We start from the raw sequence: 56,768 nt of genomic DNA on the forward strand, positions 1-56,768 counted from the left end.
CCGCTACCTCGACCTGGTCGCGCGCGCCCCCAAGCACCGCGCCGCGGCGACCGCCCGCCGCCGCTCGCTGATCCTCAGCCTGCGCGCAGGGACATTGCCCGAAGGACAGATGGACGCGCTGATCCGCGGCCGCCCGGAGGAGCGCACGCTGGCGGCGGCGATCCAGTTCCGGGCGGTGATGCGCCCCGGCGTGACCCCGGAGGCGGCCGAGAAGTACATCGAGCGGTTCGGCAAGGAGGGCGGGCCGCGGCGGCAGGCGATCGCCCACGCGTACGCGGCCGAGGCGTGGCTGCGGGCCTCGTGCCCGGTCGAGGGCGCCGAGGGCCTGTGCGTCGAGTTCGGCCGCGACCGCACGCCGGCGCGGGTGGTCGCTCGCGTGGCCAAGCCGCACGCGCGGGGCCGCGAGCACCTCGAGCGCGCGCAGAAGCTGCTGCCCGAGGTCAGCGGCGGCGAGGTCGACAAGCTCGAGGCGCCGATCGCCGTCGACGCCGAGGAGGCGCGGGCCGCCCTCCGCCAGGTCGCGCTGCTGCAGGGCGACCTCGACGCCGAGTCGGCGCTCACCAGCCAGCCGCCCAAGAGCCTCGACCCGGCCCGCTCGCGCGCGTGGCTCGAGGTCCGCAAGGCCGAGGTCGAGCGCATGAGCACGGTGTACGAGGGCGCCACCGGGGCAGCAGGCGGGCGCGACCAGGCCGCCGCGCTGATCGAGACCCGCAAGGCCCAGGTCTACGAGTCCGACCTGGCGCTGCTCGACGAGGTCGCGGCCGCCGTCGAGGCCGCCGGCGACGCCGGCCTGGCCCAGCAGATGCGCGAGCTGGCGGCCCAGCGCCGCGAGGCGGTGTTCACCGCGTACGCCCGCTGCCTCGACCACGTGGCCGCGTGGGGCCACGACCCGGGCGGCCAGAGCGCCCTGTGCCGCAACGGCCTCGGCCGCCTGGTCGGCCGCTACGAGGAGCCGCTCGAGTACACGCCCGACAGCGACGGTCGCGTGCTCGTCAGCCATGAGGCCAAGCCGCGCGCGGCGAAGCGGCGGTGAACGAAGGGCATCTGCCCATTCAAACATGCTCGAATAGACATGTTTACGAGGACATCTTTATTAAGACATGTCCTTTGAAACATGTTCTTAAGGACATCAGAATTTGCCGAGCTCGCGCGGGTGCAGGGCCTGTCGATGCCGGCCGCAGCATGGCCGGCGCCTCGGCCACACGGCGCCGAGACAGCGCCCGTCCGAGCTCGCAGGAGGTCGCGCGTGCTCGGGCGCGGCGCCCTTCGAGGCAGGCCCGCAGCAGGCGCGCGTCCGGCCAGCCAGGACGCCGGAGTCGGATCCAGGCGACCTGTCCTTCGAGACAGCCTCAGTCGCCGAGCTCGCGCAGGAGGATCCGCGCGCGCAGGCGCCGGCGCTCGTCGGCGCGGGGGCCGTCGACGTAGGCCCGCAGCAGGGCGCGGGCCTCGGCGCGGGCGGCCGGCTCGGCGGTGTCGGCCAGCAGGACGCCGAGGTTGAACGACAGCTCCGGCGGCAGCTTGTCCGGCGCCGCGGTGTCGAGCCCGCGCTCGGCGACTGCGCTGCGGTAGGCGGCCTCGGCGGCGCGGCGGTCGTGGCGGCGCACCTGGGCCACGCCGAGCCCGAGGAAGGCCGCGTAGCGCAGGCGCGGCGAGGGTGCCTCGGCCGCCAGCGTGTACAGCCGCACGGCCTCGCCGAGGTTGCCGGCCGCGAGCTCGGCGGCGGCCCACGCGAGCGCGGCGGCGTGGTCGTGAGGCGCCAGCTCGAGCGCGCGGGCGAAGCGGCGCCGGCCGTCGCCCGGCTCACCGGAGAGGAAGGCGATCCGCGCGCACGCGGCCGCCAGCACCGCCGCGCCCTCGCGGTCGCGCAGGCGCAGGAGCAGCGGATCGGCGCGGTCGCGGCAGATCGGCGCGGCCCGCTCGCGCGGGTCGGCGTCGTGCAGCGCGGTGAACCGCAGCGCCAGGCTCAGGGCGTAGGGGTCGTCGGCGGTGACCGCCAGCGCGGCCGCGACGTCGCGCGCCAGCGCGGCCCCGTCGATCGGCTCGTCGCGCTTGCCCGGCTCTTCGGTCCGCCGGGCGACGGCGTCGAGGTAGACCGCCACGTCGCGCGTGAGGCGGTAGACGGCGCGCGCCCCGGCCGTCAGCGGCAGCTCGGCGACGGCCGCGTCGATGTCGCCCACGCGCCCCGACTCGTGGGCCAGCACTGCGAGCGCGTAGGCGCGCGCGGTCGAGGTCGCGTCGCGGCGCAGCAGGGCGAAGCGGACCGCCAGGGCCCCCGCGTCGTCGCCGCAGCGGAGCAGCAGGTCGGCCCGGGCGAGCGCGCGGGTGCTGTCCCCCGGGACAGGTGCCGGGGCGCACGGATCGACCACGACCGGGGCCGGCGGCGGGGCCGGCGGCGCCTTGTCCGTCGCCGTCTGACGCGCGCAGGCGAGCAGGAGCGCGCAGAGGAGCAGGACGCGGGGCACGGAGCGGGCAGGATATCAGCGCAGGGGGAAGTTCTCCACGAAGCAAGAATTGTCGGCCCGGTCGCGGACGCAGTCGAGCAATTCTCCCAGCGTCGGCGAACGTGACCCGTCGGCCGCGACGGGCTCGCGGACGACGACGTCACCGCCGCCAGCGGGACCGTGGATGGGGCCGGGTCCCTGGGCGGAGCGCCGCAGAGACGGCCGCGGCGACAGGACGGTCGGGTGCGGGGGCGGGAGAGGATGGTCCGGTGGCGACGGTCTGGACCGAAGGAGCGGTCTTCTCGGGCCCGTCAGGGCGCAGCGAGGACGATGTCTTCGAGGACATGTCCATCGAGACATACGACAGCCGCGCGCCGTCGTCGGCCGGGCTCACCGCAAGTCGCCGCGGTCGAGATTCATGTTCGAGCGCCGCACCGAGAGCTCGTGGCGCACGCGCCATTCTTCCATGTACCGGTGGCACCAGGCGCCCCCGAGCTCGCGGAACGCGTGTCGCGCGGCCTCGCTGCGGTCGCCCGTGGCCAGCGCCCGCTCGAACAGGGCCTCGCACCCGGGACAGATCCACAGCCGACCGAACGCCACACCTCGACCAGGTCGAGCGGACGATCCTCCTCGCGCCGCGAGCACGTGGGGGCACGCGACAGCGATCCGCTGCGGCCGTGGCGATCGCAGTGTCCAGTCTCGTCGCGCGAGCCCGCCGGCGAGCCGTGGCGCCGAAAATAAAATGTCCTTCGGGACATGTCATGACATTCTCGGCGATTCGTCGCACCCCGCGCCGGCGGCCGCCCCGCCGTGAGCAGAGGCCGATCTGCGGCGAACGACGAATGCCTGAATAGGCGGAGTCGACGCGCGTCCGTGCGCATCGAGGTTTCCATGCAAAAGTTCATCGTGACCCTGTTGGCGCTCCTCTTCAGCGCGACCGGTTGCAGCTTCACGCTCTCGTCGCAAGGCGGCGGGTGGGGGTCCGAGGGCCCCGCGCCGCTGATGGCCGGCCGCGGCTACGGCTGGGCCTCCTCGGCGGACCCGGGCAGGCACGGCCGCGGGAAGCCGGCCCGGCGCGTCGACGCGGCCGAGCGGCCCGCCACCAAGGGGAGCGGCGCGGCGCCCACCAGGGCGAAGCAGCCGGCGATCACGTGGGCGGGCGAGGTGCCGCAGAAGCCGGCGATCACGTGGGCGGGCGAGGTGCCGCCGACGCAGGCCAAGAAGCCGGCGATCACGTGGGCGGGCGAGGTCCCGGCGAAGAAGGAGCAGCCGGCGATCACGTGGGCGGGCGAGGTCCCGGCGAAGAAGGAGCAGCCGGCGATCACGTGGGCCGGGAAGGTCCCGCCGAAGCAGGCCAAGAAGCCGGCCGCGAAGGCGAAGCAGCCGGCGATCACGTGGGCGGGGGAGGTCCCGCCGGCCCGGCGATGAGGTCGAGCGGGCGCGGCGCCGAGGCGCGCGCCGACCCTGCTCACACGGCCATGTCCATGAGGACATGGCCGTTTTTTTCGCGGCTCAGGCGGCCGCGAGCGACGGGAGGGCCCCGCGGACCGAGCGGCGGGCGCGGCCGGGCGGTACCCTCGACTCGCATGTCTCTTGCGACAGGTGGCGAGCAGGGCGCCTTCGTCGGCGCTGTCCGAGCCCGGCGGGCCGAGCCGCGAGGAAGTCGGGAAGAGACATGTCCAAACGGACATGTCCTTCAATCGGGGACGAAGCTGCTGCAGGCCTCGTCGACCACGGTGGTCAGGGCCTCGGCGAAGGCGTCGCCGATCGGGTCGTCGCCGCGCTTCTTGCACATCGTGCGGTACAGGCCGCGCGCGCCGAAGGTCCCGGCGACCTCGCGCAGGACCTCGGAGTCCTTGACCTCGCCGCCGCCGTAGGCGTTGTCGCAGCCGCCGTCGTCGCCGCCGATGCCGAGGAACACCACGCGCTCGGCGTCGCCCTTGGCGGCGACGATGGCGTCGTGGATCTCCTCGGCGTCCGCGGGGTCGACCAGCGACTCGTCCTCGTCGGTGATGGCGACCACGAACAGCACCGAGTCGGCGCGCGAGAAGCCGGCGTTGACCGCGACCCCGGGGTCGAGCGCTCTGGCGGCGGTCCACGCCGGCTGCTCGTCCTCGTCGTCGTCGTCGCTGCAGGTGTCGGGGAGCGACTCGTAGCCGCCGTTGTCGCCGCCGTTGCCGGCGAGGGCCTCGTCCTGGTCCGGCAGCTGGACCACGCAGGCGAAGTTCTGCGCGATCGTCGGGTCGTCGGAGGCGAGCCAGTTGCGGCCCGCAGGGAACTCGCAGTCGGTGTCGCCGGCGCCGTAGTTGTGGAAGTTGGGCGGCTTGGGGCAGGCGTTGATGACTGCGACGTGGAAGTCGTCGATGCCCTCGCCGACCTCGAGCGCGAGCGTGGCCTGGATCTCCGCGAAGGTCGCCGGCAGCGAGGCGAGCGCGTCGGCCATGCTCGCCGAGGCGTCGACCACCAGCAGGACGTCGACCTTGGTGCACACCTCGAAGATGCCGGGCAGGTCGGGCGCCGGCGGCAGCGTGGTCGCGTCGCCGGTCGCCGGCGAGGAGTCGCCGCCGGTGCTCGTGCCGTCCTCGCTGCTCGCGGTGGTCGTCGGCGCGGCGCCGGTGGTCTCGCCCGCGCTGCCGCTGCCGTCGGTCGGCGCCTGCGTGTCGCTGCCGCCGACGCCGGTCGAGGTGTCGCCCGTGCTCGCGGTGACGCCGGCGGTCGCGCTGGTCAGGCCGCTGGCGAAGCCGCCGGCGTCGGAGTCATCGCCGCCGGCGCACGCGGCGAATAGGGCGAGATGACCGAAGAGACATGTGACGGGCCGCGCGAGCTTCATGGGGCGCGATCCTGCGCGCGCATTTCCACGCGCGGGTCACGGCCGCGTGGCAGCTCGGCGGCGCTACGGGCCGATCGGCCGCGGATCCCAGGCGACCAGCGCCCGGTAGAACCGGGCCGGATCGAGCCGCGGAGGCAGGCCCGCGACCTGGCCGTCGCCCAGCTCGACGGCGATCCAGCCGCCGGCCTGCCGCTCCGCGAGGTCGAGGCTGAAGAAGCGGCTCGGGACGCGGCGCGCGAGCTCGGCGAACTCGGGCGGGGCGACCGCGTCGGCGATCTCCCACGCGGGCGCCTCGACGAGCGGGCGCCCGTCGGCGATGAAGCGCCGCCACTCGCGCGGCAGCGGCATGTCGCTCTTCGGGTGATTGCCGAGCGGCACGAGCGGCTCGTACGCGCGGAAGACCAGGCCGCCGACGAGGTCGTCCCCCTGGCGCTCGAGGAAGTTGCCGACGACGCGGCGGACCTCGGCGACGTCGTCGGCGGCGCGGATGAAGCACGCGTCGCTCCACTCGTGCTTGCGCGACTTGACGTAGTCCTTGACGACGAGCGCGCGCCCGCCGAACTGCGCCAGCGCTGCGTGGATCTGCGGCCATTCGAGGCGGTCCCCCTGCGGCATCACCACCGTCTGCGGGGTGTCCTCGCCGAGGTGCGGCAGCGCGGCGGGCAGCAGGTGCGCGCTGCGATACGCCGCGGGGTCGTTGACCAATTGCAGGCCGCGAGCGCCGAGGCCGGCGAACAGCGCGTCGTAGGCCGCGAGCGGCAACATCCAGCCGCGGTAGATCGCGACCTCGAGCTCGTCCTTCGCAGACACGCGATGAAGCGCGGCCGCGACGTCGCCGGCGACCAGCGCCTCGAAGTCGACGCACGACCACGGGAGGCCGACCTCGTCCGCGGCCTCGACCTCGGGCGCGAACGCGCGATCGGGGCGGCGATCGACGAGAGGGTCGGTGCAGAAGAGTACGCGCATGCGGACATTCTAGCGGCCGCCCGTGCGCGCCGCTGGGGCCCCCTCCGCGGGCGCATGCGCGACATCGGCCGACAACGCCGCTGCGGCCCTCTGTTACGATGAGGTGTCGGGGGGGTGGCAGGGGTTTGATCGCCAACTTGGTCTCGGCGCTGACAGGGAACGCGGCGCTGTTCACGTTCACCGCCGCCGCGGGCGAGCTCGAGGTGGTCCGCTTCGCCGGCGTCGAGGCAGTGTCCTCGCTGTTCGAGCTGCGCATCGAGCTCGCGGGCGGCGAGCTCGATCTGGCGGCGCTGGTCGACAAGCCGGCGCTGCTGACGATCGGAGGCATCGAGGCGCCGCGGCAGATCCACGGCCTGGTGTGCGGCGCCGAGTACAGCGGCGAGCTGCGCCAGCACCACGTCTACGAGGTGACTCTGGTGCCGCGGGTGTGGCGGCTGACGCGGCGCCAGGACAGCCGGATCTTCCAGCGCAAGACGACGAAGACGATCGTCGGCGAGGTGCTCGAGAAGGCCGGGATCCCGCGCGACTGGTTCCGCTTCGACCTGTTCTCCTCGTACAACCCGCGCGACTACTGCGTGCAGTACCGCGAGTCGGACTGGGACTTCGTCAGCCGGCTGCTCGAGGAGGACGGCATCTATTATTACTTCGAGCACACCGCCGAGAAGCACGTGCTGGTGATGAGCGACAAGCCCGGCGCGCCGGCGATCGCGGGCTCGCAGGAGGTGTGGTGGGCCCCGCCGCACGGCTTCGTGCGCGGGCAGGAGCACATCACCCGCTTCCGCCTGGTCGAGGGCGTGCGCACCGGCAAGTCGTCGCTGCGCGACCACAACCTGCACAAGCCCGACCAGCAGATGGACGCCGGCGACACGGCCCAGCTGGCGACCGACCTCGAGGTCTACGACTTCCCCGGCGAGTACCAGGAGAGCGGCGGCCGCACCTCCGACCAGGGGGCAGGGCTGGCGAAGATCCGGCTCGAGGCGATGCAGCACGATCGCCGCCGCGGCCTCGGCGAGAGCGACTGCCCGCGCCTCGTGCCCGGCTACAGCTTCTCTCAGGCCGGCCACCAGCGCGGCGACTTCGACGGCGACTACAAGCTGCTGCGCGTCGAGCACAAGGGCGAGCAGTCGCAGGTGCTCGACCAGGACGCGAGCACCGAGTTCTTCTACAACAACAGCTTCGTCTGCATCGAGGCCAAGACGCCGTACCGGCCGCCGCGCGTGACGCCGCGGCCGACGGTGAAGGGCGTGCAGACGGCGACGGTGGTCGGCCCGCCCAACGAGGAGATCTACGTCGACGAGCACGCGCGGGTGAAGGTGCAGTTCCACTGGGACCGCAGCGACCAGTTCAGCGAGGACTCGTCGTGCTGGGTCCGCGTCAGCCAGCTGTGGGCCGGCAACTCGTGGGGCGCGATGTTCATCCCGCGGATCGGCCACGAGGTGCTGGTCGACTTCATCGAGGGCGACCCGGACCGACCGGTGATCGTCGGCCGGATCTACCACGGCCTCAACCTGCCGCCGTACCCGCTGCCGGAGCAGAAGACCAAGAGCACCATCAAGTCGGACACCTATCAGGGGGCCGGCTACAACGAGCTGCGCTTCGAGGACCAGAAGGGGATCGAGCAGGTCTTCATGCACGCGCAGCGCAACCTCGACATCCGCGTCCTGAACGACCGGATGGAGAGCGTGCTGCACAACCGCCACCTGACCGTCGGCAGCAACGACGGCGGGGCCAAGATCGGCGACTACCACGAGAACATCTGGCGCGACCACCACTGGCGCATCGATCGCAACCGCAACGAGCACGTCGGCGGCGACCTGCGGATCCGCGTCGGCGGCATCGACGGCGTCGGCCACGTCGACACGATCATCGAGGGCAACCGCCGCGAGCTGGTGATGCAGAGCCAGAGCCTCGAGATCAAGGCCGACCTCAAGATCAAGATCGGCGGCGGCCACCACGAGCAGGTCCTGGGCGACGTCCACCGCAAGGTCACGGGCCTGCTGTCGGTCGAGGCGCTCAAGGAGGTCCACTACAAGTCGTCCAAGGTCGTGATCGAGGCGTCGCAGGGGCTGACCGTCCGCGGCCCCGGCGGCTTCATCACCATCCACGCCGGCGGCATCGACATCGTCGGCACGCTGGTCAAGATCAACAGCGGCGGGCAGGCCCTCACCGGCACGGCCGCAGGCCCGCTCGACCCCGACGAGGCCAAGCCCGTCGATCCGACCAAACCCGATCCGGCCGACAGCGGCGGCATCTGACCCGAGGGACATGTCATGCCGCCCGCAGCCCGCATCACTGACATGCACGTGTGCCCGGTGCCGACCCACGTCGGCGGCCCGGTGGTCGTCGGCGAGACCTCGGTGCTCATCGGCATGATGCCGGCGGCGCGCGAGGGCGACAAGCTGGTGTGCGCGACCGGCCCCGACAGCGTCGCCCGCGGCGAGCCGTCGGTCCTCATCGGCAACAAGCCGGCCGCGCGCCTCGGCGACCCGACCACCCATGGCGGGACGATCGTCGTCGGCTGCCCGACCGTGATCATCGGCTCGTCGGCCCAGGTCGAGGCGCTCCGCACCGACAAGCCGTTCTGCGAGGAGTGCGAGAAGCAGCGCAACACCACGCTGATCCTCGACCACCGCTACCACGACGACGAGCCGGTGCAGGAGGCCGAGTACGAGGTCGAGCTGCGCGACGGCACCATCCTCAAGGGCAAGCTCGACGCCAACGGCCAGGCCCGCATCGAGGGCGTGCCGCCCGAGCGCGCCAAGGTCCGCTACGGGCCCGACGTGCGCCAGTGGGAGCGCAAGGACCTGACGCCGAACCCGACCTTCAAGGAGTCGTTCGGCGACGGCGACGCCGACGCCGTCATCGACGCCGTCCTCGGCGAGGGGCAGGGGGGATGAGCGGCGGCGATTACATGCGCGCCATCACCGACGTCGGTGAGTGGATCTGGGGCGTCATCCGCGGCGGGTTCAACGAGCAGCAGTCGGTCAGCCAGATCATCGTCGACGCGATCATCGGCATGATCCCCCTGGTCGGCGACGCCACCGCGGTGCGCGACCTGCTGGCGGTGGTCATCCGCCTGGCCGACCACCCGGAGCGGCGCCAGGAGACCATGCAGTGGATCGAGCTGGTGATCTGCCTGTTCGCGCTGATCCCGGTGGCGGGCGGCGCGATCAAGGGCGTCGGTCGCTTGCTCGCGCGCGTCGGTCGCAACGCCGCCGAAGCCGCGCCGGTGCTGCGCGAGGCGATCGAGCTGCTCAACCGCGTCGGCTCCGGCAACGCGGTCCGCTTCATGCGCGAGCTCGACCTGTCGCGCTACACCGCCGAGCTGCAGGGCCAGTTCCGCCGGCTGGTCGGGCGCGTCACCACCACCATCGACGCGATCATGCGCCGCGGGCGGCTCATCCTGCCGAACAGCATGACCGAGCGGCTGCGCGAGCTGCGGGCCGCCATGCAGCAGTTGGGGGCGCTCGGCGACCGCATGATCCCGCAGGCGGTGCGCGACCTGAACGGCTGGCTGCGCACGGTCCAGCGCCACATGTACGCCGGGACGTACCACGAGATCCCGTCGAGCCTGCGCGCCGAGACGCGGGAGTTCGAGCGGGGCCTCATCCGCGAGCGCCGGCTGCCGCGGCCGAACGAGCTGCCGTTCCCGCCGTCGACGATCGCCAACTACCGCCACCGCGTCCCGTGGCCCGACCTGCGCCAGGGCAACTTCCACAACCCGGCGAGCAACCCCTACCGCAACATCCGCACCTTCAGCGGCAACCTGCAGGCGGTGGAGCTGCGGCACCCGCGGAAGATCTACCGCATCATCGAGAACGAGGGCGGCCGCGCCGGCGCCTTCTGGTCGCTCGAGAAGCCGCCGAACGGCCGCCGCTGGCGCGAGGACTACGCGGTGCTCGAGTCGTGGAACCGCGACGGCCACTACATCGAGTTCGAGATCCCGCCGGGCTTTTCGCTCTACGTGTGGCAGGGCAAGGTCGCCAGCCAGGTCGAGACCGACGCGGCGAAGGCGACCTACGGGCAGGTGCTGAACGGCGGCGCGCAGCAGCTGCTGATCGACCTGCGCCACCGGAGCAACGCGTGGGCGCTGGCCCGCGTCGAGGCGCTCCCGCTGCACCGGACCGGCTGGCGCGATCACATGGGCGTCAACGTGCCGAACGAGCAGACCCGTGCCATCCTGCTCGGGCAGGCCGAGCGCGCGGCGCGAGTCGGCAACTTCACCGCGGTCACGCGTGTCACCGGCGCGGGGGTCCGCGGTTCGCAGGCGCAGCAGCGGCAGCAGCAACCGAGGCGGTAGTGACCGAGACCGAGCTCCAGACGACCGTTCGGCCGGTCACGCCGGCCGACTTCACCATCGACGAGACGACCCGCGCGCAGGTGTTCTATCGCCTGCGCCGATACTCGTCGCTGACCTACGTCAAGCGCTGCACGCTGCTGCTGCAGAAGTTCATCGCCGGCTTCGACGAGTGGGCCCGCAAGTCGGGCCCCGACCACACGCAGTTCGCCCGCAAGGCGCTGCAGTCGCTGTACCCGCCGCTCGCGGCGCTCGAGCAGGTCCCGGGCCTTTTGCTCGGCAACCAGAAGACGCGGGCCTACGACGCGCTGATCCAGGCCGGCTTCCTCGCCGAGCTGCTCGGCCAGGGCTTCGACGGCGGCATGCGCTGGGAGCCGTTCGGCTACAACTACGGCGAGCGGCCGAGCGTCGGCCTGTTCGCCTGGGCCGAGCGGGCGATCGACATGGCGGCGCAGATGCAGCGCACCGCCGAGGCCGGGTGGTCCTACTCGCTGATGGCCCTCCAGCGCCCGGCGCCGCCGCACGCCCACCTCGAGCCGATGCCGCGGGCCGACGGCATCGTGATCGACCCGGACGAGGACGTGCCCGTCACCGGCGTGTGGGTGCCGCTCGACGTGCCCCACGGCTGCCCCAACTACCTGGTCGAGGGCGTGCCGGCGCCCGACCTCTCGGTCGAGACCCAGCGCGTCGACTCCGAGGGCTACCCCGGCGACTCCGAGAACCCGCCGATCGCGGCGCGCACCGACTTCGTCTACGAGGACGTGCCGACCCGCTGGCAGCTGGCGTGGGACGACATCCGCTACCGCGCGGGCGTCGAGATCGACGAGCCCGAGTTCCTCGACGAGGAGACCGAGCTGCCGCTGTGGCCGCCGGCTCATCCGCCTTCGCCATGAGCGCGAGCCCTGCCACGAGCCCCTCTCACGACGGCCCGCCGGACTTCGACGGGTCGGCGCCGCGGCTCGTCGTCGAGGTGCTGTGGGGGCCGGAGCAGGGCAGGAAGGCGGTGATCGCCGCCGGCGGCGCGATCACGGTCGGGCGCGACGCGGCGGCCGGCCTGTGCCTGGCCCACGACCAGGCGCTGGCGCCGATCCACCTCCAGATCGAGTGGGACGGGCGGGTCGCGGCGGTCCAGGCGCTGGTGAACGATCCGACATGTCTCGGCGGACAGCCCGTGCGCGAGGGCCGGAGCGGCCACGGCGGCTGGGTCCGCGCCGGCGCGTCCGACCTGGCGCTGGCGATCGAGCGCCACACGCCGCCGGAGACGCCGCCGACGCCGGAGAGCGTGGCCGCGGCCGCGCCGGCCCTCGCGGCGCTCAAGGCCCAGCCCGGCCGCCTGTTCGCGGTCGCCGACGCGTCGCGCGACGAGCGGGTGCGCCTGCTCCTGCGCGAGTCGCCTGCCCGCTACAGGTCGCTGTTCGACGGCTGGCAGGGCGACGCGCTCGCCGAGGGCGCGCCGTACCTGGTCGAGCTCGGGCCGCCGCACCCGCAGCTCCTGGACGACCTGGTGGTCGAGGCCTGGCATACCGACGACAAGCGGCGCGACGGCGACGGCGGCTGGTCGATCTTCCTCTCGGTGCCCGACGGGCGCGAGTTCGAGGCCGTGCGCCGCCACCTGCGCAAGTTCCTCATGGTCGAGCTCGATCGCTACAAGGTCTACTTCCGCTTCTACGATCCGCGGGTGCTGCGGGCGTTCGTGCCGACCTGCAGCGCGGCGGAGCGGCGCGAGTTCCTGGCCGACTTCGCGTGGCATGTCACCTGTCCCCAGGGACTGGTGACCTTTCGGGCGTGACGGTCCGGAGGGAGCCGCAACGACCGAGGCGGGCGCGGCGGAGCCCTCGGCCCGGGACGTCTGTGCATCCCGCACGCGGCGGACTCGACCGGCCGGCGGCGCCAGGCGGATCACCTGTCCTCGGGGACTGGTAATCGTTCGGGCATGACGGTCCGGCCATGTGCTGTGCATCTCGTAGACGCCGGGCTCGACCGGCCGGCGGCGCCAGGCGGATCACCTGTCCTCGGGGACTGGTGAGCGTTCGGCCATGACGGTCCGGAGTGCGCCGCCGCAACAGTTTCGGGCGTGTGCTGGGCATCCCGCACGCGGCGGGCTCGACCGGTCGGCGGTGCAAGTTCACGCCGCGGCGCTTCCGACTCGAGCGGCGGCCGGCGAACGTGGTCCGGGAGTGACGCGCCGCGCACCCGCCGGGCCGGGGGCTCTGGCGGCCGCGCCGGCCAGGTTTGCGCGGGAGCGGGCCGCTCGGCCGGAGCCCCCGGGCTGCGCCCGCGCGACCCGGCGCTACGCTTGCCGCGGCGTGACCGACCCACGGCCGACAGTCGAGCGCGTGATCTCCGACGCCCAGGACCGGCTCCCCGCGGCCCGGGTGCGTCCGCCCCGCGGCGGGCAGAAGGCCCTGTCGTTCGGGACAGGTCGGCCGACGAGCGGGCTCGGCGGGGAGGATGACGTCTCCGCAGCGACAGGTCGACGCGCCTGCGACCGGCGCGCCTTCCACATGCTCGAAGAGACATGTCTTCACCCTCGCGGCCGGCGTGCCCTTCACATGTTCGAAGAGACATGCCTTCGGCCTCGCGGCCGGTGCGCCTTGCACATGCTCGAAGAGACATGTCTTCACCCTCGCGGCGGGCGTGCCCTTCACATGCTCGAAGAGACATGCCTTCACCCTCGCGGCCGGTGCGCCTTCCACGTGCTCGAAGAGACATATCTTCATGATCGCGGCCGGCGTGCCCTTCACATGCTCGAAGAGACATGTCTTCACCCTCGCGGCGGGCGCGTCTTCCACATGCTCGAAGAGACATGTCGGCGCCAGGGCCCGCGAGCGCGGGAGGAGGCCGGGCGGTGAAGCTGCGGGCGCGGCTGGCCGCGGCGCTGGTCGTCGTCGCCGCGCCGATCCTGATCGGAGTCAGCGCGCTGCCGGAGCCGTTGCTCGGGCGCACTGCGGCGCTGGGCCTCGGCTTCGGCCTCGGGGTCGCGGCCGCGCTCGGGGTCGCCGGTCCGATCTTCGCCCGGATCCGCCGGCTCGCCGCGGCGGCCCGCGACGCCGCCGAGAGCGGGCATCGCCGCGAGATCGAGGTCCGCGGCGACGACGAGCTCGCCGAGCTGGCGCACACCCTCAACGCCGTCGGCCGGGCGGTGCGTGACCACGTCGCCCTGAGCGAGCGGCGCAACGCGGCCCTGCGCGACATCCTCGTCGACGCCACCCACGACGTCATGCTGCCGCTCACCGCCCTGCACGGCCACCTGGGCGACCTCGGCCCCGGCGCGGCGATCGCCGAGGTCCACCACATCGCCGGGCTGCTGCGCAATCTGGCCGCCGCGGCCGCGCTGGCCACCGAGGCCGCGCCGGCGCGCGTGGCGATCGACCTCAACGCGGTGCTGTTGCGGGTGGTGGTCCGGGCGACCGCGCCGGCGCGCAAGGCGGGGGTCGAGCTGGTCTCGGCGGTGCCCGAGGCGACCGTGTGGGTCGAGGGCGACGCCCTGCTGATCGAGCAGGCGCTGGTCAACGTGATCGACAACGCGGTCGCCTACAACCACCGCGGCGGCCACGTCGCGGTGGTGCGGGTCCGCCGCGGTCACGAGGGCTTCGCCCTGCGCGTCGAGGACGACGGCCCGGGCGTGACGCCCGACGAGCTGCCGCGCCTGACCGAGCGGTACTTCCGCGGCGCCCACGGCGAGCAGGCCAGGCCCGGCGGGCGCGGCCTCGGGCTCCACATCGCCGCCAGGGTCGCCGAGGCCCACGGCTTCGCGCTCGAGCTGGCCCGCGGGCCCTACGGCGGGCTGTGCGTCGAGCTGCGCGGCCGCCGGCGCCGCGCCTGAGGCCGCCGCAAGGGCGGCGCGGCGGCAGGGTCGCATGGCCGGCGACAGGTCCTTGCGGGGCCTCGCCGCCTGGCCGTTCGGGCATGTCTGAAGCGGAGCTCGCGCAGTCGCGCGGCGACAGCCCCCTGGGATCGCGCGGCCGGCGTGGCCTCGCTGCCTGTCTATTCAGGCATGTCCTCAAAAGAATGTCTGTTCAGCCATGTCCATTCGGGCATGACCTCGAGAACATGCTCGAACGACCTCTCGCGGGCTCAGCGGTTGTCGAGCGCGACGCGGCGGAACGGCACGCAGCGGCTGTCCGAGGCGCCGGGCGTGGTGAAGCACCGGATGCCGGACTCCGGCGCATCGACGATCAGGTTGAAGCGCCAGTCCCAGCCGTCGCCGACGGCAGCGTCGGCCGAGAACGTCGACCGCAACAAGAACGTCGCGCGCTGATGCGGCGGCAGGGTGGTTGTCTCGCGCTCCTCGCTCTCGAAAAAGAGGCTGCCGCCCGCCGGAGGGAAGCCGACGAGGTCGACGCCTGCGATCCGCAGCGAGGCCTCGCAGCCGTTGTACAGCTCGATCGCCGCTCGCGGCGGTGCGCCGCGGATCGCCCGCAGCTCCACCGCCAGGCAGTTCTCGACCTGCTGGCCTCTCTCCTCCGCGGAGCGGCGCTCGATCTCTGCCCGCCGGGCCGCGGCGGCGCGATCGTCGAGCACGACCGCGACGATGTAGCCGCCCGCCAGCAGCACGTGCATGACCCCCGGCCCCCAGGTGCGCCGGCCGACCCACAGCATGAGGAAGGTCGTCACGATCGCGTAGGCGACGAAGAGGATCAGCGAGGCGTACGCCGCGAAGCCCGAGAGGTCGAAGCCGCCGCGCGGCGGGCCGAACAGGACCTCGCTGAAGACGTAGAAGTACAGGACGACCAGCGCCGCCAGGGCGAGGCCGTGGATCCGCCAGGCGGGCCGCGTGTCGCGGCGATCGGGCTCGCTCACGGCTGGGGCGCGGCCGGGGCGGCGGCCAGCGCGTTGCGGAACTCGGGGGTCTGGGCCAGCTTGACCGAGCCGTCGAGGGTGGCGTCGCCGAACGCCTGCAGGAAGTTGCCCTCCTCCTGGCTGCGGCCCCAGCGGCTGCTCTTGCCGGCGATCGGGCCCTGCCAGAGGGTGGTGCTGCTGCGGTCGATGAGCCAGCCCTGGGCCATCAGCGTGGCCTGGTAGACGTTGCCCTCGACGATCCAGAACTGGTCGAGCTGCAGCTGCAGGGTGTGCGTCGCGGCCAGCGGGTCGGCGGTGACCGGGAAGCCGAGCGCGGCCAGCTCCTTGGCGAACACGTTGCGCACGTACTCGGTCGGGACCTGCCCGCCGGCGGCGTTGTAGACCGGGGCGTCGGGGTTGGCGTCCTCGCTGACCCCGAGCAGGTGCGGGTCCTGCACCTGCCGCTTGTCGACGATCTGGGCGATGAAGATGAGGGTGCCCGGGGGGACCGCCACGAGGCCCGCGACCTTGGAGGGGTCGGCCTTCTCGGTCGGCGCGTAGACCAGCGGGAACGAGATGATGTCGGGCGACGAGGCGCAGGCGCCTGCGGTCAGCGCGGCGGAGAGGAGGCCGCAGGCGAGGAGCGAGGAGCGAGCGCGGTGCTGCATGGCGGGCACAGTAGCACCGCGGGGCGGGGCGGGCGACGCAGCCCGCCGCAGCCGCGGAAGTGCAAACGGTGACGCCGATCACCGGGGCAGCGCCGGGCGCGCAGACGAACGCAATCGCGGTTGACGGCGTTCAAAAGCCCGCCATCGGCCGATCCCGACCGGCTGCGTGCTGCAGACAAGGCGAGCGCGCAGGGGTATGGTCGCGGTGGTGCTCGCCAACCTCGACGCGATCGACTGGAAGTCCCTGCGACACGCCTACGGGGAGGCGAGCGACGTGCCCAAGCTGATCCGCGCGCTCGTCAGCGATCATCCCGGCAAGCGGGAGGGCGCACTCGACGCGCTGTTCTCGACGATCTGGCATCAGGGCACCGTGTACTCGGCGAGCCCCGCCGCGGTGCCGTTCCTGGTCGAGCTGCTCGACGCCGAGGCGCAGGAGGATCTGCCCGCGATCCTCGAGCTGCTCGCGCACCTCGCCACGGGCACGCCGGACGACGACGTCGACGCGGCGCCCAACCCCGCCACGGCCGCGCGCGAGGCCGTCTCGCGCGGGATCGAGGTCTACGCGCGCCGGCTCGGCCACCCCGAGCCGGCGGTGCGCGTCGCCGCGGCTTACCTGCTCGGCCTGTTCGCGGTCGAGGAGGCCCGCGCGCCGCTCGAGGCGGCCGTCGAGGACGACTCCGAGCCGGCGGTCCGCGCGGTGGCTGGGTTCGCGCTCGGCTGCATCGCCGACGCGGCCCGGGCCGACGGGTTGCGCGAGCGCCTGGTCGACATCAGCGAGCACCCCGCGGTGCGACTCTACGCCGGCCTCGGCCTGACGCGCGGCGGCGCGCCGGTGGACGGTCCGCACTTCGAGGCGCTCGCCGAATTGATCGCCGACGTCGACCTGTTCGGCCAGCTCGACGAGCTGCACGACAACGCCGCGCGCATGAGCTACGGGCCGCTGGCCGACGGCCTCCTGCGCCTGCCCGCGGCCGCGCGCCTGCGCCTGGCCCCCGCGCTCGGGCGCGCGCTCGAGGCGGTCCGCGGCCGCGACGCGCTCGGCCTGGCGACCGCGCTGCTCGGCCTCGTGTTCGCCGACGCGGCCGTGCCCGCGGGCGCGACCGCGGCGAACCTCGGCGAGGTCCAGCGCGAGGTGCTCGCCAGCCTCGTGCGCGCCCCGGCCGCCTGGCGCTACGCCAACATCGGCGTGGCGCTGCGCGACATCGGCCTGCCGCCGGCGCTGACCGAGCGGGCCGCGCTGGCGGAGTGGCTCGGGGTCGACGCGGCCGAGCTGGCCGAGGACGACGAGGACGACGACGGCGACGAGGCTGCGGGCGAGGGCGACGGGGACGACGAGGACGCCGGCGTCGACGTCGAGGCGCCCGAGCCCGACGCCGACGAGCTCGACCGGATCGGCCGGTTCGTCACCTGTCTCGACGGACAGGACTGGCGCGAGGCCCGGCAGTGGTTCGCCTTTTTTCAGCAGATGCGAGGGGTCGCCCGCGTCGAGCCGCCGGCCATCGGCCGCTACTTCGGCGCCCACGCCAACCTCGAGGCCGGCTACTGGCTGTACGACCGCGAGCTGTCGCGCTCGCTCGGCACCTGCGTCCCGCTCGAGCACATCCGCCTGGCCGTCGGCCGCAAGGACTCCGACGACCAGGTGGCCCTGCGGATCCGCGTCGACGACGACTGCCTCGACGCGGTCCTCGCCGCCATCGTCCGCCACCAGGACCGCGTCACCCCGACCGACTTCACCGCCCTGGCGATCGACCTCATCGGCGCCGCGCCCGAGGTGCTGCTGGAGACCGGCCGGGCCCAGCGCGCCCGCCTCGGCCGCGCCGCCGGCAGCGCCTAGCGCCCGCACCGGCGACGTTCGCCGGGGATGTCCTGAGGGACATGTTCCAGAGGCGTGTCTCGAAGGACAGGTGAGCGCACTGCATGCGCCGGCCTGGCCGTTCGCTCATGAACGAACGACCATGTCGGCCTGGACATGTCCCGGACCGCGGCGGCGCCGCCGAGCTACGGGATCTTGCGCAGCCGGACGTCGCCGGCGGGTCCGCCGACGTCGGTGAAGATGCCGGACAGGCTGGCCGGGCCCTCGACCTTGCCGACGTAGAGCGCGTGATAGCCGGTCTTGTCGTTGACCTGGCGGATCGAGAACAGGGTCCCGCGCGCGGACGTGTACAGGGTCCCCTGGAAGTGGCTCGGGTCGTCGGCGGGGAACACGTAGCGGCCGACGAAGTGCTCCGGGTCGAGCTGAATGATGATCAGCTCGGAGGGCACTGTGGTGGGCGCGAGCTGCCCGTTGAGGGTCCGGTCGAAGCTGAATTCCCAACGTCCGCTGAGGTCCATACGGGCTCCCGAGGCCCGACCGTAGGGCTCCGCCCCGCGTCCGTCAATGGCCGCGCGCGCGTTCGCCAGCGCGCGCGGCGGGCGGCGGCCGCGTGGGCCTAGTTGTCCTCGTCCGGCTGGACGCTCTCGCGGTAGCTGACGAGCGGCTTGTCGTCGTCGAGCAGGGTGCCGATGAAGTCGCCGAGGTCCACGCCCTGCTCCTCGATCTCGGTGTCGAGGTACGAGATGATCGACACGCAGTGGCTGTCGTTGAGCTCGCGCCAGTAGGGCAGGTAGTACGCCATGTTGGGGTGCGGGTCGTACAGCGCGGTCATGAGGTCGGTGTCCTCGGCCCAGTACTCGTGGATCTTCTCCTTCGTCATGTTCGGGTAGAAGCGCTCGTACGAGTAGCGCGAGTAGTTGTAGTCGCGCTGGTAGAACACGGTGCTGAGGCGGTCGTCGGGGTAGAGCGCGGCGAGGTGGGTGTTGAGCACGCCGAAGTCGCTGCCGATCTCGTAGCCGGGCGGCAGCTCGCTGAACACCGAGTCCACGTTCCACGAGGAGCGGATCTTCTCGTGCAGCGGCCCGGACCAGCCGGTGCTGGGGAAGATCGGGCCCGAGTCGTCCATCAGGTAGCCGCGCTGAGCGTCGATGCGCGAGCGGAAGAAGTGATAGTTGATGAGCGCGCCGGCCCCGCCCGCGCTGCAGCCGGTGACGAACAGGCGGTCGGTGCCCGGGAACTGGGTCGCCATCCAGTCGGTCGCGATGCTCACGTTGTTGTGGCCGTTGTGGTGGAACTCGAGGTCGGGCTCGACGCCCTCGGGGTCCTGGTACACGATCACGTTGTTGCCCGTGTGCACGTCGCCGGTGCAGTACGGGAGGAACACCATGTTCCAGTCCTTGGTGAGGCCCTCGACGTCGCGGCGCATCAGCGGGGACAGATTCTTCGTCAGCGGGTCGTTGAGGAGGTTGTCGGGGACGCCGTCGGGGTGCGCGGCGCCGAGGTCGGCCTTGCCGGAGCAGGTGTCGAAGTCCCAACAGGCGCCGCCCGGCTCGAGCATCACCAGCAGGTCCTTGGCGCCCTCGTGCCAGTTGACGAAGATCTTGTACTGGCTGTTGTTGCCGCACACCGCTCCCTCGAGCGGGATGGTGATCCACTGATCGTACGCCGGCGGCTCGATCGGGCCGGCCGTCGTCGTATCGGTGGTCGTGTCGCCAGATGTGGTGGTCGGGTCGTCGGTGGTCCCGCCGGTGGTGGTCCCGCTCGTCGGTTCGGCCGTCGTCCCGGTCGGCTCGGTCGACGTGTCCGTGTCGGGGATCACCGCCGTGCCGCCGCCCGTGGTGCCGTCATCGCCGCAGCCCGCAGACAGGGCCAAAACACCCGCAACAGCGAGCCTGTGTCGCAACAACCTGTGCTCGAAATTCATGCCACCGCTCCTCAGGTCATCCACGGTAGCAAAACTCACCTGTTGTTCGTGAGACCATCGAAACGCTGTATCTCGTGCGTTTCCCCGGCGAGTTCAAACCCCTCGCGCGATACCGCCCGATCACACGCACGGGGCCCCACCGCTTGGTCAGGCCTCGGCCGTAGTGCCATGGTAGGGCGATGAGGCCCCCAGCGTACATCTCAGCCGCCTTCGTCGCCCTCTCGTTCGCCACCCCGGCTGCAGCCGACGAGCCGCCCGATGTCCTCGGCTTCCCGGTCGAGCCGACCGAGATCTACGGCGGCGTGGACACGGTGTCGTGCGGCTGGCCGACGACCGTGTCGATGCTCGGCCAGTGCACCGGAACGCTGGTTCACCCCGAGGTCGTCATCTTCGCGGCGCACTGCGGGTCCGGCTACAACGCCGTGATCCTCGGCGAGTCGATCAACGGGCCGAAGCGCCAGGTGCCCACGGAATTCTGCCAAACCTTCCCGGGCGGCGGCCCGGGGAACGGCCAGGATTTCGCGTTTTGCAAGCTGTCGCAGCCGCAGCTCGACATCCCGATCGTGCCCATCCTCATGGGTTGCGAGACCGACATCCTGAAACCCGGCCAGCAGGTGACGATCGTCGGCTTCGGCAACGCCGACACCGGGCCGTACGGGGTCAAGCGCGAGGTCGTCACGACGATCAACAACATCACCGGCAACAACGAGGTCGACATCGGCGGCAACGGCAAGGACAGCTGTCAGGGCGACTCCGGCGGGCCGGTGTTCGTGCAGGTGGCCGACGGCTCGTGGCGCGTGTTCGGCATCACCTCCTACGGCGGCGCGTGCGGGACCGGCGGCATGTACTCGCAGATGCACCGCGGCATCGACTGGTTCGAGCAGCAGAGCGGGATCGATCTGACGCCGTGCCACAACGCCGACGGCACGTGGAACCCGACGCCGGGGTGCAAGGGCTTCCCGCTCAACCCGGGGGTCACCAACGGCGACTGGGGCACCGGCTGCGGCGGCGGCCCGGTCGGCGGCCAGAGCGTGACCTGCGGCTCGGCGGCCTGCGACGAGGCGGCCGACAAGGAGGGCCCGACGGTCAGCGTGCTGTCGCCGGCGGACGAGACGGTGCTGACGGCGCCCGACATGGCGATGAACGTGTCGACGATGATCAGCGTCGGCGCGACCGACAACGCCGGCGGCTGCGGGGTGAAGGAGGTCCACCTCCTCATCAACGGCAACGACGTCGGCGGGGTCGACATCGCCGAGCCGTACGACTTCGCCAACGTGTCGTTCCCGACCGGCTGCTGGGAGGTCGGGGCGAAGGCGATCGACTGGGTCGGCAACGAAGGCATGGCCGAGCCGATCACCCTGTGCATCAATCAGGACCCGCCGCCGCCGCCGCCGCCGCCGCCGCCGGACACCACCGACGGCGACAGCGAGTCGGGCGGCGACAGCGAGTCCGGCGAGCCGACCACCGGCGCGCCGACGACCGGCAACGCCGACCCGACCAATGGCAGCGGGCCGGTCACGACCGTCGGCCCGGCCACGGCCGGCGACACCGCGGGGATGGAGGACAGCGACGGCTGCGCCTGCGCGGCCGACGGCTCCGACGCGAAGGGCGGGGCGCTCATGCTGCTCGGCCTGGCCCTGCTCGGCCGCCGGCGCCGGCGCTGAGCGGGACCTCCGGACAGGTCCGGCCGCGCGCCGTCGCGGCCCGGCGGGCGGCGATCCGCCGCTGGAGGGCGGCGGTGCCGGGTTGTCCGTCCGGGCATGTCGGAAGGGGCATGCCCGGACCGACAGGGCCGAGCAGACATGTCCTGGCGGACATATCCTTCATCAAAAGCGGCCGGCGACCGTCAGGCCGACGAAGCGGCCGGACACGCTCGGCTCGATCCGCAGGTCGCGGAGCCGCGACACCCGGGCGCCGCGGACGTACGACACGCCGTAGGCGAGCAGCCCGGCGCCGGCGATCGTGAGCGCCTGGCCGGTGGCGGTCAGCACCAGCCAGGTGCTCCAGCGATCGCGCACGCAGTCCGCGGTCAGCTGGCCCTCCCGGCGGCAGGTCTCGGCCCCGAACCTGTCGCGCCACAGGGCCACGCGCGAGCCGATGTACGTCGCCAGGCCGACCGCGAGCAGGCCGGTGCCGGCCCCGAGGTAGGCCGCGGCGGTCCGCTCGCGGCGGTCGTGACGGGCCCGGTTCCACGCCGAGAAGCGCCCGCGCACCGTGCCGCCGCCGGCCGCCAGCCCGAGGGCGGCGAGGTTGAACATCGGCGCGACGGTCGAGTAGCCGAGGTAGCGCAGCGACTCGTCGATGCAGCTGGTCACGGCGACTTGCAGCTCGGGCCACACGAACTGCTGGTTGCAGCCGCGGCGGAGGAGTCCGATCCGCAACACGTGCGCGGTGAGGCCGAGGCCGCCCGCCACACCGGCGCTGACCAGCAGGCCGAGCCCCGACAGCGGCATCGCGGGCGGCAGCTCGCGCGCGGGCGGAGGCGCGGCCGGGCGGACGAGCGTGAGCGAGACGAGCAGGGCGAGCGCGGGCGACATCGCCGCAAGGTGGGCGCGATCGTTCGCCAGCGCCAGCGCGCGGGGCCGGCCGCGAGGCTCCGGAGAGTCGTCGCTGTGCGCCGCGTCGCAGCGGGCGCGAGCGTGGGCCGTCGCGGGCGGCGGCTTCGATGTCCCGGAGGACAGGTTGCGGTGGCGGTGTTCGGGTCGCTCGCAGGCTGTCTCATGGGACATGTCTTCGAGGCGATCGAGGTCGCCGGTGGGTTCCGAAGGACAGGTCGGAGCGGTCGCCCGCAGGCTGGTCCATGGGACAGGCCGTCGACGCGATCGAGGTCGCCGGTGGGTCCCGAAGGACAGGTCGGACGGGCGCTCGTCGGCGGGTCCATGGGACAGGGCCCTCGACGCGACCCGGGGTCACCCGGTGAGTCCCGAAGGACAGGTCGGACGGGCGCTCGTCGGCGGGTCCATGGGACAGGGCCCTCGACGCGACCCGGGGTCACCCGGTGAGTCCCGAAGGACAGGTCGGGACGGCGGTGTTCGGCCGCCCGCGGATGGTCCTTGGGACAGATCGTCGACGCGGCCCGGGAATGCCAGGCGCGGAGGGCCGCTCAAGGGTCTTGCTGCACCTTGCACGCGCCGCTGGGCGTGAGGGTGACGAACGCGAGCAGGCCGGCCTCGCCGGCGACCAGGGCGCCCGAAGCGTTGCCGCGAGACACCACGCGCGCGCCGGGGCCGACCGTCGTGGGAGGGGCGAGCATGTCGGACTCGGGCCAGCTGCCGAGGCTGCCGTCGTCGTGGAGGGTGGCGAGGATGTTGTCGACGCGGGTGATGCCGACGACCGGGGTCGCAGGCTCGACCGGGTAGAACGAGGCCTCGCTGCCGCTCCCGGCTTGATGGAGCACCTTGCCGGTGGCGGTGACGATCGCGGCCTCGTCGTAGACCTCGGCGATCTGCACGAGGTCGTCGGTGGTGTCGGTGTCGACGGGACCCCAGGTGACGCCGCCGTCGACGCTGAGGAGCGCGAGACCGCCGGCGCCGACCGCCACCAGCGGGCTGCCGGTGACCGCGTGGAACGAGCCGGTGGCGGCGGGCGCGAGCGCGACCGGCTGCCAGGTCGCGCCGGCGTCGGTGGAGCGCACGATCACGCCGTCGCCGACGGCGACCCCGTGCAGCGACGACTCGCCGTCGACGAGGAAGTTGAAGAACACCACGTCGCGCAGCGCGGCCTCGGTGCCGAGATCGACGGGGGTCCAGGTCTCGCCGCCGTCGACGCTGCGCCGGGCGACGCCGCCGTCGCCGACGACCATCCAGGTGTCGGCGTCGGCCAGCTCGACCCGGCGGAGGGCCGGCTCCGCGGGCAGCGCCAGGGCGTGGAACACTCCGCCCTCGTCGGGGCGAAACAGTCGACCATCGGCCGCCAGCGCCAGCGCGGCCTTGGAGTTGAGCGCCGCGACCGAGACGAACTCGACCGCCTCGTCGGCGGTGAGCGGGGTGACCTCCAGGTCGTAGAGGAAGTCGTCGCAACCGGTCGTGCTCTCGGTGACGGTCGGCGACTCCTCGGTCGGGTCGGGCGGCAAGCTCGTGGTCGATGCGTCCGTCGAGGACGAGGCCGAGCCGTCGGTGTCGGCGCCGGGCTCGTTGCACGCGGGCAGCAGCACCGGCAGCGCGATCAGGAGCGAGAGAGGCGAGCGAGGCGAAGTCATGGCAGTGCGTTCAATTCGTCGCGACCTGCGCGGGCTGTCAATCGTGCGACATTGGTCGCTTCGCGCCCCCAGCGAGGGGCCCCGGCGGCAACCCAGGAGACACCGGTCGACGGCGACGAGCGCAGGACTTCAGCGCGGGTCCGGGCCCGGCGGGGCCGGCTGGGCCAGCCGCTGGGCGAGCTCGTACGCGCTGCGTTCGACCCAGTTGTGCGCCAGCTTGCCGTCCCGCACCTCCCACACGGCGATGCCGGTGAACTCGATCGGCCGGTCGTCGGGGGGCGTGTTCAGGATGCCCTGATTGAAGCCCGTGACGACCCAGCGCGACACCACGCGGGTCCCGTCGGCGCTGCCGAACATGTCGCGGCTCGTCAGCCGCAGCTCGCGGATCTTCGCGCTGAACGAGCGCACCCACTCCTTGAAGGCGGCGCGCCCGACGACATCCGTGCCTGCCGTGGTGAGGATGAAGTCCTCGGTGCAGAGCCTGTCGATCGTGTCGAAGTCCGGGGGCGGGTTGTACACCTTGGCCCAGAACTCGCTCAGGAGCTGCACTCCCACGCTGTCCTGTCGCGTCTCGTCGGTCCGGCTGGCGCACGCGCTCGCTGCCGCGGGAAGGAGGAGGGTCGTCAGGGCCTGGCGTCGGTGCATGGTCGACCTCGGGTTGCGAGGCCGCTCGACCGGCCGCTCGCGGGGGTCGAACGCTCCTCTTCGAGCAGCTTATTCCTGCCCACGGGGGCCGCTGCGGCGCGGCGCCTCGCCGGTGGCGCGAGACGGTCCAGGGCTAGGCGTTTTTCACCCGTCGCCGACGTCGGCGCGGGCCTCGGCTGTTCGCCGGGCACGCCGGGTCGCCGGTCGGGCGGGTGCTCCGGCGATGGCTCGTGGGGACGGCTGCTCTTGTGACGCGGCGGGGCACGGCTCGAGGTCGAGGGTGTGCCTTCGGCGCTGGGGGGAGAGGTCCGCAGGAGTCGGGCGATGATATGTCTTTCAGGACATGATCTTTGAGTCATTCGCATTTCGCGCCGACCCGTCAATGATCGCAGTCCGAGTCCGTCGAGTCGCCGGCGCTCGTATCCGCCCGACGAATGCGTTCGCGCGTCGTGGGCCGCGCGACCGTGCGCGTTTCCTCGCCGCGCCAAACCGCGGACAATGACGGGGTGAAAGCGGCCGAGCATCAGAACCGCGCGCGCGAGGGGTTCTATCGCCTGCTCGCGGCGGCGATGACGTACGGCTGGGCGCGATTGATGGCGTTCATGGCCTGGCTCGCGCTGCTGGTGTCGACCTACGCGTCGCTCGACGGGGTTATCGGCGAGGGCACCGTGGCGCCGCTCGGGCTCGTCACGTTGAAGACAGTGCCGCTGCTGCTCGCGGTGCTGGTCGCGCTGCCGAACGTGATGCTGCACATCGTCGCGCGCATGATCCTGTTCCGCTTCTCGCGGCGGAACTTCAACCTGCTGTGCCGCGACGCGCCGGGCGAGGCGGCGCTGCCGGTCGAGGTCAAGGAACGCTGCGAGGCGACGTGGGCCTACGAGCGCGGCCGGGCGCAGATGCGCTACGAGTCGGGCCTGCTGCCGCAGGTGGGAGTGTTCGGCCTGCTGGCGTCGGCGATGCTGGCGTTCTGCATCCTCGGCATCCACCTGCCGCCGTCGCAGCTGTTCCCCAACCTCGGCGGCGAGCTGCCGACCTGGCACATCTGGGTCGCGTGGACGGTGCTCAGCACCGCGACGACGTCGTTCATGCTGTCGGTCGGCCGGATCCTGGTGCGGATCGCCGGCTACGACGCGACCACCCGCACGTTCGCCGACGCGGCCCGCTCGTTCGGCCTGTGCGTGGTCAGCGGCGGGCTGCTCGCGTGCCTCACCGTGTCGAGCACCGATCCGAAGACCGCGCAGGCGAGCATCGCCATGGGCATCGCAGTCGGGCTGCTCGGCGACCGGGCCTTCATCGCGGTGTCGAACCGCGCGGCCGCGCTGCTCGGCACCGAGGTCGAGGCCGTCGAGCCGGGCATCGGCCTGCGGGTGATCGAGGGCGTCGGCGCCGAGGACAGCCAGCGCCTGCAGGAGGAGAACGTGACCTCGGTGCACGCGCTGGCGTTCGTGCCGGTGCCGCGGCTGTTCTTCAACTCGTCGCTCAACCTGCAGCGGATCTGCGACTGGCAGGACCAGGCCCTGCTGTTCGTGTACGTCGGCGAGAGCCGGGCCAAGGCGCTGCGCGAGCAGTTCCAGATCCGCGGGGCGATCGACGTCCAGCGGCTCGGCCGCACTTTCGAGGACATGCCGGCCGAGGTGCAGCAGCAGCTGGTGGTGAGCCTCAACTTCCCGAGTCCGACGCACGCGCGGCAGCTGTTCGCGCGGCTGGCCGACGACCCGCGCATCGACGAGCTGCGGGCCTATCGCGCGGCGGCGCTGAGCCTCGATCCGCGGTCCGCCGACGCGTGAGCCGGGCTTCGGACGCCGCCGGTGCGCCGCTGCGCGTCAGCCCGACACGCGCAGCGATGACACCGGCGGCGCCCAAACTCGTAGCGATCGCGGTGGCCTGGCCAGGACGTCCGCGATCGCCAGGCGGGGGTCGGTCGTCGCCGAGGTCCGGCCGGGGCGCAGCGTGGCGTCCGCGAGGCCGGCGCGCATTGCTGCGAGGCCGGCACCGGGGGCGCTGCTGAATCGCGGATGGACATCATACGAACTCGCCGACGTGGGCTCGCCTCCAAGTCTGGGCGGACCGTCGGGGGCGGCAATCCGGCGACGATGACCTGGGCCACGAGCAGGTCGTCGGAGCGGCGGCGGCGGTTTCGCGGCGGCGCGGCGGCGTCAGGCCACGAACGTCGATCGGACAGGTGTCGGCGGCGCAGGTGCGACAATTCGGCTGTGTCGCCGATTACGCCCGATCGCTCAGAATGCGCCGCTGAGGCCGATGTAGGTGGGCCCGAGACGCGCGCGCAGGCGGGTCTTGCCGCGGTCGCGGGTGCGCAGGAGCAGCATCGTGCCGGCGGTGCCGAGCAGGGCGCCCGCGGCCAGCAGCGCCGCGCCGCCCCAGTCGGTGTCGAACACGAAGCGGCAGCGGCCCGCGAGGTCGACGTCGCGGCCGTCGCAGCGCCCGTGGTAATCCCGGCCGTCGATCGCCAGCAGACCGACGCCGGCGGCCAGCAGCGGGATGCCGGAGAACAGCAGGCCCCAGCCGGCCCCGCGCAGCTTCAGCGTCTCGGGCGTGCGCCGCAGGTCGACCTGCAGGCTCTCGCGCAGGCCGGCCACTGCGACCAGCTCGCGCTCCTCCGGGACGTACCCTTCGGACATGACCCGAACGACATGTTTGCCCTCGAGCACGGCGCGCTCGACCGGGGCGGCGCCGACCAGCTGGCCGTCGATGAACACCAGCGCGCCGGCCGGGGTGGTCGCGATCTCGAAGGTCGGCGGCGGCTTGGCCAGGGCGTCGAGCTTGGCCAGCAGGCGCGCGGCCTGATCGGCGGTCAGCGCCCGCAGCTCGGCCAGGCCGCACAGCTCGCAGCCGCGCTCGCTCTCGGCCGCGCGCCCGAGGTCGCGGGTGGCGACGAGCTCGAGCCGCAGGGTGTAGTCGCGGTCGCTGACGGTGACCTGGGCCCGCAGGACGAAGGCGGCGCCGAGCTGGTCGCGCAGCCGCTCGAGGCAGGCGTCGTCGCTGCACGGGCCGGCGGCCGCGCGGGCCACCGCCTCGGCGTCGAGCAGCTGCAGCCGCCCCCGCGCCAGGCCGCCGCGCAGGTCCTGCTCGAGCTGCGAGGCCAGCAGCGGATCGTCGGCCCCGCTGATGACGATCGGCGCGATCGCCAGCTTCGGCGCGTCGGCCTCGGGCGCGGCGGGGGCCGGGGCGCTCGCCGCCGGCTGGGCGGCGGCGGGCGCGGCCGCCAGCGACATGGCCAAGAATACATGGACTATAGGACATGTCCTTCGGAGCACGCTCATAAATGACATGTCTGTAGAGACAGGTTTTAAAGGACATGCCCGAGAGGCCATGGCTTCAGCCACCGATCTTCTCCTTGACCTTGTCGAGCCGGCCGGCCGCCTTGGCGTGGCCGAGCTCGGCCGCTTTCTCGTACTGGGCCTTGGCGTCGGGGTAGCGCAGGACCTTGAAGTAGGCGTCGCCGAGGCGGATCCGGAAGTCGCCCTTCTTCGGCTCGGCCTTGACCGCGCGCTCGGCGAACACCACCGCCTGCTCGAAGTGGCCGCGGTCGAACTCGACGTCGGACAGGCCCATCAGCGCCGCGCCGTTGCGGTTGTAGGCCGCGAGCGCCTGGTTGAACGCCCGTTCGGCGGCCGCGAAGTCGCCGCGCCGCCGCGCCGCCTCGCCCTCCTGCGTCAGCTCGTCCGAGCGGGCCCTGTCCTGGGCCGCCTGCGCCAGCTGCTCCTCGGGCTCGGCCGCGGGCGTCGGCGGGGTCGCCTTGGGCTCGGTCTTGGCGTCGGTCTTGGCGTCGCTCTTGCCCGGGCGCGGGCGGGCCGGCTCGGGCGTCGGCGCGACCGCGACCACCGGCGGCTCCGCGGGCGGCTCGGGCGTGGTCGCGGGCGGCGGTTCGGCTGGCTTTTCGGGCATGTCCGGAGGGACATCTCGAACCGCGTCGGGGCCGAGCAGGGCGGCCAGCAGCTCGATCTGCGACGCGGCCCCGCGCTCGCGCACGAACCGGCGCAGGCGCTCGTCGCGGTGGCCGCGGTCGTGGTCGGCGAGGATCTCGAGCAGCTCGGCGGCGGCGACGTCGGCGGCCGTGAACTCGCCGCGCTCGGCCTTCGCCAGCAGCTCGGCCATCTGCCCGGGCGTGTAGAGGCCGCGCTCGCGCGCCTGCGGGTGGTCGGGCTGGAACACCAGCGCCTGCGAGTAGAAGTCGCGGGCGAACGGCTTGCCGGCGTCCGTGTTCCAGTAGGTGTCGCCGAGCTCGGCGAGCGTGTCTGCGAACTCCTTGCGCAGCTTCTGGGCCTCGTCGCGCGCGGGGCGTTCGGCGGGGCCCTCGGTGCGGTTGAGGGCGACGACGTGGAGGATCGACGTGTCCTTGGGAGCCGACGCCGACGGGTAGACCCAGTGGGCCTCGGCCCCGGCTGCGCGCGCGTCGGCAGCCAGCTGACCGATGTGGGCCAGCTCCTCGGGGGTCGGCGGTCGCTCGCGGGTGGCGAACAACACCGCGACGGCGGCGACTGCGGCGGCGGCGACGGCGACCGCGACGCCGCGCCACCGGCTCGGGCGCGCGAGGACGAGGTCGCGGGTGAGCGCGTCGAGCAGGACGTCCATCGACGGGTGGCGCTGGACGGCATCGGTCGCGAGGCCGCGCACCAGCGCGTCGCGGATGAAGGCCGGCACCTCGCTCGGCGGCGGCTTGATCAGGTGGCCGCCGCACACGCTCTCGGCCAGGTCGAGCAGGTTGTCGCCGGCGAACGGCGGCTGGCGGTACAGCGCGGTCCACAGCGCGACGCAGAAGCTGAATTGATCGGAGCGCGCGTCGGTGGCGACGCCGCAGTGCTGCTCCGGCGACATGTACGCCGGGGTGCCCATGATCGTGCCGGCCATCGTCAGCGAGGTGCTGAAGGCGTTGTGCCGCCCGACGCGCAGGGCGACGCTGTCGTTGTTGTCGGCGGCGGCGGGCGGCTGTTGCCCGGCGGTCCCGGCCAGGCCGAAGTCGGCGACGCGAGCCCGCCCGTCGGTGCCGATCAGCACGTTGTCGGGCTTGAAGTCGCGGTGCACCAGCCCCTCGGCGTGCGCCGCCGCGAGGCCGCGCCCGGCCTGCACGAACATGTCCCGGATCTCGCGCCACGGTCGCGCCTGTTCCGAGAGCCATGCCCGAAGGGTCAGGCCCTTGACGAACTCCATGGCGACGTAAATCTGGCCGCTCTGCTCGTTGATCTCGTGGACCTGGACGACGTTGGGGTGCGACAGCCGGGCCATCGCCTGGGCCTCGCGGATCATGCGGTCGCGGGCGTTGGGGTCCTGCGCGGCGTCGCGGAGGACCTTGACGGCGATCCTGCGGTCGAGCTCCTCGTCGTAGGCGGCGTAGACGACGCCCATGCCGCCCTCGCCGAGGGTGCGCAGGACGGCGAAGCGACCGAAGTGCGGCGGCGGGGCCACGGGGCCGACCAGCGCGCCCGGGTGCGAGGGCCGGGTCTGATCGAGCGCGAGGGTGGTGGCCGCGCGCGCCTCGGCGAGCGAGTCCTCGAGCGGTCGGTCGAGCGTCTCGTACAGCTCCTCGCGCGGACGCGGCGCGAGCAGCTGCGCCGGCGAGGCGGCGACCAGCGTCGAGTCGATCGCCTCGCCCCCGCGCAGCGTGTCGGAGGATTCGCGCAGCGTGTCCGGCGTCTTGTTGTTCACGGCGAAGATCCGGCGGCGAGCTCGACCGGTGGTCACGCAAAGGCTAGCGCCGAAAGACGCGGGCGTGAAAGTGGCGAGTGCGCGCCGGCGAGCGATGCGCGGCGCAGTTTCGCGCTGCACGCTGCGATTGCCCGCGGCGAGCGCCTCGTCTACACAGGAGGGGATGGTGGCGCACGGGCGTGTGTGGCGAGCGAGCGCGGGGATTGTCGCTACCGCGGCGCTGACTGGTTGCCTCGACCGGAACCCCGACTTCATGGAGCCGACGCTGCCGACCGCGAGCGGCTCCGGCGGCGCGAGCATGTCGACGGGAGATCCGACCCCCGACCCGGAGACGACGTCGCAAGGGACCACCGGTTCGCCGACGGGGACCGAGGGCAGCACCTCCACGCTCGGCACGAGCGACCCGCTGACGACGAATCCGACGACGAATCCGACGACGATGCAGCTCGGGGTCTGCGGCGACGGCGAGTTGACGCCGGACGAGGAGTGCGACAACGGGCCGGACAACGCGGACAACGCGGCCTGCACCAGCGGGTGCACGCTCGCCAAGTGCGGCGACGGGCTGATCCAGAACTACGAGAACTACGACGAGTACTGCGAGGACCTCAACGACGACCCGGCCGACGGCTGCGTCGAGTGCTTCGTGCCGCACGTGTGCCACGAAGTGCTGTCGCGGGCTCCCGGCAGCCCCACGGGGATTTACATGCTCCAGCCGGACGCCAAGGGGCCGCTCGTGCCGGTCTACTGCGACATGACGCTGAAGGGCGGCGCCTGGACCCGCGTCGAGCGCAGCCCGTTCGGCGACCCGATCGGTCTGGCCCTGTTCAAGGACTTCGAGGTCAACATCAACGACCCGGAGAACCCGCGCTACCGCATGAGTCGGGCGGCGCTCGATGTCGTGCAGCAGCATTCGAACGACATGTGGATCGAGTGCGGCGGGACCGATCATCTGTGGACGGACTCGGACAACCTGTTCGCCGGCGAGGCGATGGGCGACAGCTGCTTCAACTTCGACAAGGTGGTCTACATCGAGGCGCAGCTCGGCGCGGTGAAGAAGGCGCCGATCGAGCTGTGCACCGGCTTCACCGGCGTGAACGACGGCGAGTGCCCGGGCGCGTGGCGTGTCGACGAGAGCGAGCAGATGAGCTGCGGGCTGTCGCTCGTGCCGTGGGACAGCGAGCCGATCACGGTCCTCGATTCCGACGTGTTCGCGGTCGACCCGAAGGTCAGCGATCCGAACACGGACTGTCACAAGCCCGGGGCGATCCGTTCGATCTACCTCCGCTGAGGCCGCGCCGACGCCGACCGCACGAAAGCGCGCGAATGTGCGGTGGCGCGTGCGGACGGCGATTGCTGGCGGCGAGCGCGTCGTCTACACCGAAAGCATGTGCATGAGTCGGAGCGAGTGGACCGCCGGGACCGTCGTCGTCGCCGCGCTGGTGACCGGTTGCCTCGACGACAACCCGTGGTTCGTCGAGCCGACCACCACCGGCTCGGGCGGCGCGACCAGCAGCGTGACGATCAGCGGCACGACCGCCGAGCCGCCGACGACGGGCACGACCGGCGCGGAGTCGACGACGACGACCACGACGTCGACGACGACGACCATCACCACCACGGGGACGACCGGGTGGACGGAGACCGAGGGCAGCACGACGTCGCCGCTGTCGACCAGCGACACCGAGTGGTTCTCGACCGGCGACCCGTGGCAGTGCGGCGACGGGATGCTCGGCGGGCCCGAGCAGTGCGACGAGGGGCCCAACAACAGCGACGAGGGCGCCTGCACGACGCAGTGCACCACGGCGGCGTGCGGCGACGGCTTCGTGCGCGCGGGCGTGGAGCAGTGCGACGACGGCAACTTCGATCCGAGCGACGGCTGCGTCGCCTGCATCGTCCCGCACACCTGCAAGGAGATCCTCGACAACGACCCGCAGGCGAACACCGGCAAGCACTACGTCGACGCCGACGGGCCGGAGCCGATGCCGCTCATCCCGGTGTACTGCGACATGACATTGAAGGGCGGCGGCTGGACGTTGATGGAGCGCAGCCCGCTGGCGCAACCGATCGGCATCGCGCTCTACAAGGATGCGCCGGTGAACCTCGGCGATCCGATGGCCTCACGGTTCCGCCTGCCGCGCGGGGCGATGGGCACGGTCGCCGCCAATTCGATGGAGATGTGGCTCGACTGCGGCGGCGCCGATTACCTGTTGACCGCCCCGCAGTCGTTGTTCCTGGGCGACCTCCCGGCGCCGGACTGCACCAACTACGGCCCGGTGCTCTACAAGGAGGCCCAGCTGAAGGGGTACACGCGGACGAACGTGCAGCTGTGCACGATGTTCGACGGTGTCAACGACGGCCAGTGCCCCGGCGCGTGGAGCATCGACGAGCACGTTCAGTCCCAGTGCGGGCTCGAGGGGTACCCGTGGGACACCGTCAACCACGAGCCGATCACGCCGATGTCGACCGACGCGTTCGCGGTCGACCCGCAGTACGCCGACAGCGGCCACGACTGCCACAAGCCGGGCGCGGTGCGCCGGATCTTGCTGCGCTGATTCGTCCATGAGGGGCCGCCCGACGGGCGCCGTAGATCATGCAGGAATCGAACCGCAAAATCGCGGTCCTTCATGGTTTACCTGTCTCCGTCGCTGGCGGGCGACTTCAAAGTTGGACCGAATGGTGGTTGCCCGTCACCTGGTCCAGCCGACCCGACTCGGGCAGGTTATTGGCGGGCTTGGTCGCAATGGCCGCGCCCAGTCGCGCTGGCGTTGGACGTCAAGGCGCTGTTGTCACAGCGCGGCGCCCCCATCGATCCATTCCTCGACCAACGCGATCGTGTCCGCCGACAGCGGCGCGCCCCCCTTCGGCATCTGCGCGGGATTGCCGTTGAACGGCACCTCGCCGGCGATGCCCTTGAGCTTGGCCACCAGGTACGAGTTGGCGGAGTCGCCAACGGCGACGCGCTTGAAGCCCGCGGCTTGGGTCGAGTAGACCTCGACCAGGTTCTGCCATGAGTCCTGGGCATTGGTCATCGTCAACCCCCCAGAGGACTGCAGGTGGCAGCCGCAGTTGCCCTGCACGACCACGGGGTATACGTCGTCTGCCCACCTGGGCGCGTCGCCAGTGCTACCCACGATGGTCGTATTGCCCATCGTACTCGTGCTCGATTCTGATTCGCTCGTCGTCTCGATCGATTCCGATGTGCTTGTGCTTGTGCTTGTGCTTGTACTCGCGTTCGATGATGTCGTGCTCGTGGTCGTGATCGGTGATGTCGTGCTCGTGGTCGTAATCGGCGAGGTTGTCGCGTCCCCTGACGCGGTTGGGACGGTCGACGTCGAGACGCTCGTATCAGAGCTCAAATCAGAGCTCAAACCGGGGCTCCCCTGCGGATTGTAGAAGCACGCATCAGCGAGGACAACGAGGCCAACAAGACGAGCCTGAGCTCGAGGTAATAGCGCCATGTTCGGGACCCTACCACAGGCTCGGCAGCGCCAAACGCTCACGGCCGCCCGTTCCCGCGCAGCAACGCGCGCCAGGCCCGTACCCGCAGGATGAACGCTCGCCCGCGGACCGACGCAGCTGTCGGGCGCGGTTGGGAAGAAGTTCCCCGTCGCTGCTGGCGCCCCGGTCGGCGTCGCGGTCGCCGGCGGCGCCGGCTCCTGCGCGCTGGCGTTCGTGGCGACGGGCGGCACGCCGAACCTCGCCCAGGTCAGCGCGGGGGGCCGGCCAGCTGTTGCTGGCGTACTGCATGACCAGCTGAGCTCGCCGCCGGCCGCAGCAGTGCCCAAGAATCGACATGCGCTGGGTCTGTCGTGTCCTCATGATCCTTTGGTGCGCCACCCTCGTTTCATGCGTCATCGGGGCGGTGCACGAGTTCGACTACCGTCCCGCGGAAAGGTCGAACCTTGGCGCCGGGGCGACCGTGCTGCTGCTGATGCCGGAGGATCGGCGCCCTGAGGTCGTGACGGGCGACGAGCGACCGTCGTTCGTCGGTGAGCTGCGCAGCGGGGCCGGGATTCCGTACAGCGTGAAGACCAAAGACGGGCAGCCGTTCGCAGCGGTGGTCGCGGAGACGGTCGAGCGCGACCTCGAGGCGGCGGGCTTCCGCGTCGTCGTCGATCCCGGCCCCGCTGGGCTCAACCTGCCCGCGCGGCTGCACAAGAGCGAGGCCCGCCGGGCGCTCGCGGTGACAATCCGCGAGTTCCACTCGGACACGTACATCGAGCCGACGGTGACGTGGGAGTTGGTCGCAACGGTCTTCGATGAGCACGGCTCGGTCGTCGCTAGCGACACGCGGACAGGCGAGATGGAGCTGCCAGGGTCGTTCTGGAACCCGAAGAAGGCGGCCGCGCGGCAGGTGCCGCCGTTCTTCTACCGGCTCGTGCATGAGCTCGTCGCCGGCAACCCGATCATCGTCGACGCGCTGAAAGGCTGAGACCGCAGAGCAGACGAGCGATGTCGACCGACGCGTTCGCGGTCGACCCGCAGTGCGCCGACTGCCACACGCCGGGCGCGGTGCGGCAGATCTTGCTGCGCTGATTCGTCAATGAGGGGCCGCCCGACAGGTGCCGTAGATCATGCAGGAATCGAACCTGCAACTTCCAGATTCGTAATCTGACGCGTTTACCATTTTCGCCAAAGATGAATGACGCCCGCCCACGTGGCGGCCCCTCACCGCGAGGATGGCCGCCCGGGGCCGGCAGCGTCAAGCCGCGCCGTCGCCGCGCGGGCGGTCGTGCGCGCATTCTCGCCCGATGGGCGAGAGTGCGCGCACTTCGGAAATTGCTGAGGTGAGCGGGCTCGACTACACCGGAGAGGATGCGGGCGGGCGTGGTTCGAGCGGGCGTGGCGGTGGCGGCGACGTGGTCGACGGCGTGTCTCGACCGCAACCCGTGGTTCGAGGAGCCGCCGCTGCCGACCGGGAGCGGGTCGGGCGAGGCGACGACGCAGGTCGAGCCCGTGACGAGCGGCGTGCTGCCGACGACGACGAGCGGAGCGACCCCGGGGCCCGGGACCACCACCGAGCAAGCAGACACCGAGGCGACCGGGCCGTCGACGACGACCACGACGTCGACGAGCTCGACGGGGATGACGTTCGTGATGGAGGTGTGCGGCGACGGGATCGTCGACGGCGGCGAGGAGTGCGACGAGGGGGCCGACAACGCCGACGACGGCGCGTGCACGACGACCTGCGCGGCGGCCAAGTGCGGCGACGCTCTGATGCAGGCAGGGGTCGAGGCGTGCGACGACGGCAACGCTCTGGCGGACGACGGCTGCATCGACTGCAAGGTGCCGAGGACGTGCCTGGACGTCCACGACTGGGCCCCGAACGCGACGTCGGGCGCGTACCTGCTCGACCTCGACGGCGGCGATCCGGCGCCCCCGCTGCTGCTGTACTGCGACATGCTGACGGCCGGCGGCGGCTGGACGGTGGTCGAGCGCAGCCCGCGACAGCAGCCGATCGGGGCGCCGCTGTTCGCCGACACGCCGGTCAACACCGACCAGCCGGGGGCCATGCGCTTCCGTGCGGCGAAGGCGACGATCGAGCAGTTGATCCCGCAGACAGTGGATATGCGCATCGACTGCGGCGGGGCCGATTATCTGCTGACCGACGCCGCGGCGATCCTGCTCGGCGACGACATGCCGTGCTCGTACTTGCCGGTGGTGTACAAGGAGGCGCAGCTCAAGGGCTACTTCCACACCGACCTCGAGCTGTGCACCGGCTTCCACGGGCCGGCCGATGATTGCCAGGGCGCGTGGAACGTCGACGAATACTCGCAGGGGATGTGTTACATGCCGCCGTACCCGTGGAAGGACATGGTCCCGGTCACGAGCGACGGCGCCGACGTGTTCGCGGTCGACGCCTCGGTGTTCGACAACCTGCAGGGCCCGCCGCCGATCCACGATTGCCACCAGCCGGACGCGGTGCGCGCGGTGATGTTGCGCTGAGGGCGAGGGTGGGGGATGTTGATGTTGATGGCCGAGGTCCCATGACCGAGAGGGCGTTCAGGGTCGGCGACCGGGTCGCGTGGGCCGAGGTGCCGGACGGGGCGCTGGTGTTCGACCGCGGGGACGAGGATTGGCCCGAGCCCGCCCACGCGCTGCGGCTCGCGGGCCGCGGCCGCTGGGTGCACGAGGCACACGTCACCGACTGGACGCTGGAATTGGAGGAATGGCCGTGGCAGGCGGGCGAGGAGCGCGGGCAGGGGACGAATGGGGTCACCCTCGTGGCGCTGGGGCTCACCGGCGAGGAGACGGCCGCGGATCTGCAGCGGCTCGCGGAGGTGTTCGCGGTGCGGGACGAGGCGGCGCGGAGCGACGAATGACGGCCGCTGCGGCGGGCGAGGGGCCCCTGAGCAAAGGACTCTCACGGCGCCTTGGGGCGTGACCGTCAGGCGTTAATCGGGTCGGAGCAAGCCGAGGCGAGGTCCGCCCTACCAATTTGCCACCATGCACGGCATGGACCGGCCGCGGCGTCGAGAGAGCCCTGGAATCGTAGGCCGGCCCCCGGCCGCGCCGCAAGGCTCCAGTTCGCCCCGTGGCGCGGCTTCGGCTGTGTTCGTGCTTGCGCGCCGGCGGGGCTCTTCCTGGCCCGGATGTCGCAAGGAACCGCCCATGTGCGCCGGGCTCGTCCGTAACGCTGCAGTGACGACGTTCGGTGCTAGCGATGAAGCTGTCCCGGAGGACAGCTTCGATTCGCGCCCGCACGTCGCTCGGGATCCGCTCGCGCGAGCCGTTGTTGTTGGCGGCCAACGCGAGCCACGACTAGGCCTGCAGGACGGCGGTCGCCGCCGGCGCGATCACGTCGCGCAGGGCGACCGCGGTCAGCTCGTGCTGGGTACCCGGCGACAACAGGCCGTGTGCGAGCAGGGCGTCTTCGTCGCGTGTGCCGGGCGCGGGGCCCGACTGCGCCTCGGCGAATGTCAGGGCGACCGCGATCGCGGTCGCCGGACTCTGCGCGACCGCCCATTGCACGAACTGCCAGGCGAGCTGCGCGTGTCGGCGCTCGTCGGCGGCGATCCGCGCCAGGGTCGCGCGAATCGTCGGGTCCTGGGCGTGGGCGCTGCCGAGCTCCGCGGCCAGCGCGGCCAGCGTCTCGTTGATGCAGCCCTCGCGCACTGTCGCTACCGCGACCGCGGTGAGGTCGGTCGGGCCGAGCGCGTCGGTCACGTCGAGCGGACCGGGGCCGATCGGGTGCTGCGCGTAGGCGCCGGCGAGGGCATAGCAGGCGCGCGCGTGGACGATCTCGTCGGCCATCGCCTGCTGGGCCGCCATGACCAGCTCCGCCGGGGCTCCGACGGCGAGGAGCTGCAAAACGAAGCGGGCGAACGAGGCGATCGAGGCGTGCTCCGCAGCGGCCGCGGCCGTCCAGGCGCTCGCCAGCGTTGCACGGGTCGCTGGCGGCAGTTCACGGAGCACCGGCACGTCGGCGCTCGACCACTCGCTGCGGTGCACCGCAGGGGCTGTGCGCGCCTCGCCGTGGACCGTCAGCGGCCGGCCCGGACAGGACATCTCGAGGCCGTGCGTAGCGAAGTAGCAACAGGCGCCCGGCTCGTCGGGCGTCGCATCCGGCCCGCACTGCACTTGGAAGGGCTCGTAGTGGCATGAGTCCCAGGGGTTGAGCTGCTCGAGGACCACGGTGGTGTTGAAGCGCGGGCAGGTCGCCCAGTCCATCGGCCGCGGGAAGCACATGTAATCCTGGTCGAGGAACATGCCGGGATCCTCGGACTCGATCGGCGGCGGCGGTGGGTCGCAGCTCTCGGGGTTGCCGCCGGAGGTGCCCGACGTGCTGCTGGGCGGGTCGAGCATGCCGCTCGTCGTCGAGGCGTCGCCCGTCGTGGTCGAAGTGCCATCCGTCGCGGCCTGCTCGTCGGTCGAGGTGTCGCTGCCCGTGCCCGGGTCTTTCTCGGGCCCGCAGCCCGAAGCCCATGCGAGACCGAGGCAGGCGAACAATTCGGCGCAGAATTTTCGGGTGTGACGCTCGTAATCCTTCCGCATCTCGACAGTGTTCGCGGGTTTTGGCGGTTTTGCAAGTGTTTATAGCGCTTGAAAACGCGCATCGGGCCTGGACTGTCGATGCGGCCGGCAGGCCACATCGTCGGCGCCGGCAACGGGGTGTACAGGCTCTCCATAATCGGCGCCGCGCTCGCGAATGTTTGCGTCGCCGCGATCCAGATGGGTGCGTACATCCCGAACGCGCTCTTGTGGGTCGACGCCCGCGTCGCACTCCGCGAGCTCATCGCAGACGCCGTCGTTGCAGCATTCGTCGCGTCGCAATTCGGTCGCCCGAAGACGAGCCTCCCGCGTAGCTCTGCCTCGGCGGCGTGAGCTTCATCGGAAAATATGTCTCAAGGGACATGTCAGGAATCAGGAGCGGCGGGAGCCAGGGGCAGAGGCCGGTTCAGCCACGCAACGGCCGCAGCCGCCCCGCGGCGCGTCGATCGGCGTCGACGACCGCAGTTCCGATCGACGTCCCCGGCTTGTTCCGCCTGGCCTGGCATGTTGTCGACATGCGATATTCACTCTCGCTGCGATGTGGCGCGCTCGCGCTGTTCATGGCGTGTGGTCCGAAGTCCGCCGAGCCGGGCGACACGGACACCGATCCCACCAGCACCGGCGATTCGCCGGGCAGCACCACGACCAACGCGCCCGACCCGACGACCCTCGGTGATCCGACCACCGGCGATCCCACCACCACCGGCGAACCTCTCACATGTCCGGAGGGACAGGAGCCATGGACGAGGCTCGGCGGGGGCGAGCTGCAGCTACCCACCGACGTGAGCGCGTCGCGTAGCCTCGCGGCGATGGCCGACGGGCGGATCGCCATGGCCGTCGTGATCGAGGGCGAGCAGTCGGCTCCTGGCGTGCTCGTCCTGTCGCCGACCGGTGAGGTCCTGGCCGTCCACGCCGGCGAGCCGGCGGCGCCAGGCGAACCCGTCATGGCCCTCGGGATCGAGCGCGCGGCCGATGACGGCCTGATCGTTCGCACGGCGCGCGGACCCAACGGCAGTACTGCACAGGGCTTCGCGCGCTTCGCTGCCGACGGGGCGCCGCTCGGCGCGATCGAGCTGGGACCGGAGTGGCGCCACACGTACGTCCTCCCGGTCGAGGATGACGTCGTGCTCGTCTCCTTGCCGGACGCGGACTCGCCGAGCTTGATGGCGCGGATGGCGGCCGACACCGGCGCGGTCGAGTGGCTGACGACCATCGCCGGTACTGCAGGGGACACGATCATTCAGGCCGTCGACATCGGCCCGGTGGGCGACATCCTCATGTCCGGCGTGTCGAACGAGGTCTTCGGCAGCGGCTTCACGCGCATGCACGTCTGGCGCTTCGACCCCGAGGGGGCGCCGGTGTGGAGCCGCGCGACGGACCTCCCTGTGTTCGACGGCGCGTACGCGCTCGAGCTCGGCCCGGACGGGCAGGTGTTCGTGCTGCGCGTCGGCCCCTGGCCCGACGGCCAGACCGACCTCGTCGCCCTCGACTTCGCCACCGGCGCCGATCTGTGGACCGTCACGGTGGCGAAGGCCGACGAACAGCTGCGTTACGCCGCCATCTCCGAGATCGTGGTCGACGACGACGCCCTCTCGTTCGTGGTCGCTCGCAGCGCCCCGGACCAGCTGCGCCTAGAGAGCGTCGGCGTGCAGCGGGTCTCGTTCGACGGCCAGCTGCTGGAGTTCATCCCGCTCGACGTGCCGCCCAACGAGCTCTTCGCGGTCGAGGCGCTGCGCGGCGCCTGCGGCGAGCTGGTCATCCTGTCCAGCTTCCAGGAGCCCTACTGGTTCGGCGCCTTCGCCCCATGAGACCGCTCGGCGTCTCGCGGTGCTCGTTGAGGCGGGTGCATCTCCGAATCGAGTGGTAGCGTCTCACGATACCGGAATGCGCCATCGCTATCGGATGCGCGCGCATTCGGCAGGAGACGCGCGCGCATCGCCGATGCATGCGCGCGCATCCTCGTGCGTCGGCGAAATCGCCGCATCGGACGTACAAGTGCTGGATTTCTTGAGCTCGTCGTTGCCTGTCGCCGTGCTTGCAACCGTCGGCGAGTAACGATTGATCATGAACTCAGCAAAAATACCGACCAGCCTTCGCCTCCGCCTCCAGCGGGCTCTCCTCGCGCACGTCTGCGCCTCCGTGGCCCTGAGCTCCGGGCTCTTCGTCGCCTGCGACGAGGACGAGGCCGTTCTCACCGAGGACGCCGTACCGGTCCTCGCCGGTGCTCCGCTCGAGGACGACGCCGACGATCACGACGGGCCGCCTATCGACACTCAGGACATTGTCCATGTCGAGGGCGCGGATGACGGACCCGAAGTCTTCGTGGGCGTCTCTGGTTTGGGCCAGGCCGAGGTGCTGGTCGAGGGTCGCAGCGGAGAGGTCGCGCTGGTCGCCTCCGAGCTCGATCCGGAGGTCTTGCGGGCGCACGGCGCTGAACCGATGCTGGACTTCAAGATCGCCGACAAGCCGGTGGCCGGCACGATCTCGTCACCCAGCGGATACGGGCATTACTGCAGCATGCTCTACCCGAGCGGCGTCTCGGTGTTAGGGTGGGACGCCGCCGGCAATGACCCGTGCGCCGTGATCATCGCCAACAACGGGGCGGGCGGCACGATCCAGCGGGCCGGGATGATGTCGGCCGCGGGCGCCAACCAGGTCGTGACCCGCTGCGACGGCAATGTGGCTTTCGCCGCCCGTGGCCTGGGGACCGGACCGCTGTCCACCAACTGGAACAACTCGACCGGCCTCAACGGTTGCATTCACACCGTGTCACCGCTGGCGCTCCCGATCTTCGAGATCGGCCCGCTCCCGACCACTGCGACTGTCGACCCAGGCACCGGCGTCGACTTCGCTCGTCCACCGATCACGACGCTGGACACCTCGATGTTCGGCTGGGGCGGCTCTCTGACCTACGGGAGCAGTTCGGCCCAGCTCGTCGACTTCAAGGGCCGCAGGCGCCAGACCCTCACCTGGATCGACGATCACAGCGCGTACGACCTCGGTGTGGCCCGCGGAACCGAGACCTATGCGCTGGCCAACGGCAATGTGATCGCCTCGCGCTGGCTCGACACGAAGTGCACCGGCTCCGACGGGCCGGTTCAGGGCGAGGTCTACATCCGTCATACGGTCGCGCGCAACCCCTCGACCTACAACGAAACATTCGTGGCTGCGTACTTCCATCTGGAGTACCTCTTCCCGCGCGCCCCTGGCGCTGACGTGTTTGCGGGCGACATTCTCGGCCACACCGGCAACATGGGTTGCTCGACCGGACCGCACCTGCACTTCGCGGTCATCCGCGAGACGAACGTCGCCGACGCGCGCTCCTTCACGCTGCAGGTGCCGTTCGGCGTGGGCAACAACGGCTACCCCTACACCATCGATCCCTGGGGCTGGCAGGCTCCGACGGGCGTCGATCCGTGGGGCTCGCGCGCCTCCTCGGGCGGCGCTTTCAGCGTCAACCTTTGGAAGCCAGGCGCCGCGCCCGACACGGATACCTGGGAAGACTGAGCCGGCGACGCTTCATTCGTCCGGAGTCGCAGTATTCAGTTTTTCTGGACACTGTAGCGAAGCGAGGGGCTGCCCGACGGGCACCTGTTACATGCGAGGATCGAACTCGCGGCCTTCAGTGTGACAGACTGACGTGATTACCAATTTCACTAATGTTGGTGTTCCCGCCCACGTGGCAGCCCCTCGCCGGCGAGGATCGCCGGAGCGAGGGGCTCCCGTCAAGCGGCGCGCGCTTCAGTCTTGCTTGCCGGGCTTGCCGTCCTTGGCGGAGGCCTCGCGCGCGCGCATGCCGTCGGTGGTGCGCGAGATCGGGGTGCCGCGCACGAGCTGGGACAGCAGCTCGGCCGGGCTCTTGCCGCCGAGCAGGGCGACCAGGTTCATGTTGCTGGCGGCGGCCTTGAGGACCTCGCTGTCGGCGGCGGCCTGCAGCGCGCCGACCAACTCGTGCTGCAGGGCGCCGAGGCGGACGGCGTCGGCCTGGGCGAGCGCGGCCGCGCGGGCCTGCTCGACCTCGGCGAGGGCGCGCGCGTGCGCCTCGGCGGCGCGATCGACCAGGCCGCGCGACTTGGCCTCGGACTCGGCGGCGAGCACCCGCGCGGCGGCGGACAGCTCGCCTTGCTCGCGCTCGCGGTCACGCGTGGCCTCGAAGGCGAGGCGCTCGAGCTGTTGCTTGTAGCGGAGGACGTCGGCGTCGCGGCCGGCGGACAGCTGCTGCTTGAGGGCGACGACGACATGCTCGTCCTGGGCCTCGAGCTTGTTGGTCTCGGCCATGCGCTGGCTGGCGCCGCGCTGCAGGGCGTGCTCGTCGGCGTCGAGGGCGTCGCGCAGGCGGGTGGAGTCGAGGCGGCGGCGCGACTGTTGATCTTGCAGCTGCAGGGACACTGCCTCGCGCTGGACGTTGGCGAACAGCTCGGCGAGGGCGGGGTCGGCGACCTGGAAGCCGAGCACGTCGACGCCGCTCAGGACCATGCCGTTGTCGGCGAAGCGCAGCAGGCCGTCGTCGCCCTCGAGCAGGGTCTTGCGCACGACCGCGGGGAACTCGATCAGCAGCTGCGTGGCCGACAGGGCGCGCGTCGCCTCGCGCACGCGGGCGCGCACGGTGTCGGCGAGCAGCTTGACCGGATCCTCGACGTGGAACCACCGCTCGGGCTCGCCCTCGAAGTGGCCGGCGAGGCCGAGCTTGACCCTGAAGCGGACGAAGTCGGCCGACTCGATCTCGAAGTTGTCGGCGACGCGCCCGCCCTGCACGCGCAGGAAGCAGGTGGTGACGGTGGTGTGGCCGTCCTTGGTCTTGCCCTTCGACAGCTTGAGCGCGGTCAGCTGCTCCTCGTAGTCGAGCAGCTCGGTGCGCGGGCCGACGACGACGCGCCGGCCGTGCCGCGAGGTGATCAGCACCGCCTCGTTGTTGGGCACGATGACCGACAGCGCCCACGGGGTGACGACCTCGGCGGTGGTGAGCTTGTGCGGCTCGGCGTGGCCGATCCACAGGTTCCACTTGTCGTGCGGGACCCGCCGCTGCACGTGCTCCTCGCCGCGCGGGTCGACGAGGTACGAGGTCTCGCCGCGGACCATCTTGACCATGCCGGTCCGCTGGTCGCGGACGTAGACGCCCGACTTCTGGTCGATGCCGATGGCGTTGATGACGACTGCGTCGTGATCGTTGCCGACGTGCGGCTCGCGGGTGACCGGGTTCAACACCTCGGCTTCGATGAACGGGAAGAACACGCTCGGCAGGCCGCGCACCAGCAGCTCGGCGCCGGCCTCGTAGTGGTCGCGGTCGAGCGGGGTGCCCGGCGGGAGCCGCTTGCTCAGCTCGTCGCGCGCGATCGGGGTGATGATGCGGAGGTACAGCGCCTGGTGCTCGCCGAGCTCGTAGGCGTCGTAGACCCGCCGCCGCGAGCCGCGCTGCAGGAAGGTGTCGTGCGGGCCGGGGAACACGCGCGCGGGGCCGCGGACGATCCGCGGGTTGCCGTCGGCGTCGAACAGGAAGCAGAAGTTCTTGGGCCCGAGGACGACGGCTCGCCGCGCGTACGGGTCGGCCGCGACGCCGCGCCCGCCGTCGGCGGTGCGCTGCCGCTTCTGCGCGGCGCGGTCGTTCCACGCCTCGTCGAGGGTCGCGAGGATCACGCCGCGCTCGCCGCTGGTGTAGTCCTGGCGGTGGCGGATCTCGTTCTTGACGACGCTGAACTGCTTGACCGACATGCCCTCGCCGACCTGGGCCAGCAGCTTGGCCAGCTCCTCCTGCGCGGCCGCGGGCAGGGTCGTCACGCCGTCCTCGTCGCGGCCGCGGCCCTCGGTCTCCTCGAGCGCGGGCACGACCTCGATGCCGGTCGGCGGGATGAAGAACTGAGTGTGACGGCCCTGGATGACGATCCGCTGGCCGATCCGCAGCTGCGTCGGGTGGGCCTTGGTGGCCGGCTCGGGCTGGCTGCGCCGGGCGGTGTTGTCCTCGGCGCCGTCGATGACGACGCTCGAGAGGCCGGCCGACTCGATCACGAGGCGGTAGTAGGGGGCGGTCTCGTCGAGCGGACCGACGACCTCGACCAGGAGGTATTGATTGGCGTTGAGCTTGTGCGCCGGGCGGACCTCGGCGGATTGACCGGGCCACAAGGCGAAGGCGCACGGGCCGGGGATGATCTTCTTGGTCCCGAGCCGTAGCTCCTTCTCCTTGTTGCCGCCGGGCACGTACGAGCCGTTGGGCCCCTCGGGGTGGTCGGCGACGACGGGGTTCTCGAGCAGGACGTACTCGCCGTCGCGGGCGATGATGAAGGGCCGCGCCTCCATCGGCGCCGGCTCGTAGCCGCCGCGCCCGTTGGACCGCACGATCCGGTCGTTGGCGCTGGGCGTGAACTCGGTCGGCCCGATATGCGTGAGGATCTCGCCCGACGTCTCGTTGAGCGACCACAAAAAGGAGCGACGTGGGACTGGGATCTTCTGCCGATTCTCGATGGCCATCTTCGATCTCGCTGAGGGCCGGCAGGATAGTCCGCGGCCGCGGCGATCGGAAGCGCCGCCGAGAGGCGCTCGCGCGCGCGGACGTAGGACGCGCGCGGGGCCGCGCGGGCCGGTTTCACGCGGATGTCACGTCGGCGTCAGGCCGCCTTCACGCCAATTTTGGGGCAGATGTCCTGCATGACGCAGTTCGGGCAGTCGGGCTTCTTGGCGGTGCACACGTAGCGGCCGAGCAGGATGATGGCCGGGCCGAAGAAGGTCCAGTCGTCCTGGGGGACGAGGCGCATCAGATCGCGCTCGATGTCGCCGGGGTCGCGGTGCTCGGACAGGCCCATGCGCCCGGACAGGCGGATGACGTGGGTGTCGACGATGACGCCCGAAGGTATGTTGAAACATGTCGCAAGGACCACGTTGGCGGTCTTGCGGGCGACGCCGGGCAGGCGCACCAGGGCCTCGATCGACTGCGGGACCTCGCCGCCGTACTCGTCGACGAGCATGCGGCAGGCGTTCTTGATCGACTTGGCCTTCTGGCGGTAGGTGCCGGTCGGGCGCACGGCCTCCTCGAGCTCGGCGAGGTCGGCGTCGGCGAACGCCTGGGCGTCGGGGTAGCGCGGGAACAGGGTCCGGGTCACGGCGTTGACCCGCTCGTCGGTGCACTGGGCGGCCAGGATCGTGGCCACCAGCATGTGCACCGGGGTGTCCCAGTCGAGCTCGTAGCGAGCGTCGGGGTAGCTCTGGCGCAGGCGGTCGAGGAGCACGTCGATGTCGGGTCGCTGCATGGCGGGCGCATTATGCCCCGGATGTCGCGGCCGCGGCGCGCTCCGCGGCCGGCCGTCCGCCGGCTGGTCCGGACCGGATCACGCGGTTTTCCCCGGCGGGCCGCAGTCCGCTAGACTCCCGCGCGGATGGCCGAGACCGCACCGCCCCAGGGCCTGCAGCGCTACCAGATCATGGAGCCCCTCGGCGCGGGGGCGCAGGGGCGCACGTTCCGCGCGATCGACCGCCAGACGGGCGCGGCGGTGGCGGTCAAGGTGCTGCACCTGCGCTCGCTCGGCGGCGACTGGAAGCCGTTCGACCTGTTCGAGCGCGAGTGCCAGGCGCTCGAGTCGCTGTCGCACCCGGGCATCCCTCGCTACGTCGATCGCTACACCAGCGAGACCAGCGGCGACTTCTTCCTGGTGATGGAGCTGGTCGAAGGGACACCTCTGTCGCAGCGCCTCGGCCGGCCCGGCGATCCGGCCGAGCTGCTGCGCTGGCTGACCGCGGCGCTCGACATCCTCGAGTACCTGCACGGCCGCCAGCCGGCGGTGATCCACCGCGACATCAAGCCGTCGAACCTGATCGTGCGGCCCGACGGGCGCCTGTGCCTGATCGACTTCGGCGGGGTGCGCCTGGCGGTGCGGCCCGACGGCGGCTCGACGATGATCGGGACGTTCGGCTACATGGCGCCGGAGCAGCTGCACGGCGAGGCGACCCCGGCGACCGACATCTACGCGCTGGGCGCGACGATCGCGGCCCTGGCGGCGGGGCTCCCGGCCGACCAGCTGCCGCGCAAGGGGCTGCAGATCGACGTCGAGCGCTGCGTGGCGCCGGGCCGGCTGCGAGATGTCCTTTCGGCCATGTTGGAGCCGGACCCGACGCGCCGCCTGGCCTCCTCGGCGGCGGTGCGCGCGGCCCTCGGGGCGTCGGCCCGCCCGCCGCGGTCGCAGCCGTCCGAGCCCCGGCGGGCGGCGTCGTCGTCGTCGGCGTCGTCGCAGGCGCTCGAGCACGCGCCGGCGCCCGACTACCCGGCGCTGCGCAGCCTGCCGAAGTTCCTGCGGGTGTTCGTGTGGCTGTGGGCGTGGATGGCCACCGGCCTGTTCTTCCTGATCGAGTTCGTGTTCGTGCCGACGGTGTTCGCCCTGCAGGCGTCCGGCCGCCGCTACAAGAAGAAGGCGCACCGCCTCAAGCGCCTGCGCGCCCGCGAGGCCGACGCGCTCAGCTCGGTGCAGCGGATCCGCCGGCGCCTGCAGGCGATCGCCACCAACAGCGACCCGCGCGACCGGCCGGCCCTGCCCGAGGGTCGCGAGCGCCGCTGAGCCGCGCCGCCGAAAGTAAAACGGACATGGCCCGAAGGCCATGTCCGTGCAACCGTCCGTCTCGACCAGGCGCGCCCGTCCGTGGACGCATGGTGTGAGGGACATGTCTGGAGAGACATGCCCTCACGTCGAGCTCACTTGGGCGCCGGCGGCGGCGGGTTGGTGGTCGGGGCGGGGGTGCCGGCGGCGGGCGGCGTGGCCTCGGCCGGCGGGGTGGTGGCGTCGGCCGGGTCGGCCGGGGCGTCGCCGGCGGGCTCGGCCGGCGGCGGGTTCTCGAGCGCCGGATCGACGGGAGCGGGCTCGACGGGCGTCGACTCGGTCGCGGCGGGCTCCGGCGTGGCGGTGTCGGTCTGCTGCTTGTTGCAGCCGCTCATCAGCGAGGTTCCCGAGACGGCCATGATCACCGTCGTGATCGCAGCGACGATGGTGTGCTTCGAATTGCGCATGTTGTCCTTTCGGGGAGGTTGCAATCAGGTAACCCAGCCTCGCAGTCGTGGTAAAGCAAAATCATCACAGTAAATCGATTGGGGGCCCGGGGCGACAATCGCCAGCGGGCTCTGCCAGGAATCCGAGGCGCGGCGAGCTCGCATAACCGCAATAAATGGCGAATGCGCATGGACCGCCGCGAATCGTATTTCCGGGAAATCGAGGTGCGGGAATCGCCGCGAGGACGCTGTCTGGCCAATGGAGGAAGGCCAGCCAGGGGCCGCCCCCATGGTCAAACCCGCTTGCCGACGAACGCGCGATCGAGGGCGCCGCTCGCCGAGCGGACGAGCGAACTCAGCTGTGGCGAATCCGACGTCGGCGAGCAACGCGTGCCGGGTGACCCGCGAGCACAGGCCCCTCGACATGGGGTGCCGTGCACCGCCTCGACCGCGAGGTCGTCGCGCAGGACGAACGCGAATTCTACCTGGACGAGGTCGTCGCCCGGTCGGGGGCCCCGCTCCATTGAATGCCGCGCATGACCCGGGTCTCCTCCAGCAATTCGGTGGACTCGACGAAATCGTCGCGGTGATCCTCGTACGGATCGATGAGGCGAGACCCCGCGCCGCTCAGCCGCGCAGGACCCGGGCCAGCAGGCCGAGGCCCATGTTGGCGGTGTTGCAGGCGATCATGACGACGCCGACCCACCAGAACCGCCGGCGCACCGCCGGCAGCTCGTCCTCGCGGGCGAACACGCGGCGCGGCCACAGGGTGAAGGTGACGTGCAGGAACAGCGCGAGCGAGACGAGCAGCAGGACGACCTTGGCGGCGACGAGCCAGGTCCACGGCGCGCCGGCGTCGGCGTGGGCCACGGCGAGGGCGACGCCGCTGGCGACGATCGCGGCGATGCCGGCGAGGACCTTGTAGCGCGCGCCGTGGACGACGCTGAAGATGAAGTCCTCGAACTCGCTGGCGCGGCTGAAGAACCGCTCGGCCCGCGGGTGCAGGATGAACACGCTGAACACCATGGCGCCGATCCACACGCCGCCGCCGAGGGCGTGGACCGCGATCGGCAACACTCCCGCGAGCGCCGTGCTCATCGCCAGCGGCAGGCTATCACGCGGGGCGGGCGGTGGTCGCGGGTTGCTCGCTGCGCAGGGCCGCGCGCAGGGGCCCGGCTGCTGCGTCACCTTCGCGGCTGCGGCCGGGCGGCGGAGATCGTCGGTTTCGCTGGTCGGGCCGCGGGGTTTTTCCGCGAGCCGCGTGCGGAGCTGGCGGACGAAGATGATCGTGACTTCATCCGGCGCGCGCAAGGCGTGCGGCGGAAACCGAGTAGGATCCGCCGCCGGAGCATCCTCGCATGAACCTCTTCGACATCTCGATCCCGCACATGAGCCGCACTCTGGGTCAGGTCCCGGTGTGGCTCGACAAGGCCCAGGCGCACGCGGACCAGCGGAAGTTCGACGTCAACGTGCTGCTCACCGCCCGGCTGGCGCCCGATCAGTGGCACTTCACGCGGCAGATCCAGGCGATCGTGTTGGCGCCGCTGCGGCTGGCCAACCTGCTGCGCGGGCAGGCGCCGCCGGATCTCTTCGAGCTCGAGCCGACGATCGCGGCCGTGCGCGCCTGCGTGGCCGAGACCCGCGAGAAGCTCGACAAGCTGCGCAGCGAGGAGTTCGCGGGCATCGAGGGGCGGGTGATCCCGCTGCCGTTCCTGCCGGGCAAGGGCCTGGAGGCGTCGGACTTCGTGCAGCAGTTCGCGCTGCCGAACTTCCACTTCCACGCAGTGACCGCGTACTCGATCCTGCGGCACAACGGGGTCGACGTCGGCAAGCCCGACTTCCTCGCGCCGCTTTCGCTCCGCGACCTCTGAGCGGGCTGTGACGCGGCGCAACGATCGCCGCGCGCGGGCTGCGGAGGCGGGGCGGGTCGGGGCGGGCGCGTGATAGAGTCCGCGCGCGCATGAGCTCCGATCCCGACGTGTTCGACTACGTGATCCTCGGCGGCGGCTCGGCCGGCTGCGTGCTGGCCGGGCGGCTGTCCGAAGATCCTTCCGTGCGGGTCCTCTTGCTCGAGACGGGCGACCGGGCCGAGCGGCACCCAGAGACGCTGCGGGCCGACGGGTACAAGGACGCGTTCGTCAACGACGCGCTGCTGCACCACCGCTTCAGCGTGCCGCAGAAGCACTGCGGCCGGCGCCCGCTGTTCCTCGGCTCGGGCCGCGGGATGGGCGGCAGCGGCTCGATCAACGCGATGGTGTACCTGCGCGGCTCCGAGGCCGACTTCCGCGCGTGGGACGTGCCGGGCTGGGGCTGGTCCGACGTCGTGCCGGCCTACGAGCAGCTCGAGCGCGTGCTCGACGTGCGCCCGCGCGAGCCGACCGAGTTCACGGAGGCGTGCATCGCCAGCGCCGAGTCGGCGGGTTTTTACCGCGAGCGCGACCTCGACAACGGCGCGCTGCTCGGCGCGCTCGGCTACGAGGCGATGAACTACCGCGGCGAGCAGCGGCGCAGCGCCTACGTCGCGTTCGTGCAGCCGCACCTCGACCGCATCAACCTGGTCGTACGGACAGGTGCGCACGCGCACCGGCTGGTGCTCGACGACCGCCGGCGGGTGGTCGCGGTCGAGTACGAGGAGGGCGGGGCGCTGCGCACGGCGAAGGTCCGGCGCGAGGCGGTGCTGTGCGCCGGGGCGCTCGAGTCGCCGAAGCTGCTCATGCTGTCGGGGGTCGGCCCGCGCGACGGGCTGCGCGCGCACGGGGTCGAGCCTCTGTTCGATCTGCCGGGCGTCGGCGAGAACCTGCACGACCACCCGAACGTGCAGCTGTTCTACCTCGGCAAGCGCGAGGTCGACTGCAACTACCCGCAGCTGTACGGGTTCCACCGCGCGCTGCCGGACAGCGACCTGCCGCCCGACCAGGCCGACACTTGTTATGTGTTCTACCCGGCGCGCTCGTCGTTCCGCGAGGCGACGATGCGCATGGTCCCGGCGCTGACGGTGCCGCCGGCGCTGTACCGGCGGACCGCGCTGCCGCGGGTGGTCAAGGCCGGCGTCGGCCTGGCCTTTCGGCCAGGTTTCGTCCGGCGCGCGGTCGAGCGGGTCTACGGGGTGGTGGTGATCCTCGGCAAGCCGAAGAGCCGCGGCACGGTCAAGCTGGCGTCCGCCGACCCGCGCGCCTTCGCGGCCATCGACCCGGCCTACTTCGCCGACCCGCAGGACCTGCAGGCGATGATCGCCGGGGTCCGCCTGGCCCGCCGGATCGCCGACGGCGCCGGCCTGCGCCCGTATCAGGGCCGCGAGGTGCTGCCGGGCCGCTTCCTCGAGTCCGACGCGGCGCTGGCCGCGTTCGTGCGCCGGATGGCGATGACGACCTACCACTACGCCGGGACATGTCGCATGGGACAGGTCGCCGGCAGCGTCGTCGACCCGCAGCTGCGCGTGCGCGGGCTCGAGAACCTGCGGGTGGCCGACGCGTCGATCATCCCCGAGGTGCCGGTGTCGGCGCTCAACGCCCCGAGCATGATGATCGGCTGGCGCGCGGCCGACCTGCTGCGCGCGGCCGCGGCCGGCTGAGGGACGAGGCGAGCGACGATGACTGCGACCGACGCGCCGTGGTCATGGGACGCGTATCTGGCGCGCTGGGGCCTCGTGGCCGACGGCGCGGAGATCGTGACGCACGCGGCGCGGCTGCTGCCGGTCAAGCGGGGCGACGAGCCGGCGATGCTCAAGGTCGCGACCGAGCCTGACGAGCGCCACGGCCACCTCCTGCTGCGCTGGTGGGACGGGGAGGGCGCGGCGCGGCTGTACGAGGCCGAGGGCGCGGCGCTGCTGCTCGAGCGGGCGACTGGCACGCGCTCGCTCGCCGAGCTGGCGCGCACCGGCGGCGACGAGGAGGCGACGATCGTCCTGTGCGACGCCCTCGCGGCGCTGCACCGGCCGCGGGCCACGCCGATCCCCGCCGGCCTGGTCGACCTGCCGACGTGGTTCTCGGCCCTGGGGCCCGGCGCGCGCCGTCACGGCGGCCTGCTGCGCGAGGCCCTGGCGGCGGCGTCGCGGCTGCTCGCCGACCTGCGCGAGGTGCGGCCGCTCCACGGCGACCTGCACCACGACAACCTGCTCGACTTCGGCGCGCGCGGCTGGCTGGCGATCGACCCCAAGCACCTCCTCGGCGACCCGGGCTTCGACTACGCCAACATCTTTTCCAATCCGGACATGGCCGGCGGGCCGCCGGTGGCCGTCCACGAGCGGGTGTTCCACCGCCGGCTGGAGCTCGTCACGCAGCGGTCCGGCATCGCGCGCGCGCGCCTGCTCGAGTGGATCCTCGCCTGGTCCGGGCTGTCGGCCGCGTGGATCCTCGACGACGGCGACGAGGCGACGATCGATCTCCGGATCGCCGAGCTCGCCGCGCGCGCGTCGAGCGAGTGACCTTCGCCATGTCCGAAGGGACATGTCCGTGATGTCAGGCGCCTCACGCCGCGGAGGCGTCGGGGAGCAGGCCGAGGCGGACCTTGGCGCGGCGGCGGGACAGCTCCGCGAGCTCGTTTTCGTAGAAGAACTCGGGCGCGCCGAAGGCGGGGCGCAGCTCGCTCACCCAGGCCGCGTCGGGGTCGTACTCGGCGAGGAAGATCCGTCCGACCCACTCCGGGTTGCGCCCCTGGAGCATCCGCAGCACGAAGTACTGTTTGTCGTCGATCTCCGTCACCCCGTCGAGGAGGACCTTGCCGGGCGTGGCCGACATCGACGGGCCGCGGACGCTGCGACACAGGCCGGACAGCTGGCGGTAGGCGCCCTGATAGATCTGCAGCGCGCGCGCCAGCGGGACCTTGAAGTACTCCTTCGGGCCCGTGTCGCGCTCGATGAACATGTAGTAAGGGACAGCGCCCAGGCGCACCTGTGCGCGCCACAGGTCGGCCCACACCGAGGCGTCGTCGTTGACGCGGCGGATCAGCGGGGCCTGGCAGCGGACGACGGCGCCGGTCTCGCGCACGCGCTGCAGCGCCGCGGCGGCGGCCGGCGTGGCGAGCTCGCGCGGGTGGCTGTAGTGGGCCATCACTGCGACGTGCTTGCCGGCGGCCTGGATCTCGGCGAAGAGGCGCAGCAGGTCGTCGGCGTCGGGGTCGGTGAGGAAGCGGGCCGGCCAGTAGGCGAGCGCCTTGGTGCCGAAGCGGATGTGCGCGAGGTTCGGCAGGTCGGCGCGCAGGAGCGGTTCGACGTAGCGACGGAGCACGCTCGTGCGCATCACCAGCGGGTCGCCGCCGGTGAACAGCACGTCGGTGACCTCGCGGTGGCGCGTGAGGTAGTCGACGAGGGTCTGGGCCTCGCGGGCGGCGAACTTGAGGTCCTCGAGGCCGACGAACTGGGCCCAGCGGAAGCAGTAGGTGCAGTAGGCGTGGCAGGTCTGGCCCTGCGCCGGGAAGAACAGCACCGTCTGGCGGTACTTGTGCTGCAGCCCGCGCCGTTCGACCCCGTCCTCGATCGGCACGTTGAGGTCGATCTGGCCGGCCGGGTGCGGATTCATCGCCATCTGGATCGCCCGCGCCCGCGCCTGCAGCTCGGCCTCGCTGCCGCTGCGCACGAGGTCGACCAGAGCGGCCACGTCGGCCTCGTCGAGCATCTCCGGCTGCGGGATCGTCAATTGATAGATGGGGTCGTCGGGGGCGCGCGACCAATCGATCAGGTGCTCGAGCACGTAGGCGTTGACGCGGAACGGCAGGACCTGCGCGACCGCCCGCAGCCGCAGCCGCGCGTCGGCCGACAGGGCCGACAGTTGAGGAATTGCGTCGATGTCCCGGGCGGTGAACGCCCGGTATGCACCCAGATTGAACGCGCCGTCCGGCATCCGCCAAACCCTCCGCGAAAGCGCTCGAGCGCGCCGAGGCGGCTCCAGCGAGTGGATGTCTCTTCGGACAGGCGCAGGCGACCTCGGGACGAACGCCGCTCGAACGGGCCGCGCTCTGCCGACGCCGGGCCGGGCCCGCCGCGATGGTGATTTAGCGACAACTTAACACGCAACCGAGGCTCAGCGCAAGACAGAATCGACGGTGACGTTACGCAATCGTATTGACGAACCGAGATTCGGCGCAGTGGTGATTCGTCGATTACGCCCGATTACGCGGATGTAAGGCCCGTGTAATGCAGTAGGCGCGAATCGTGCGCGTGTCCTATGGGACATGTCCATGGGGACAGCAAGCTTGCCGCCGGTGCGACCTCGCGGTATACCGGGCGCCTGTGTGAGGCGCGGGCGATGCGGCCGCGCCTCGCCGGAGGGAGAACGAAGCATGTGTGGAATCCTCGCGGTCTTCGGGGCCGTCGACGACGCGATCCTCTCGCAGGCGATGACCGCGAGCGAGCGCCTCAGCCACCGCGGTCCGGACGGCCACGGGGTCCACTACCAGCGGGGCGTCGGCGCGCTGCTGCACCGGCGGCTCTCGATCATGGACCCGGAGGCGGGGCGCCAGCCGCTGTTCGGCCGCGACGGCGGCGCGCTCGTGCACAACGGCGAGATCTACAACCATGCGGCGCTGCGGGCCGGGCTGCAGGCGGCGGGGCGGGTGTTCCGCAGCGGCTCCGACAGCGAGGTGCTGGTCCACCTCTACGAGGCCCGCGGCGACGCCTTCGTGTCGGAGCTCGACGGCGTGTTCGCGTTCGCGGCCATGCGCGACGACGACTGGCTGGTCGCGCGCGACCCGATCGGCGTAAAGCCGCTCTACTACGGCCGCGACCCGGCCGGCAACCTGTGGTTCTCCTCCGAGCTCAAGGCGCTGGTCGACCACTGCGCGTGGTTCAAGGTGTTCCCGCCCGGGCACGTCTACACCGGGCGCGGCGGCCTGCGCCGCTGGTATGAACGGACATGGCTCGGAGGACAGGTCGACTATCGCGGCGACGCCGCCGGCCTGCGCGAGCGCTTCGAGGCGGCCGTCGACAAGCGGCTGATGAGCGACGTGCCGCTCGGCGTGCTGCTGTCGGGCGGGCTCGACTCGAGCCTGGTGGCCGCGCTGGCGGCCCGCCTGGTGCGGCGGCGCGGCGCGGGCGCGCGGCTCAAGTCGTTCGCCATCGGCGTCGACGGCGACTCGCCCGACCTGCGGGCGGCGCGGGAGGTCGCGGCCTTCATCGACACCGAGCACCACGAGGTCCGGCTCGACCTCGACGACGGCGTCGAGGCGCTACGCGACATCATCTGGCACACCGAGTCGTACGACATCCCGACGGTGCGCGCGAGCGTGCCGATGTACCGCCTGAGCCGCTACATCCGCGACCAGGGGGTCAAGGTGGTGCTGTCGGGCGAGGGCTCCGACGAGGTGTTCGGCGGCTACCTCTACTTCTACTTCGCCGACGGCGCCGACGCGTTTCACCGCGAGACGGTCGAGCGGGTCCAGAACCTCCACTTCAGCGACGTCCTGCGGGCCGACAAGAGCACGATGGCGCACGGCGTCGAGGCCCGGGTGCCGTTCCTCGACCTCGCGTTCCTCGACCTGGCGATGACGATCGATCCGGCGCTCAAGCGGCCGCTCGCGCCCGAGGCCGGGCGCGAGGGGCGGATGGAGAAGGCGCTGCTGCGGGCCGCGTTCGCCGATCCGTCCGATCCGCTGTTGCCGCCGGCGGTGCTGTGGCGGCAAAAGGAGCAGTTCTCCGACGGCGTCGGCTACGGCTGGGTCGAGCGGCTCAAGGCCCACGCCGAGGCGGTGGTGTCCGACCTCGAGCTGGCCGAGGCCGGCGAGCGGTTCCCGCACGAGGCGCCGACCACCAAGGAGGGCTACCTCTACCGGGCGCTGTTCGCGGCGCTGTTCCCCGGCGAACACGCGGCCCGTTGTGTGCGACGATGGGTCCCGCGCTGGCAGGCCGACGCCGACAGCTCGGGGCGGGCCAACCCGCTCCACGCCAGCGCTGTCCGAAAGGCCAGGTGAATCGTGCAAGGACGTCCGAGCCTCAACCTCCAGGTCCGCGGCCTCTCGCCGTCGGCCACAGTGTCGATCAACGAGCGCAGCAACGACCTCGTGGCCGCCGGCCGCGAGGTGTTCAAGCTCGGCCTCGGCCAGTCGCCGTTCCCCGTGCCCGACAGCGTCGTCGAGGCCCTGCGCGCCCACGCGACCCGCAAGGAGTACATGCCCGTGCGCGGCCTGCCGGCGCTGCGCGACGCGGTCGCCGCCTATCACCAGCGCAGCGTCGGCGGCGAGCGCGAGTACAGCGGCGAGCACGTGCTGGTCGCCCCGGGCAGCAAGGAGCTGATGTTCATCACCCAGCTGGCGTTCTACGGCGACCTGGTGCTGCCGTCGCCGGCGTGGGTGTCGTACTCGCCGCAGGCGCGCATCATCGGCCGGCAGGTCGTGTGGGTGCCGACGCGCGCGGAGGACGGCTGGAAGCTGCGCCCCGCGGACCTCGACGCGCTGTGCCGCCGCGACCGGGGGCGGCCGCGCGTCCTCATCCTCAATTACCCGGCGAACCCGACCGGCCAGACCTACGAGGCCGACGAGCTCGCGGCGCTGGCCGAGGTCCTGCGCGCGCACGAGGTGCTCGTGGTGTCCGACGAGATCTACGGCGAGCTCCACCACGACGGCGCCCACACCTCGATCGCCCGGTTCTACCCGGAGGGCACGATCATCAGCTCGGGCCTCAGCAAGTGGTGCGGCGCCGGCGGCTGGCGCCTCGGCACGTTCCTGTTCCCGCGCGAGCTCGAGTGGCTGCAGCGGGCCATGGTCGCGGTCGCCAGCGAGACGTACACGTCGACCAGCGCGCCGATCCAGTGCGCCGCGGTCACCGCGTTCGCCTTCGGCCCCGACATCGCCGCCTACGTCGCCCAGGAGCAGGCAATTTTAAAAGCCCTGGGGGCCTGGTGTCATCAGCGCCTGCTCGCGGCCGGCGTCGCCTGCGCCGCGCCCCGCGGCGGGTTCTATCTGTTCCCGGAATTCGACGCGCGCGCCGATTCGCTGCGGCGGCGCGGGATCGCCGGCGGCGAGGCGCTGTGCGAGCGCCTGCTCGAAGAGACAGGTGTGGCGATTCTTCCCGGCAGCGACTTCGGCCGGCCGCCGGGCGACCTCACCGCGAGGCTCGCCTACGTCGACTTCGACGGCGCGGCCGCGCTGGCCGCTCACACGGATCAGCCGATCGACGAGGCCTGGCTGCGGCGGTTCATGCCGCGGGTGCTGACGGCGATCGATCGCATCGCCGAGTTCGTCGCCTGACGCGCTCGTCGGCCCGCGTTCAAGCCGCGGGCTCGTCGGGCGTGAAGCCCGAGGAATAATCGGCGTGGACCACCAGGAGCGCGGTCCACGACTCCACGCCGGTGTCCTCGTCGGTCTCGAACAGCAGGCGGGCGCCGGCGGGGATCTCCAGCATGCGGCGGTTGTGCCGGTCGCGTCCGGTGACGAAGGGCACCCGCTCGGCGGTCAGTCGTTCGACGACTGCGTCGTAGCCGGGGACCTCCGGGGCGCCGAGGATCCACGCGTCGATCTCGCGCTCGCCATCGGCCTCGAGCTCGACGAGCCAGTCGTGGAAGAGCGTGTAGACGAGGTCGCCGTCGAGGAAGAGCTCGAAGTTGCCGTAGCGCCAGATCTCCGTGCCGCCGATGCCGGCCACCAGCTCGCTGGGCGG

48 protein-coding genes and 2 tRNA genes (2 of these 50 cut by a window edge) are annotated in these 56,768 nt (G+C 71.8%); 26 read left to right on the forward strand and 24 right to left on the reverse strand.

Going from position 1 to position 56,768, the window contains the following annotated elements:
* A protein-coding gene (locus O0S08_RS16605; RefSeq protein ID WP_269040132.1) for a hypothetical protein crosses the window boundary here: on the forward strand, window positions 1–1,033 show its final stretch. It extends 1,238 nt beyond the left edge of the window; only the last 1,033 of its 2,271 coding nucleotides appear in the window; its start codon lies beyond the left edge, outside the window; its stop codon occupies window positions 1,031–1,033.
* A 316-nt stretch (window positions 1,034–1,349) separates the two neighbouring features.
* On the opposite strand, the gene O0S08_RS16610 is transcribed toward O0S08_RS16605, so the two are convergent.
* On the reverse strand, window positions 1,350–2,462 hold the full coding sequence (locus tag O0S08_RS16610; protein ID WP_269040133.1) for a hypothetical protein: 1,113 nt from the start codon (window positions 2,460–2,462) through the stop codon (window positions 1,350–1,352).
* Window positions 2,463–2,831: 369 nt separating this feature from the next.
* Entirely contained in the window at window positions 2,832–3,041 is a 210-nt protein-coding gene (locus tag O0S08_RS16615) for a hypothetical protein (protein WP_269040134.1), read from the reverse strand.
* A 291-nt stretch (window positions 3,042–3,332) separates the two neighbouring features.
* On the opposite strand from O0S08_RS16615, the gene O0S08_RS16620 reads away from it, so the two are divergent.
* On the forward strand, window positions 3,333–3,869 hold the full coding sequence (locus O0S08_RS16620; protein ID WP_269040135.1) for a hypothetical protein: 537 nt from the start codon (window positions 3,333–3,335) through the stop codon (window positions 3,867–3,869).
* A gap of 268 nt (window positions 3,870–4,137) precedes the next feature.
* On the opposite strand, the gene O0S08_RS16625 is transcribed toward O0S08_RS16620, so the two are convergent.
* Window positions 4,138–5,271 carry a hypothetical protein gene (locus tag O0S08_RS16625; RefSeq protein WP_269040136.1) on the reverse strand — a complete coding sequence of 378 codons (1,134 nt, stop codon included), beginning with the start codon at window positions 5,269–5,271 and terminating at the stop codon, window positions 4,138–4,140.
* 63 nt (window positions 5,272–5,334) lie between these two features.
* Window positions 5,335–6,237, reverse strand: coding sequence for an ATP-grasp domain-containing protein (locus O0S08_RS16630; protein WP_269040137.1), 903 nt, complete (start codon window positions 6,235–6,237; stop codon window positions 5,335–5,337).
* Window positions 6,238–6,374: 137 nt separating this feature from the next.
* Here O0S08_RS16630 and O0S08_RS16635 point away from each other — a divergent pair, with 137 nt between their 5' ends.
* The 6 genes from O0S08_RS16635 to O0S08_RS16660 all read left to right on the forward strand — a co-directional run bounded on the left by O0S08_RS16635 (window position 6,375) and on the right by O0S08_RS16660 (window position 14,360).
* Complete coding sequence (locus tag O0S08_RS16635) at window positions 6,375–8,492, forward strand: type VI secretion system Vgr family protein (RefSeq protein WP_269040138.1); 2,118 nt, start codon at window positions 6,375–6,377, stop codon at window positions 8,490–8,492.
* A 15-nt stretch (window positions 8,493–8,507) separates the two neighbouring features.
* A complete protein-coding gene (locus O0S08_RS16640) occupies window positions 8,508–9,134 on the forward strand; it encodes a PAAR domain-containing protein (protein ID WP_269040139.1) in 627 nt (208 codons plus the stop codon).
* Window positions 9,131–10,537, forward strand: coding sequence for a hypothetical protein (locus O0S08_RS16645; protein WP_269040140.1), 1,407 nt, complete (start codon window positions 9,131–9,133; stop codon window positions 10,535–10,537). Before O0S08_RS16640 ends, O0S08_RS16645 begins: the two co-directional genes overlap by 4 nt.
* A complete protein-coding gene (locus O0S08_RS16650; RefSeq protein ID WP_269040141.1) occupies window positions 10,537–11,427 on the forward strand; it encodes an Imm72 family immunity protein in 891 nt (296 codons plus the stop codon). The genes O0S08_RS16645 and O0S08_RS16650 overlap by 1 nt, the downstream gene beginning before the upstream one ends.
* Entirely contained in the window at window positions 11,424–12,323 is a 900-nt protein-coding gene (locus O0S08_RS16655; RefSeq protein ID WP_269040142.1) for a DUF4123 domain-containing protein, read from the forward strand. The genes O0S08_RS16650 and O0S08_RS16655 overlap by 4 nt, the downstream gene beginning before the upstream one ends.
* 1,059 nt (window positions 12,324–13,382) lie before the next feature.
* Window positions 13,383–14,360, forward strand: a complete 978-nt coding sequence (locus O0S08_RS16660; RefSeq protein WP_269040143.1) for a sensor histidine kinase — start codon at window positions 13,383–13,385, stop codon at window positions 14,358–14,360.
* A gap of 251 nt (window positions 14,361–14,611) precedes the next feature.
* Here O0S08_RS16660 and O0S08_RS16665 read toward each other — a convergent pair whose 3' ends face one another.
* Both O0S08_RS16665 and O0S08_RS16670 read right to left on the reverse strand, forming a co-directional pair.
* On the reverse strand, window positions 14,612–15,337 hold the full coding sequence (locus tag O0S08_RS16665) for a hypothetical protein (protein ID WP_269040144.1): 726 nt from the start codon (window positions 15,335–15,337) through the stop codon (window positions 14,612–14,614).
* On the reverse strand, window positions 15,334–15,984 hold the full coding sequence (locus O0S08_RS16670) for a hypothetical protein (RefSeq protein WP_269040145.1): 651 nt from the start codon (window positions 15,982–15,984) through the stop codon (window positions 15,334–15,336). Before O0S08_RS16670 ends, O0S08_RS16665 begins: the two co-directional genes overlap by 4 nt.
* 208 nt (window positions 15,985–16,192) lie before the next feature.
* Between O0S08_RS16670 and O0S08_RS16675 the strand changes: the two genes are divergently transcribed.
* Complete coding sequence (locus O0S08_RS16675; RefSeq protein WP_269040146.1) at window positions 16,193–17,818, forward strand: HEAT repeat domain-containing protein; 1,626 nt, start codon at window positions 16,193–16,195, stop codon at window positions 17,816–17,818.
* A gap of 164 nt (window positions 17,819–17,982) precedes the next feature.
* Here the strand turns inward: O0S08_RS16675 and O0S08_RS16680 are convergent, their stop codons facing one another.
* Both O0S08_RS16680 and O0S08_RS16685 read right to left on the reverse strand, forming a co-directional pair.
* Window positions 17,983–18,315, reverse strand: a complete 333-nt coding sequence (locus O0S08_RS16680) for a hypothetical protein (RefSeq protein WP_269040147.1) — start codon at window positions 18,313–18,315, stop codon at window positions 17,983–17,985.
* Window positions 18,316–18,413: 98 nt separating this feature from the next.
* Window positions 18,414–19,670 (reverse strand): pectin acetylesterase-family hydrolase, encoded by a 1,257-nt coding sequence (locus tag O0S08_RS16685; RefSeq protein WP_269040148.1) that lies wholly within the window; start codon window positions 19,668–19,670, stop codon window positions 18,414–18,416.
* 230 nt (window positions 19,671–19,900) lie between these two features.
* Between O0S08_RS16685 and O0S08_RS16690 the strand changes: the two genes are divergently transcribed.
* Window positions 19,901–21,385 (forward strand): S1 family peptidase, encoded by a 1,485-nt coding sequence (locus O0S08_RS16690; protein WP_269040149.1) that lies wholly within the window; start codon window positions 19,901–19,903, stop codon window positions 21,383–21,385.
* 162 nt (window positions 21,386–21,547) lie between these two features.
* Here the strand turns inward: O0S08_RS16690 and O0S08_RS16695 are convergent, their stop codons facing one another.
* The 3 genes from O0S08_RS16695 to O0S08_RS16705 form a co-directional block, all read right to left on the reverse strand.
* On the reverse strand, window positions 21,548–22,450 hold the full coding sequence (locus O0S08_RS16695; protein ID WP_269040150.1) for a hypothetical protein: 903 nt from the start codon (window positions 22,448–22,450) through the stop codon (window positions 21,548–21,550).
* Window positions 22,451–22,824: 374 nt separating this feature from the next.
* Complete coding sequence (locus O0S08_RS16700) at window positions 22,825–23,919, reverse strand: WD40/YVTN/BNR-like repeat-containing protein (RefSeq protein WP_269040151.1); 1,095 nt, start codon at window positions 23,917–23,919, stop codon at window positions 22,825–22,827.
* Between the two features lie 129 nt (window positions 23,920–24,048).
* The gene (locus O0S08_RS16705) at window positions 24,049–24,564 is read right to left on the reverse strand and encodes an ester cyclase (protein ID WP_269040152.1); all 516 of its coding nucleotides are present in this window, start codon (window positions 24,562–24,564) and stop codon (window positions 24,049–24,051) included.
* A 506-nt stretch (window positions 24,565–25,070) separates the two neighbouring features.
* Here O0S08_RS16705 and O0S08_RS16710 point away from each other — a divergent pair.
* Window positions 25,071–26,351: a hypothetical protein gene (locus tag O0S08_RS16710; RefSeq protein ID WP_269040153.1), complete on the forward strand. Its 1,281-nt coding sequence runs from the start codon at window positions 25,071–25,073 to the stop codon at window positions 26,349–26,351.
* A gap of 450 nt (window positions 26,352–26,801) precedes the next feature.
* On the opposite strand, the gene O0S08_RS16715 is transcribed toward O0S08_RS16710, so the two are convergent.
* Both O0S08_RS16715 and O0S08_RS16720 read right to left on the reverse strand, forming a co-directional pair.
* The gene (locus O0S08_RS16715; RefSeq protein WP_269041850.1) at window positions 26,802–27,797 is read right to left on the reverse strand and encodes a PEGA domain-containing protein; all 996 of its coding nucleotides are present in this window, start codon (window positions 27,795–27,797) and stop codon (window positions 26,802–26,804) included.
* A 103-nt stretch (window positions 27,798–27,900) separates the two neighbouring features.
* Window positions 27,901–30,264 (reverse strand): serine/threonine-protein kinase, encoded by a 2,364-nt coding sequence (locus tag O0S08_RS16720; RefSeq protein ID WP_269040154.1) that lies wholly within the window; start codon window positions 30,262–30,264, stop codon window positions 27,901–27,903.
* Window positions 30,265–30,394: 130 nt separating this feature from the next.
* Here O0S08_RS16720 and O0S08_RS16725 point away from each other — a divergent pair, with 130 nt between their 5' ends.
* Together O0S08_RS16725 and O0S08_RS16730 are read left to right on the forward strand one after the other, a co-directional pair.
* The gene (locus tag O0S08_RS16725) at window positions 30,395–31,516 is read left to right on the forward strand and encodes a fibrinogen-like YCDxxxxGGGW domain-containing protein (protein ID WP_269040155.1); all 1,122 of its coding nucleotides are present in this window, start codon (window positions 30,395–30,397) and stop codon (window positions 31,514–31,516) included.
* 103 nt (window positions 31,517–31,619) lie between these two features.
* Window positions 31,620–32,780: a fibrinogen-like YCDxxxxGGGW domain-containing protein gene (locus O0S08_RS16730; protein ID WP_269040156.1), complete on the forward strand. Its 1,161-nt coding sequence runs from the start codon at window positions 31,620–31,622 to the stop codon at window positions 32,778–32,780.
* A 234-nt stretch (window positions 32,781–33,014) separates the two neighbouring features.
* On the opposite strand, the gene O0S08_RS16735 is transcribed toward O0S08_RS16730, so the two are convergent.
* Entirely contained in the window at window positions 33,015–33,257 is a 243-nt protein-coding gene (locus O0S08_RS16735; RefSeq protein WP_269040157.1) for a hypothetical protein, read from the reverse strand.
* A gap of 103 nt (window positions 33,258–33,360) precedes the next feature.
* Here O0S08_RS16735 and O0S08_RS16740 point away from each other — a divergent pair, with 103 nt between their 5' ends.
* Window positions 33,361–33,621 (forward strand): hypothetical protein, encoded by a 261-nt coding sequence (locus O0S08_RS16740; protein WP_269040158.1) that lies wholly within the window; start codon window positions 33,361–33,363, stop codon window positions 33,619–33,621.
* 469 nt (window positions 33,622–34,090) lie between these two features.
* Window positions 34,091–34,660 (forward strand): hypothetical protein, encoded by a 570-nt coding sequence (locus O0S08_RS16745; protein WP_269040159.1) that lies wholly within the window; start codon window positions 34,091–34,093, stop codon window positions 34,658–34,660.
* Between the two features lie 136 nt (window positions 34,661–34,796).
* Here the strand turns inward: O0S08_RS16745 and O0S08_RS16750 are convergent.
* Window positions 34,797–34,868, reverse strand: a tRNA-Arg gene (locus tag O0S08_RS16750).
* Window positions 34,869–35,055: 187 nt separating this feature from the next.
* Here O0S08_RS16750 and O0S08_RS16755 point away from each other — a divergent pair.
* Entirely contained in the window at window positions 35,056–36,174 is a 1,119-nt protein-coding gene (locus O0S08_RS16755) for a fibrinogen-like YCDxxxxGGGW domain-containing protein (RefSeq protein ID WP_269040160.1), read from the forward strand.
* 41 nt (window positions 36,175–36,215) lie between these two features.
* A complete protein-coding gene (locus O0S08_RS16760; protein ID WP_269040161.1) occupies window positions 36,216–36,551 on the forward strand; it encodes a hypothetical protein in 336 nt (111 codons plus the stop codon).
* 439 nt (window positions 36,552–36,990) lie between these two features.
* Here O0S08_RS16760 and O0S08_RS16765 read toward each other — a convergent pair whose 3' ends face one another.
* Window positions 36,991–38,223 carry a ferritin-like domain-containing protein gene (locus tag O0S08_RS16765; RefSeq protein ID WP_269040162.1) on the reverse strand — a complete coding sequence of 411 codons (1,233 nt, stop codon included), beginning with the start codon at window positions 38,221–38,223 and terminating at the stop codon, window positions 36,991–36,993.
* Between the two features lie 48 nt (window positions 38,224–38,271).
* Here O0S08_RS16765 and O0S08_RS16770 point away from each other — a divergent pair, with 48 nt between their 5' ends.
* Entirely contained in the window at window positions 38,272–38,553 is a 282-nt protein-coding gene (locus O0S08_RS16770; RefSeq protein WP_269040163.1) for a hypothetical protein, read from the forward strand.
* A gap of 182 nt (window positions 38,554–38,735) precedes the next feature.
* Complete coding sequence (locus O0S08_RS16775; RefSeq protein ID WP_269040164.1) at window positions 38,736–40,028, forward strand: PQQ-binding-like beta-propeller repeat protein; 1,293 nt, start codon at window positions 38,736–38,738, stop codon at window positions 40,026–40,028.
* 87 nt (window positions 40,029–40,115) lie between these two features.
* On the opposite strand, the gene O0S08_RS16780 is transcribed toward O0S08_RS16775, so the two are convergent.
* On the reverse strand, window positions 40,116–40,286 hold the full coding sequence (locus tag O0S08_RS16780) for a hypothetical protein (protein ID WP_269040165.1): 171 nt from the start codon (window positions 40,284–40,286) through the stop codon (window positions 40,116–40,118).
* A gap of 73 nt (window positions 40,287–40,359) precedes the next feature.
* On the opposite strand from O0S08_RS16780, the gene O0S08_RS16785 reads away from it, so the two are divergent.
* Complete coding sequence (locus O0S08_RS16785; RefSeq protein WP_269040166.1) at window positions 40,360–41,727, forward strand: M23 family metallopeptidase; 1,368 nt, start codon at window positions 40,360–40,362, stop codon at window positions 41,725–41,727.
* 88 nt (window positions 41,728–41,815) lie between these two features.
* On the opposite strand, the gene O0S08_RS16790 is transcribed toward O0S08_RS16785, so the two are convergent.
* From O0S08_RS16790 to nth, 3 genes are all read right to left on the reverse strand, one after another.
* A tRNA-Asp gene (locus tag O0S08_RS16790) sits at window positions 41,816–41,883 on the reverse strand.
* Window positions 41,884–41,961: 78 nt separating this feature from the next.
* On the reverse strand, window positions 41,962–44,682 hold the full coding sequence (locus O0S08_RS16795; RefSeq protein ID WP_269040167.1) for a hypothetical protein: 2,721 nt from the start codon (window positions 44,680–44,682) through the stop codon (window positions 41,962–41,964).
* 137 nt (window positions 44,683–44,819) lie between these two features.
* Complete coding sequence (nth, locus tag O0S08_RS16800) at window positions 44,820–45,458, reverse strand: endonuclease III (protein ID WP_269040168.1); 639 nt, start codon at window positions 45,456–45,458, stop codon at window positions 44,820–44,822.
* 126 nt (window positions 45,459–45,584) lie between these two features.
* On the opposite strand from nth, the gene O0S08_RS16805 reads away from it, so the two are divergent.
* Window positions 45,585–46,757 carry a serine/threonine-protein kinase gene (locus tag O0S08_RS16805; protein ID WP_269040169.1) on the forward strand — a complete coding sequence of 391 codons (1,173 nt, stop codon included), beginning with the start codon at window positions 45,585–45,587 and terminating at the stop codon, window positions 46,755–46,757.
* Between the two features lie 134 nt (window positions 46,758–46,891).
* Here O0S08_RS16805 and O0S08_RS16810 read toward each other — a convergent pair whose 3' ends face one another.
* Window positions 46,892–47,203, reverse strand: coding sequence for a hypothetical protein (locus O0S08_RS16810; RefSeq protein ID WP_269040170.1), 312 nt, complete (start codon window positions 47,201–47,203; stop codon window positions 46,892–46,894).
* A 606-nt stretch (window positions 47,204–47,809) separates the two neighbouring features.
* The gene (locus O0S08_RS16815; RefSeq protein WP_269040171.1) at window positions 47,810–48,280 is read right to left on the reverse strand and encodes a hypothetical protein; all 471 of its coding nucleotides are present in this window, start codon (window positions 48,278–48,280) and stop codon (window positions 47,810–47,812) included.
* A 260-nt stretch (window positions 48,281–48,540) separates the two neighbouring features.
* Between O0S08_RS16815 and O0S08_RS16820 the strand changes: the two genes are divergently transcribed.
* The 3 genes from O0S08_RS16820 (at window position 48,541) to O0S08_RS16830 (ending at window position 51,605) form a co-directional block, all read left to right on the forward strand.
* Window positions 48,541–49,053, forward strand: coding sequence for a DUF1993 domain-containing protein (locus tag O0S08_RS16820; RefSeq protein ID WP_269040172.1), 513 nt, complete (start codon window positions 48,541–48,543; stop codon window positions 49,051–49,053).
* Window positions 49,054–49,142: 89 nt separating this feature from the next.
* Window positions 49,143–50,753: a GMC family oxidoreductase gene (locus tag O0S08_RS16825; RefSeq protein ID WP_269040173.1), complete on the forward strand. Its 1,611-nt coding sequence runs from the start codon at window positions 49,143–49,145 to the stop codon at window positions 50,751–50,753.
* An 18-nt stretch (window positions 50,754–50,771) separates the two neighbouring features.
* Complete coding sequence (locus tag O0S08_RS16830; protein WP_269040174.1) at window positions 50,772–51,605, forward strand: aminoglycoside phosphotransferase family protein; 834 nt, start codon at window positions 50,772–50,774, stop codon at window positions 51,603–51,605.
* A 43-nt stretch (window positions 51,606–51,648) separates the two neighbouring features.
* On the opposite strand, the gene O0S08_RS16835 is transcribed toward O0S08_RS16830, so the two are convergent.
* The gene (locus tag O0S08_RS16835) at window positions 51,649–53,019 is read right to left on the reverse strand and encodes a KamA family radical SAM protein (RefSeq protein WP_269040175.1); all 1,371 of its coding nucleotides are present in this window, start codon (window positions 53,017–53,019) and stop codon (window positions 51,649–51,651) included.
* A gap of 439 nt (window positions 53,020–53,458) precedes the next feature.
* On the opposite strand from O0S08_RS16835, the gene asnB reads away from it, so the two are divergent.
* Window positions 53,459–55,084 (forward strand): asparagine synthase B, encoded by a 1,626-nt coding sequence (gene asnB / locus O0S08_RS16840; protein ID WP_269040176.1) that lies wholly within the window; start codon window positions 53,459–53,461, stop codon window positions 55,082–55,084.
* Window positions 55,085–55,087: 3 nt separating this feature from the next.
* Complete coding sequence (locus tag O0S08_RS16845) at window positions 55,088–56,359, forward strand: pyridoxal phosphate-dependent aminotransferase (RefSeq protein ID WP_269040177.1); 1,272 nt, start codon at window positions 55,088–55,090, stop codon at window positions 56,357–56,359.
* A gap of 19 nt (window positions 56,360–56,378) precedes the next feature.
* On the opposite strand, the gene O0S08_RS16850 is transcribed toward O0S08_RS16845, so the two are convergent.
* Window positions 56,379–56,768, reverse strand: partial view of a hypothetical protein gene (locus tag O0S08_RS16850; protein ID WP_269040178.1) — the 3' portion only. Its footprint extends 96 nt past the window's final position; only the last 390 of its 486 coding nucleotides appear in the window; the start codon falls outside the window, past its right edge; it ends in the stop codon at window positions 56,379–56,381.

Origin of the sequence: Nannocystis punicea (genome assembly GCF_026965555.1) — a bacterium.
Taxonomy (GTDB): Bacteria; Myxococcota_A; Polyangia; order Nannocystales; family Nannocystaceae; genus Nannocystis; species Nannocystis punicea.

Bases quoted from the DNA above. Each gene is read 5' to 3' on its own strand.
- O0S08_RS16620 (WP_269040135.1), top strand. From the start codon at position 3,333: ATGCAAAAGTTCATCGTGACCCTGTTGGCGCTCCTCTTCAGCGCGACC.
- O0S08_RS16625 (WP_269040136.1), bottom strand. From the start codon at position 5,271: ATGAAGCTCGCGCGGCCCGTCACATGTCTCTTCGGTCATCTCGCCCTA.
- O0S08_RS16630 (WP_269040137.1), bottom strand. From the start codon at position 6,237: ATGCGCGTACTCTTCTGCACCGACCCTCTCGTCGATCGCCGCCCCGAT.
- O0S08_RS16640 (WP_269040139.1), top strand. From the start codon at position 8,508: ATGCCGCCCGCAGCCCGCATCACTGACATGCACGTGTGCCCGGTGCCG.
- O0S08_RS16645 (WP_269040140.1), top strand. From the start codon at position 9,131: ATGAGCGGCGGCGATTACATGCGCGCCATCACCGACGTCGGTGAGTGG.
- O0S08_RS16655 (WP_269040142.1), top strand. From the start codon at position 11,424: ATGAGCGCGAGCCCTGCCACGAGCCCCTCTCACGACGGCCCGCCGGAC.
- O0S08_RS16670 (WP_269040145.1), bottom strand. From the start codon at position 15,984: ATGCAGCACCGCGCTCGCTCCTCGCTCCTCGCCTGCGGCCTCCTCTCC.
- O0S08_RS16680 (WP_269040147.1), bottom strand. From the start codon at position 18,315: ATGGACCTCAGCGGACGTTGGGAATTCAGCTTCGACCGGACCCTCAAC.
- O0S08_RS16690 (WP_269040149.1), top strand. From the start codon at position 19,901: ATGAGGCCCCCAGCGTACATCTCAGCCGCCTTCGTCGCCCTCTCGTTC.
- O0S08_RS16695 (WP_269040150.1), bottom strand. From the start codon at position 22,450: ATGTCCCATGAGACAGCCTGCGAGCGACCCGAACACCGCCACCGCAAC.
- O0S08_RS16700 (WP_269040151.1), bottom strand. From the start codon at position 23,919: ATGACTTCGCCTCGCTCGCCTCTCTCGCTCCTGATCGCGCTGCCGGTG.
- O0S08_RS16705 (WP_269040152.1), bottom strand. From the start codon at position 24,564: ATGCACCGACGCCAGGCCCTGACGACCCTCCTCCTTCCCGCGGCAGCG.
- O0S08_RS16715 (WP_269041850.1), bottom strand. From the start codon at position 27,797: ATGTCGCTGGCGGCCGCGCCCGCCGCCGCCCAGCCGGCGGCGAGCGCC.
- O0S08_RS16730 (WP_269040156.1), top strand. From the start codon at position 31,620: ATGAGTCGGAGCGAGTGGACCGCCGGGACCGTCGTCGTCGCCGCGCTG.
- O0S08_RS16735 (WP_269040157.1), bottom strand. From the start codon at position 33,257: ATGACCAATGCCCAGGACTCATGGCAGAACCTGGTCGAGGTCTACTCG.
- O0S08_RS16740 (WP_269040158.1), top strand. From the start codon at position 33,361: ATGGTCGTATTGCCCATCGTACTCGTGCTCGATTCTGATTCGCTCGTC.
- O0S08_RS16760 (WP_269040161.1), top strand. From the start codon at position 36,216: ATGACCGAGAGGGCGTTCAGGGTCGGCGACCGGGTCGCGTGGGCCGAG.
- O0S08_RS16765 (WP_269040162.1), bottom strand. From the start codon at position 38,223: ATGCGGAAGGATTACGAGCGTCACACCCGAAAATTCTGCGCCGAATTG.
- O0S08_RS16775 (WP_269040164.1), top strand. From the start codon at position 38,736: ATGCGATATTCACTCTCGCTGCGATGTGGCGCGCTCGCGCTGTTCATG.
- O0S08_RS16780 (WP_269040165.1), bottom strand. From the start codon at position 40,286: ATGATCAATCGTTACTCGCCGACGGTTGCAAGCACGGCGACAGGCAAC.
- O0S08_RS16795 (WP_269040167.1), bottom strand. From the start codon at position 44,682: ATGGCCATCGAGAATCGGCAGAAGATCCCAGTCCCACGTCGCTCCTTT.
- nth (WP_269040168.1), bottom strand. From the start codon at position 45,458: ATGCAGCGACCCGACATCGACGTGCTCCTCGACCGCCTGCGCCAGAGC.
- O0S08_RS16805 (WP_269040169.1), top strand. From the start codon at position 45,585: ATGGCCGAGACCGCACCGCCCCAGGGCCTGCAGCGCTACCAGATCATG.
- O0S08_RS16810 (WP_269040170.1), bottom strand. From the start codon at position 47,203: ATGCGCAATTCGAAGCACACCATCGTCGCTGCGATCACGACGGTGATC.
- O0S08_RS16815 (WP_269040171.1), bottom strand. From the start codon at position 48,280: ATGAGCACGGCGCTCGCGGGAGTGTTGCCGATCGCGGTCCACGCCCTC.
- O0S08_RS16820 (WP_269040172.1), top strand. From the start codon at position 48,541: ATGAACCTCTTCGACATCTCGATCCCGCACATGAGCCGCACTCTGGGT.
- O0S08_RS16825 (WP_269040173.1), top strand. From the start codon at position 49,143: ATGAGCTCCGATCCCGACGTGTTCGACTACGTGATCCTCGGCGGCGGC.
- O0S08_RS16830 (WP_269040174.1), top strand. From the start codon at position 50,772: ATGACTGCGACCGACGCGCCGTGGTCATGGGACGCGTATCTGGCGCGC.
- O0S08_RS16835 (WP_269040175.1), bottom strand. From the start codon at position 53,019: ATGCCGGACGGCGCGTTCAATCTGGGTGCATACCGGGCGTTCACCGCC.
- asnB (WP_269040176.1), top strand. From the start codon at position 53,459: ATGTGTGGAATCCTCGCGGTCTTCGGGGCCGTCGACGACGCGATCCTC.